This window comes from Cryptocyanus atlanticus LEGE 06306, from assembly GCF_056633155.1.
Window position 1 is genome coordinate 163,168 of the sequence record NZ_JBSJOZ010000001.1, and the last position, 57,671, is coordinate 220,838.

49 protein-coding genes (1 of these 49 running past the window's edge) are annotated in these 57,671 nt (G+C 65.0%); 29 read left to right on the forward strand and 20 right to left on the reverse strand.

Translation table 11 applies throughout. The annotated features are described in order from the left end of the window. Positions 1-165: the start of a metal ABC transporter permease gene (locus ACWJI7_RS00865; RefSeq protein WP_479934511.1), read on the reverse strand. 633 nt of this gene lie to the left of the window's left edge; only the first 165 of its 798 coding nucleotides appear in the window; its start codon is at positions 163-165; the stop codon falls past the left edge of the window. A 103-nt stretch (positions 166-268) separates the two neighbouring features. On the opposite strand from ACWJI7_RS00865, the gene ACWJI7_RS00870 reads away from it, so the two are divergent. Next, positions 269-679: a Fur family transcriptional regulator gene (locus ACWJI7_RS00870; RefSeq protein ID WP_479934513.1), complete on the forward strand. Its 411-nt coding sequence runs from the start codon at positions 269-271 to the stop codon at positions 677-679. Between the two features lie 25 nt (positions 680-704). Here the strand turns inward: ACWJI7_RS00870 and ACWJI7_RS00875 are convergent, their stop codons facing one another. After that, positions 705-1,400 carry a metal ABC transporter ATP-binding protein gene (locus ACWJI7_RS00875; protein ID WP_479934515.1) on the reverse strand — a complete coding sequence of 232 codons (696 nt, stop codon included), beginning with the start codon at positions 1,398-1,400 and terminating at the stop codon, positions 705-707. A gap of 141 nt (positions 1,401-1,541) precedes the next feature. On the opposite strand from ACWJI7_RS00875, the gene ACWJI7_RS00880 reads away from it, so the two are divergent. The 4 genes from ACWJI7_RS00880 to ACWJI7_RS00895 all read left to right on the forward strand — a co-directional run bounded on the left by ACWJI7_RS00880 (position 1,542) and on the right by ACWJI7_RS00895 (position 6,761). Beyond that, complete coding sequence (locus ACWJI7_RS00880; RefSeq protein WP_479934517.1) at positions 1,542-2,621, forward strand: metal ABC transporter substrate-binding protein; 1,080 nt, start codon at positions 1,542-1,544, stop codon at positions 2,619-2,621. Positions 2,622-2,732: 111 nt separating this feature from the next. Continuing rightward, positions 2,733-4,328 carry an iron uptake porin gene (locus ACWJI7_RS00885; protein ID WP_479934519.1) on the forward strand — a complete coding sequence of 532 codons (1,596 nt, stop codon included), beginning with the start codon at positions 2,733-2,735 and terminating at the stop codon, positions 4,326-4,328. A gap of 84 nt (positions 4,329-4,412) precedes the next feature. After that, entirely contained in the window at positions 4,413-5,549 is a 1,137-nt protein-coding gene (locus ACWJI7_RS00890) for a CobW family GTP-binding protein (RefSeq protein WP_479934521.1), read from the forward strand. A 135-nt stretch (positions 5,550-5,684) separates the two neighbouring features. Next, the gene (locus ACWJI7_RS00895) at positions 5,685-6,761 is read left to right on the forward strand and encodes an extracellular solute-binding protein (protein ID WP_479934522.1); all 1,077 of its coding nucleotides are present in this window, start codon (positions 5,685-5,687) and stop codon (positions 6,759-6,761) included. Between the two features lie 47 nt (positions 6,762-6,808). Here the strand turns inward: ACWJI7_RS00895 and ACWJI7_RS00900 are convergent, their stop codons facing one another. Beyond that, the gene (locus ACWJI7_RS00900; RefSeq protein ID WP_479934524.1) at positions 6,809-7,075 is read right to left on the reverse strand and encodes a histidine phosphatase family protein; all 267 of its coding nucleotides are present in this window, start codon (positions 7,073-7,075) and stop codon (positions 6,809-6,811) included. Between the two features lie 508 nt (positions 7,076-7,583). On the opposite strand from ACWJI7_RS00900, the gene ACWJI7_RS00905 reads away from it, so the two are divergent. The 3 genes from ACWJI7_RS00905 to ACWJI7_RS00915 all read left to right on the forward strand — a co-directional run bounded on the left by ACWJI7_RS00905 (position 7,584) and on the right by ACWJI7_RS00915 (position 8,795). Next, positions 7,584-8,204, forward strand: coding sequence for a HupE/UreJ family protein (locus ACWJI7_RS00905; protein WP_479934526.1), 621 nt, complete (start codon positions 7,584-7,586; stop codon positions 8,202-8,204). A gap of 79 nt (positions 8,205-8,283) precedes the next feature. After that, positions 8,284-8,430, forward strand: coding sequence for a hypothetical protein (locus tag ACWJI7_RS00910; protein ID WP_479934528.1), 147 nt, complete (start codon positions 8,284-8,286; stop codon positions 8,428-8,430). Between the two features lie 122 nt (positions 8,431-8,552). Beyond that, positions 8,553-8,795, forward strand: coding sequence for a hypothetical protein (locus ACWJI7_RS00915; protein ID WP_479934530.1), 243 nt, complete (start codon positions 8,553-8,555; stop codon positions 8,793-8,795). A 185-nt stretch (positions 8,796-8,980) separates the two neighbouring features. On the opposite strand, the gene ACWJI7_RS00920 is transcribed toward ACWJI7_RS00915, so the two are convergent. Beyond that, entirely contained in the window at positions 8,981-10,129 is a 1,149-nt protein-coding gene (locus ACWJI7_RS00920) for an ABC transporter ATP-binding protein (protein WP_479934532.1), read from the reverse strand. Positions 10,130-10,525: 396 nt separating this feature from the next. Here ACWJI7_RS00920 and ACWJI7_RS00925 point away from each other — a divergent pair, with 396 nt between their 5' ends. Further along, positions 10,526-11,560, forward strand: coding sequence for an extracellular solute-binding protein (locus ACWJI7_RS00925; protein ID WP_479934534.1), 1,035 nt, complete (start codon positions 10,526-10,528; stop codon positions 11,558-11,560). A 38-nt stretch (positions 11,561-11,598) separates the two neighbouring features. Continuing rightward, entirely contained in the window at positions 11,599-13,155 is a 1,557-nt protein-coding gene (locus tag ACWJI7_RS00930; RefSeq protein WP_479934536.1) for an ABC transporter permease, read from the forward strand. Positions 13,156-13,164: 9 nt separating this feature from the next. Here ACWJI7_RS00930 and ACWJI7_RS00935 read toward each other — a convergent pair whose 3' ends face one another. From ACWJI7_RS00935 to ACWJI7_RS00965, 7 genes are all read right to left on the reverse strand, one after another. Next, the gene (locus ACWJI7_RS00935; protein WP_479934538.1) at positions 13,165-14,238 is read right to left on the reverse strand and encodes an esterase-like activity of phytase family protein; all 1,074 of its coding nucleotides are present in this window, start codon (positions 14,236-14,238) and stop codon (positions 13,165-13,167) included. 42 nt (positions 14,239-14,280) lie between these two features. Then, positions 14,281-14,877 (reverse strand): helix-turn-helix domain-containing protein, encoded by a 597-nt coding sequence (locus ACWJI7_RS00940; protein ID WP_479934540.1) that lies wholly within the window; start codon positions 14,875-14,877, stop codon positions 14,281-14,283. Positions 14,878-15,198: 321 nt separating this feature from the next. Beyond that, entirely contained in the window at positions 15,199-15,702 is a 504-nt protein-coding gene (locus tag ACWJI7_RS00945) for a Fur family transcriptional regulator (protein ID WP_479934541.1), read from the reverse strand. 52 nt (positions 15,703-15,754) lie between these two features. Next, complete coding sequence (locus ACWJI7_RS00950) at positions 15,755-16,843, reverse strand: lysylphosphatidylglycerol synthase domain-containing protein (RefSeq protein WP_479934543.1); 1,089 nt, start codon at positions 16,841-16,843, stop codon at positions 15,755-15,757. Further along, a complete protein-coding gene (gene larC, locus ACWJI7_RS00955; protein ID WP_479934544.1) occupies positions 16,843-18,084 on the reverse strand; it encodes a nickel pincer cofactor biosynthesis protein LarC in 1,242 nt (413 codons plus the stop codon). Before larC ends, ACWJI7_RS00950 begins: the two co-directional genes overlap by 1 nt. A 5-nt stretch (positions 18,085-18,089) precedes the next feature. After that, positions 18,090-18,755: a hypothetical protein gene (locus ACWJI7_RS00960; protein WP_479934545.1), complete on the reverse strand. Its 666-nt coding sequence runs from the start codon at positions 18,753-18,755 to the stop codon at positions 18,090-18,092. Between the two features lies 1 nt (position 18,756). Next, positions 18,757-19,518 carry a hypothetical protein gene (locus tag ACWJI7_RS00965; RefSeq protein ID WP_479934547.1) on the reverse strand — a complete coding sequence of 254 codons (762 nt, stop codon included), beginning with the start codon at positions 19,516-19,518 and terminating at the stop codon, positions 18,757-18,759. A gap of 98 nt (positions 19,519-19,616) precedes the next feature. Between ACWJI7_RS00965 and ACWJI7_RS00970 the strand changes: the two genes are divergently transcribed. Beyond that, positions 19,617-20,477, forward strand: a complete 861-nt coding sequence (locus ACWJI7_RS00970) for a tetratricopeptide repeat protein (RefSeq protein ID WP_479934548.1) — start codon at positions 19,617-19,619, stop codon at positions 20,475-20,477. Here ACWJI7_RS00970 and ACWJI7_RS00975 read toward each other — a convergent pair. Continuing rightward, the gene (locus ACWJI7_RS00975; protein ID WP_479934549.1) at positions 20,425-20,727 is read right to left on the reverse strand and encodes a hypothetical protein; all 303 of its coding nucleotides are present in this window, start codon (positions 20,725-20,727) and stop codon (positions 20,425-20,427) included. The genes ACWJI7_RS00970 and ACWJI7_RS00975 overlap by 53 nt on opposite strands. A gap of 71 nt (positions 20,728-20,798) precedes the next feature. Here ACWJI7_RS00975 and xth point away from each other — a divergent pair, with 71 nt between their 5' ends. The 5 genes from xth to grrM all read left to right on the forward strand — a co-directional run bounded on the left by xth (position 20,799) and on the right by grrM (position 25,042). Then, positions 20,799-21,638 carry an exodeoxyribonuclease III gene (gene xth / locus ACWJI7_RS00980; protein WP_479934550.1) on the forward strand — a complete coding sequence of 280 codons (840 nt, stop codon included), beginning with the start codon at positions 20,799-20,801 and terminating at the stop codon, positions 21,636-21,638. A gap of 34 nt (positions 21,639-21,672) precedes the next feature. Next, a complete protein-coding gene (locus ACWJI7_RS00985) occupies positions 21,673-22,137 on the forward strand; it encodes a hypothetical protein (protein ID WP_479934552.1) in 465 nt (154 codons plus the stop codon). Between the two features lie 333 nt (positions 22,138-22,470). Further along, a complete protein-coding gene (grrP, locus tag ACWJI7_RS00990) occupies positions 22,471-23,367 on the forward strand; it encodes an extracellular substrate binding-like orphan protein GrrP (RefSeq protein ID WP_479934554.1) in 897 nt (298 codons plus the stop codon). Positions 23,368-23,378: 11 nt separating this feature from the next. Beyond that, a complete protein-coding gene (gene grrA / locus ACWJI7_RS00995) occupies positions 23,379-23,837 on the forward strand; it encodes a GrrA/OscA1 family cyclophane-containing rSAM-modified RiPP (protein WP_479934556.1) in 459 nt (152 codons plus the stop codon). Further along, complete coding sequence (grrM, locus tag ACWJI7_RS01000; protein ID WP_479934558.1) at positions 23,834-25,042, forward strand: cyclophane-forming radical SAM/SPASM peptide maturase GrrM/OscB; 1,209 nt, start codon at positions 23,834-23,836, stop codon at positions 25,040-25,042. Before grrA ends, grrM begins: the two co-directional genes overlap by 4 nt. A gap of 18 nt (positions 25,043-25,060) precedes the next feature. On the opposite strand, the gene ACWJI7_RS01005 is transcribed toward grrM, so the two are convergent. Further along, positions 25,061-26,626 (reverse strand): FAD-linked oxidase C-terminal domain-containing protein, encoded by a 1,566-nt coding sequence (locus tag ACWJI7_RS01005; RefSeq protein WP_479934559.1) that lies wholly within the window; start codon positions 26,624-26,626, stop codon positions 25,061-25,063. Positions 26,627-26,937: 311 nt separating this feature from the next. Between ACWJI7_RS01005 and hemL the strand changes: the two genes are divergently transcribed. Further along, a complete protein-coding gene (gene hemL / locus ACWJI7_RS01010) occupies positions 26,938-28,254 on the forward strand; it encodes a glutamate-1-semialdehyde 2,1-aminomutase (RefSeq protein WP_479934561.1) in 1,317 nt (438 codons plus the stop codon). Positions 28,255-28,283: 29 nt separating this feature from the next. Here the strand turns inward: hemL and ACWJI7_RS01015 are convergent, their stop codons facing one another. Both ACWJI7_RS01015 and ACWJI7_RS01020 read right to left on the reverse strand, forming a co-directional pair. Continuing rightward, positions 28,284-28,772 carry an RrF2 family transcriptional regulator gene (locus ACWJI7_RS01015; protein ID WP_479934563.1) on the reverse strand — a complete coding sequence of 163 codons (489 nt, stop codon included), beginning with the start codon at positions 28,770-28,772 and terminating at the stop codon, positions 28,284-28,286. Next, positions 28,769-30,331 (reverse strand): UbiD family decarboxylase, encoded by a 1,563-nt coding sequence (locus tag ACWJI7_RS01020; RefSeq protein WP_479934565.1) that lies wholly within the window; start codon positions 30,329-30,331, stop codon positions 28,769-28,771. The genes ACWJI7_RS01015 and ACWJI7_RS01020 overlap by 4 nt, the downstream gene beginning before the upstream one ends. Before the next feature lie 54 nt (positions 30,332-30,385). On the opposite strand from ACWJI7_RS01020, the gene ACWJI7_RS01025 reads away from it, so the two are divergent. The 5 genes from ACWJI7_RS01025 to sds all read left to right on the forward strand — a co-directional run bounded on the left by ACWJI7_RS01025 (position 30,386) and on the right by sds (position 34,969). After that, the gene (locus ACWJI7_RS01025; RefSeq protein WP_479934566.1) at positions 30,386-31,141 is read left to right on the forward strand and encodes a 2-phosphosulfolactate phosphatase family protein; all 756 of its coding nucleotides are present in this window, start codon (positions 30,386-30,388) and stop codon (positions 31,139-31,141) included. Between the two features lie 84 nt (positions 31,142-31,225). Beyond that, entirely contained in the window at positions 31,226-32,044 is an 819-nt protein-coding gene (locus tag ACWJI7_RS01030; protein WP_479934567.1) for a carbon-nitrogen hydrolase family protein, read from the forward strand. A gap of 8 nt (positions 32,045-32,052) precedes the next feature. Beyond that, positions 32,053-33,144, forward strand: a complete 1,092-nt coding sequence (locus ACWJI7_RS01035; protein ID WP_479934569.1) for an N-acetylmuramoyl-L-alanine amidase — start codon at positions 32,053-32,055, stop codon at positions 33,142-33,144. Beyond that, positions 33,144-33,974: a glutamate racemase gene (gene murI / locus ACWJI7_RS01040; RefSeq protein ID WP_479934571.1), complete on the forward strand. Its 831-nt coding sequence runs from the start codon at positions 33,144-33,146 to the stop codon at positions 33,972-33,974. The genes ACWJI7_RS01035 and murI overlap by 1 nt, the downstream gene beginning before the upstream one ends. Positions 33,975-33,997: 23 nt before the next feature. Beyond that, positions 33,998-34,969 carry a solanesyl diphosphate synthase gene (gene sds / locus ACWJI7_RS01045; protein WP_479934573.1) on the forward strand — a complete coding sequence of 324 codons (972 nt, stop codon included), beginning with the start codon at positions 33,998-34,000 and terminating at the stop codon, positions 34,967-34,969. A 21-nt stretch (positions 34,970-34,990) separates the two neighbouring features. Here the strand turns inward: sds and ACWJI7_RS01050 are convergent, their stop codons facing one another. Next, entirely contained in the window at positions 34,991-35,368 is a 378-nt protein-coding gene (locus tag ACWJI7_RS01050) for a DoxX family protein (RefSeq protein WP_479934574.1), read from the reverse strand. Positions 35,369-35,630: 262 nt separating this feature from the next. Here ACWJI7_RS01050 and ACWJI7_RS01055 point away from each other — a divergent pair, with 262 nt between their 5' ends. The 3 genes from ACWJI7_RS01055 to ACWJI7_RS01065 all read left to right on the forward strand — a co-directional run bounded on the left by ACWJI7_RS01055 (position 35,631) and on the right by ACWJI7_RS01065 (position 45,212). Beyond that, complete coding sequence (locus ACWJI7_RS01055) at positions 35,631-36,452, forward strand: helix-turn-helix domain-containing protein (protein ID WP_479934576.1); 822 nt, start codon at positions 35,631-35,633, stop codon at positions 36,450-36,452. 490 nt (positions 36,453-36,942) lie between these two features. Then, complete coding sequence (locus tag ACWJI7_RS01060; RefSeq protein WP_479934578.1) at positions 36,943-42,666, forward strand: beta-ketoacyl synthase N-terminal-like domain-containing protein; 5,724 nt, start codon at positions 36,943-36,945, stop codon at positions 42,664-42,666. A gap of 89 nt (positions 42,667-42,755) precedes the next feature. Then, positions 42,756-45,212, forward strand: coding sequence for an SDR family NAD(P)-dependent oxidoreductase (locus ACWJI7_RS01065; RefSeq protein WP_479934579.1), 2,457 nt, complete (start codon positions 42,756-42,758; stop codon positions 45,210-45,212). A gap of 65 nt (positions 45,213-45,277) precedes the next feature. Here the strand turns inward: ACWJI7_RS01065 and ACWJI7_RS01070 are convergent, their stop codons facing one another. Genes ACWJI7_RS01070 through ACWJI7_RS01080 form a run of 3 tightly spaced genes read right to left on the reverse strand, consistent with a single transcriptional unit; the run spans position 45,278 to position 49,982 of the window. Further along, entirely contained in the window at positions 45,278-46,348 is a 1,071-nt protein-coding gene (locus ACWJI7_RS01070; protein ID WP_479934581.1) for a hypothetical protein, read from the reverse strand. A gap of 5 nt (positions 46,349-46,353) precedes the next feature. Next, positions 46,354-48,948, reverse strand: coding sequence for an HlyD family secretion protein (locus ACWJI7_RS01075; RefSeq protein WP_479934582.1), 2,595 nt, complete (start codon positions 48,946-48,948; stop codon positions 46,354-46,356). A 35-nt stretch (positions 48,949-48,983) separates the two neighbouring features. Further along, positions 48,984-49,982 carry a tetratricopeptide repeat protein gene (locus tag ACWJI7_RS01080; RefSeq protein WP_479934584.1) on the reverse strand — a complete coding sequence of 333 codons (999 nt, stop codon included), beginning with the start codon at positions 49,980-49,982 and terminating at the stop codon, positions 48,984-48,986. Between the two features lie 565 nt (positions 49,983-50,547). Here ACWJI7_RS01080 and folP point away from each other — a divergent pair. Further along, positions 50,548-51,411 carry a dihydropteroate synthase gene (folP, locus tag ACWJI7_RS01085; RefSeq protein ID WP_479934585.1) on the forward strand — a complete coding sequence of 288 codons (864 nt, stop codon included), beginning with the start codon at positions 50,548-50,550 and terminating at the stop codon, positions 51,409-51,411. 39 nt (positions 51,412-51,450) lie between these two features. Then, positions 51,451-51,915, forward strand: coding sequence for a GFA family protein (locus ACWJI7_RS01090; protein WP_479934587.1), 465 nt, complete (start codon positions 51,451-51,453; stop codon positions 51,913-51,915). A gap of 15 nt (positions 51,916-51,930) precedes the next feature. Here the strand turns inward: ACWJI7_RS01090 and ACWJI7_RS01095 are convergent, their stop codons facing one another. Then, on the reverse strand, positions 51,931-55,953 hold the full coding sequence (locus ACWJI7_RS01095) for a magnesium chelatase subunit H (protein WP_479934589.1): 4,023 nt from the start codon (positions 55,951-55,953) through the stop codon (positions 51,931-51,933). Between the two features lie 161 nt (positions 55,954-56,114). Here ACWJI7_RS01095 and dapB point away from each other — a divergent pair, with 161 nt between their 5' ends. Further along, positions 56,115-57,002, forward strand: coding sequence for a 4-hydroxy-tetrahydrodipicolinate reductase (gene dapB, locus ACWJI7_RS01100; RefSeq protein WP_479934591.1), 888 nt, complete (start codon positions 56,115-56,117; stop codon positions 57,000-57,002). A gap of 23 nt (positions 57,003-57,025) precedes the next feature. Further along, complete coding sequence (locus ACWJI7_RS01105; RefSeq protein ID WP_479934592.1) at positions 57,026-57,670, forward strand: hypothetical protein; 645 nt, start codon at positions 57,026-57,028, stop codon at positions 57,668-57,670. Position 57,671 lies beyond the last annotated feature (1 nt).

Here is a 57,671-nt window from a genome sequence, read left to right on the forward strand (position 1 = left end):
GAGACCCAGGGCCAGGGCCAGGGCCAGGCCGGGCAACACGGCATGGGAGATCAGATTCGCCTGAAACAGCCGCCGCTGCACCAGCAGCAGGGTCCCGGCCAGGGCGCAGACCCAGCCGGAGAGCAGTGCCATGATGAGGGGAAGGGTCCACCAGAGTTCAGTCATGGCAGTGGCTTTCCGCGGAGTCTCTGACCGGGAGACGAGCAGGGATACGGAAGTACTGGCCCGGTGTTCATAAGATTGATCTTGATTTCCAAGCAAACTGCCCATGAATTCTCAGGTTGCGCCGGAACACCTCACCGAACGACAGGGAACCCTGTTCAGCGTGCTTCAGGGCAGTGACCGGGAACTGTCCGGACAGGATCTGCACGCCAAGCTGCGGGACAGCCGTCAAGGGATGGGGCTGGCCACGGTGTACCGGCACCTGCGCCACCTGCAGCAGCTGGGCCTGGTGCGCTGCCGGCACCTGCCCAGCGGTGAGGCGCTCTACGCCCCCACCGAACGGGACACCCATCACCTCACCTGTGTGAGTTGCGGCCTCACCGTGACGCTGGAGCGCTGCCCGATGCATGGGGCCCAGCCCCGCGGCGAGGACTTGCAGGGCTTCGAGCTGCTCTTCCACACCCTGGAGTTCTTCGGGCTCTGCAGTGGGTGCCGCCAACGTCAGCTCTCGCACTGACAGCCCTGAGCCTGCCAACGGGACCTTAGCCACAGTGATGGTTGCCCACTCGCAGATCGCCCAGGGTGCGGCGCACCTCGGCCGGAGCGCCGTCGGCCAGCAGCTGGCGGTCGATCACCAGCACCCGGTCGTAGGCGTCCAGATCCCGCCCCCAGTCGTGGCTGCTCACCAGCAGGGTGAACCCGGCGTCCCGAAGCTGGGCCATCACCCCCAGCAGTTCAGTGCGGGAGGGGGGATCGATGGCCGCACAGGGCTCATCGAGCAGCAGCACCCGGGCCGGCTGCACGAGGGTGCGGGCCAGCAGAGCCCGCTGCTGCTGGCCGCCCGAGAGCTGATCGAGGCGCCGATCCGCCAGCCCCACCAGTCCGACCCGCTGCAGGGCCGCATCCACGGCGCAGCAGCCCGGGCGGGCGGCGGCCAGCCGGCCCAGGGCGACCAGGTCACGCACACTGATCGGAAAATGCCAGGCGATCTCGCCCCGCTGGGGCATCAGGGCCAGCTGGCGCCGTGCCAGTCGGGGCGTGAGGCACTCCCCGTTGAGACGGACCTCGCCGCCAGCCAGGGGAAGCTGCCCTTCGATCGCCTGAAGCAGGGTGCTTTTCCCGGCTCCGTTGGGCCCGACCAGGGCGGTGAGGCTTCCCGGCTCCAGCACGAAGCTGATGCCCACGAGGGCCAGATCACCGCCCCGGCGGACGCTCAGATCGTGAACCTCCAGAGCCAAGGGCGGGCTGCACGGCGATGGTGCGAGGCTACCGAGCGAGGAGCCTGCCCCTGCGAACCGGCTTGAATTGAAAACTGTTATCGTTTTCAGCTGGCAGGGGGATGCGTGCTGACCCTCCTCCCCCGGTATGGAGTCCCGTTGATGCATTCCCCCTCGCCGCTCCGCCCGACCAGCCTGGGGCTGCTCCTGGGCGCCGCCCTGGCCCTGGCGGCCTGCGATCGGACTCCGAACCCCGCCGCTGGATCCGCCGGGAGCACCGCCCCGAGCGCGGCCGCGCTCGTGGTCGCCGCCGACGGCGTTCTCTGCGATCTGGCCCAGCGACTGGCCGCCGGCGACCTGCGCGTGGACTGCCTGTTGGGCCCGAGCGACGATCCCCACTCCTTCCGTCTGGAACCCAGTCAGAAGGCCCTGCTCAGCTCTGCCCAGCTCGTGCTGATCAGCGGCTATGGGCTCACCCCGGCCCTGGCGTCGCTGCCCGACACCATGGCCGTCTCGGAGCGGGCGGTCCCGCAGAGCGTTCCGCTGGGGGAACCCGCCCCGGACGAGGACTCCACCACCCCCGCCCATGACCACGCCCATGACCACGCCCATGACGGCGACGGCCACGACGACGAGGAAGGGCATGACCATGGGGGCCTCGATCCCCATGTCTGGCACAACCCCCTGCAGGCCGGCGCCATGGTCGGCGTGATCGCCGATCGCTTCGTGGCCCTCGCGCCCGCCACCCAGGCGCCGATCCGCCAGAGGGCGAAGGCGATGCGGACGGTGCTTGAGCAGGTGGACCGCTGGAACCGGGCCCAGTTCGCCAGCCTGCCGGCTCCTCTGCCACCCCTGGCCAGCGGCCACCGGGCCTTCGCCAGCCTGGCCCAGGCCTACGGACTGCGCGAACTGCCCCTGGTGGACGGCTTCAGCAGCAGTGAGGCCCTCCGCCCCGAAGCCTTCCGCAAGGTGGTGGAGCGCCTGCGCCGCGAGCAGGTTCCCCAGCTGTTCGCCGAGCAGCTGCCAGCGCCGCGGACCCTGCGGCGCATCAGCGAGCTCAGCGGCGTTCCGATCGCTCCCCAGCCCCTGGCCGCCGATGCGCTGGCGGCCGGACCTTCTGGCCCCCTCAGCCTGGTGGCCACCCTGACGGGCAACACCTGCACGATCGTCACCGGCTGGGGAGGGAGCTGCGACACGGCGGCCGCGGCAAACCTCGAGCGCCGCTGGGCCGCGATCCAATGACCCACGGCCCCCGGACGCCGGGCACGGAGGGCCACCTTCGGCAGTCCAGGTTCCGGGCCTGCATCACCGCACGTCGATCCCATCCCTTCCCCATTGGTCTCCTTTCGCGCCATGCCGCACACCCTCCGGTCCCTGCTCAGCCTTCCCGCCAGCCTCGCCCTGATCGGTCCCGCCCTGGCCGTACCAGCGCCTGGCGCCGGGGACCCCTTGGCCCCCAACCTGGATGGCATCAACCGCTATGCCAGCAGCACCGACGCCGAGGGCCAGGACCAGGTCACCAGCATCACCCAGTTCTCCGACGTGCAGCCCACCGAGTGGGCCTACCAGGCGCTTTCGAACCTGATCGAGCGCTATGGCTGCGTCGCCGGCTACCCCGATGGCACTTTCCGTGGCAAGAAGCCGCTGAGCCGCTGGGAAGCCGCCGCCCTGCTCAACGCCTGCCTCGACCGGATCACCGAAGTGACCGACGAGCTGCGCCGCCTGCTCAAGGAATTCGAGAAGGAACTCGCCATCCTGCGGGGCCGGGTCGACAACCTCGAAGCCAAGGTGGGTGAGCTGGAGGCCACCCAGTTCTCCACCACCACCACCCTCAGCGGCCTGGCCACCTTCGTGGTGGGAGCCAATGCGTTCCATGGCAGTGCGGCGCTCCAGCGGGACGCCGCCCGCGCCGAGGTGGGGGCCACCACCTTCTCCTACGACCTCCAACTGACCCTCGACACCAGCTTCACGGGCAAGGACCTGCTGCGCACGATCCTGCGGGCGGGCAACTTCGGCGACTCCGCCTTCGGCGGGGCCGGACCCACCGGCGGCCTCTCCAGCCTGGAGATCGCGTTCCAGGAAGGGTCCGGCCCCGATTCACTCGGCATCGACAAGCTCTATTACCAGGTTCCGATCGGCGCTGGGTTCACAGCCACGGTCGGTGGACGGGTGGGACAGGAAGACATGCTCGCCCTCTGGCCCAGCGTCTACCCGGCGGACACGGTCCTCAACGTGCTCACCCTCAATGGGGCGCCTGCGGCCTACAACAAGAACCTCGGACCCGGTGGAGGCCTCTGGTGGCAGGCCAATGGCCTCAGCATCAGCGCCAACTATGTGGCCGCCAACGGCAGCGTGGGGAATCCAAACGAGGGCGGCCTCGGCACCAGAGCCTCCGCCGGCACCGGCACCGTGCAGATTGGTTACGCCAGCGATCAGTGGGCCCTGGCGGCCATCTATTCCTATTTGCAGAGCGGTGTGGAGGTCCCCGGCGCCACACCACTCTCCGCCACCGCCTTCTCCGATCCCGCCAGCCGCACCAACGCTTTTGGCCTCAGCGGCTACTGGCAACCGAAGGAATCGGGTTGGCTTCCCTCGATCAGCGCCGGCTGGGGCCTCAACAGCACCAGCACCGACAACAGCCAGACGGATGGCCGCGTCAGCACCAGCCAGTCGTGGATGGTGGGACTCCAGTGGAGTGATCTGTTCGTCAAGGGCAACGCCCTTGGCATGGCGGTGGGTCAGCCGGTCTTCGCCACAGCCCTGCAAGGAAACGACTCTCCCAATGATGGGAACTACGTCTGGGAGTGGTGGTACAAGTTCCAGGTCACGGACAACATTTCCGTGACACCGGCGTTGTTCTATCTGAGCCGGCCCCTGGGGCAGGACACACCCCCAGGGCAGAGCTTCAGCCAGCTGGGAGGGCTCGTGAAGACCACCTTCCAGTTCTGAGCCGATGCCCTGAGGAACCAGGCGTCAGACTGTTGAACCAGCCCCTCGCCCGGTGGCGATGGCCTCCGGCGGCATCCCTCCCCCATGATCAGCACCGCAACCCAACCGTCCCCAGCCCCTGACCAGGCCACGGCCAGCCTGCCGGTGACCATCCTCACCGGTTTCCTGGGCGCCGGCAAGACCACTCTGCTCAACCACATCCTCAGCAATCAGGTCGGTCTGAAGACAGCCGTTCTGGTCAACGAATTCGGCGAAATCGGCATCGACAACGATCTGATCATCTCCACCGGCGAAGACATGGTGGAGCTGAGCAACGGTTGCATCTGCTGCTCCATCAACGGCGAGCTGCTCGAAGCTGTGGAGCGCATCCTGGAGCGCCCCGAGCCCGTGGATTACCTGGTCGTGGAAACCACGGGCCTGGCCGATCCGCTGCCGGTGGCCATGACCTTCCTGGGCAGTGAGCTGCGCGACAGCACCCGTCTGGATTCGATCATCACCTTGATCGACGCCGAAAATTTCGAGGCCAGCTCCCTCGAGAGCGAAGTGGGACGGGCCCAGGTGATCTACGGCGACATCCTGATGCTCAACAAGTGCGATCTGGTGCCTGCCCCCCAGCTCGAGCAGGTGGAGGAGGTGCTGCGCACGCTCAAACCGGATGCCCGCATCCTGCGATCGGTGAAGGGTGAGGTGGCGCTGCCGCTGCTGCTGAGCGTGGGGCTGTTTGAATCTGACCGGATGGTGAGCGGTGAGGCCCAGGCCCAGGCCCACGCCCACGTACCCGCCTTGGACCACGGCAGCTGCGACCACGAACACGGCCACTGCGAGCACGGTGGCGACCACGCTCACGGGCACGGCCACTCCCATGGGCACGATCACACTCCGGCGTCCGGCAACCCGTCAGCCGACCATCTCGCCATCGAAGGATTCACGTCGCTGTCGTTTGCGGCCGAGAGTCCCTTGTCCCTGCGCAAATTCCAGAACTTCCTCGACAACCAGCTTCCGACCGGCGTCTTCCGCGCCAAAGGCATCCTCTGGTTCAAGGAGAGCGAACGGCGCCATGTGTTTCACCTCGCCGGCAAGCGCTTCTCGATCGACGACAGCGACTGGCCGGGGGAGCGCAAGACTCAGCTCGTGCTGATCGGCAAGGATCTCGATCACGACCGCCTGCGTCGCCAGCTCCAGGCCTGTGTGGCCAAGGGGTCCGGCCAGGGGTTTGCCTGAGTGACGGATGGATGTACTCGATGACCATGATCCCGGTAACCATGGTGACCCGGCCCTGTGCGATTCGATCCGGGACGGCTGCAGTCCATCCCTAGTTTCCACGGGTCCTACAGGCGTTCGACCACGCCGAAATCCTTGATCCAGCCCATCTGTTCCCGTTCGCTTCAGCAGGCCGGCGCCGGCCTGCTCGGTGTCCTCACCCTGACTCTCACCAGCGGCAACACCGCCCTTGCCCGGGGAGACCAGACCCAACTCGCTCAAGCGTCGAAAGGCGTGGAGATCGGGGTCTATTCCGGCCGCCACTACAACACCGACAAAGCGCTCTACGCCCAGTTCACCGCCAAAACCGGCATCAAGGTCCGATTGCTGGAAGGCAAGGACGACGCCCTGATCGAGCGACTGCGCAACGAAGGCAGCCGCAGCGACGCCGATGTGCTGGTTCTCGTGGATGCCGCCCGGCTCGATCGGGCCACCGATCTGGGCCTGTTCCGGCCCACCAGTTCCGCCTCCCTCAACCGCGATGTGCCCACCAACCTGCGGGACTCGAAAGGCCGCTGGTACGGCCTGACCCGCCGTGTGCGCATGGTGGTGGTGAATCCGAACAAGGTGAATCCGGCCACCATCCGCACCTACGCGGACCTCGCCAAGCCGGCCCTGAAGGGACAGCTCTGCCTGCGCAACCGGCAGAGTCCCTACAACCAGTCGCTGGTGGCCGATCAGATGATCCTGCGCGGCGATGCGGCCACCCGCAACTGGATCCGGGGCATGGTCGCCAACGTGACTCAACCGTTCTTCAGCTCCGATACCCCCCTGGCCCGGGCTGTCGCAAACGGAAGCTGCGGAGTGGGAGTGGTCAACACCTATTACGTGGGACGGATGCTCTCGGGCGAGAGCGGCGCGGCCGACAAGACCCTGGCCCAGCGCCTCAAGGTGGTGTTCCCCAATCCATCCCACGTCAACATCAGTGGAGGAGGGGTCACCACCGCCTCGAAGAATCCAGCAGCAGCCTTGAAGCTACTGGAATTTCTCGCCTCCCCAACCGGTGGTCGTGGCTATGCAGAAGCCAACTTCGAATATCCCCTCAGGGGCTATGGGGATAACGCCACCCTGCGATCCCTTGGCACTTTCCGCGCCGATGGGGTGTCCGCCGAACAGCTGGGCCTGAAAAGCCGGGCGGCGGTGGGGCTGATGGAAAAGAACGGCTGGAAGTGACTCCAGCCTGAGCCCTGCAGAGTGAATCCGCCCTGGCCAGCTGGGGGTCAAGCCGTGGGCAACGGCATCTCAGCACTCTTCATCGGCGCAACCTCGGCATCCGTGTCGGTTTCAAAGGGCAGAACATTCAGTTGATCTGATTGCTGATAGCGGCCGAAGGCCAGCTCGGTGATCTGCCAGGCCCGGCAGTATTGACTGGTGATCCTTGGCCCCACCGGAATGCCCAGCCGGGTAATGGCCTGTCCAATCTGATTGGCTTGCGCAATTCCGAGATCGCTGAGCTTCCGTTGGGTGTTGCAATCCGCCAGGCCCATGGCTGGATCAGCCTGATCGGCGTAGTCCTTGGTGGCCTGGGTGTGACGGACATCGATGACGTGACCGGCTTGCCTCAATGCGGACAGCAGACTCTAGAGATCGAGCTTGTCCTGAAATGAGGCGTTGGCTTGTGAGGGGGGGGCGGGGCGGGGGTGAAGCTCGAGAGAGCCAGCCCCAGGCCGAATCCAATGCTCAAGCCAAGACGCGCCCCGGCGCCCGCAGGCCAAATCCCAGGGAAGGTTGAGACGACATTAACTAATGCTTGGACAGCATTGGCCAGTCTAATTCCACTACTTTTTGCAGCACGATCGCCTCTCCAAGATGAACATCGGCAGATCGGGATTGATACCCTCCCCTGGCATCGATGCGACACCCGCCGGCCATCCCTGCAGGGGGGCAGCGGGGCATCCCGTCGGTTGCGCGCACCTGCTGCCGTGGAGCAGACTCCCGATGGAGCGCGGTGCCGGTGTCACCCCCTCCGTTCACCTCCGGCTCGAATCGCTTCCGATGCCCGCATCCTCCCCGTCGTCCCCCATCCGCCAGCTCCTACTCGCCTCAGCCGCCGGCTTCGGACTCAGCCTGCTCGGAGCCCTCCCAGCCGGCGCCCACAGCCTGGGCGGAGGGGGGCTGGGAGCGGGCTTCGGCCACCCCCTGCTGGGCCTCGACCATCTGCTGCTGCTCGTGGGGGTCGGGGCAGCGGCCTCCTTCATCCATCTCCGCCTGCTGCTCTTCGCCCTGGCCGGGGCCGTCCTCGGGGCCCTGATCGGGGTGAACGGCATCCAGCTGCCGTGGCTGGAACTGGGGGCGGCCCTGGCGGTCTCCGCGCTGGGCCTGCTGGTCCTGCGCCGTCGACCAGGTGAATCCACCTCCTGGCTGCCCCTCTCCGGAGCTCTGGTGGCGGGCTCGGTGGCCGTCCACGGGCTGTTGCACGGCCAGGAAGCGAGTGGGGCCGCCAGCTGGTGGCTGGGCGCCCTGCTCAGCTCCGCACTGGTGGTGGGGGTGACCGTCCTGACCCTGCGGCGCCTGAGCCCCGTCTGGACCCTCCGACTGGCGGTGCTGCTCAGCCTGGCGGGCGCCGTGCTCGCCCTGGCTCCGATCGGGCTGCTGGCCGCAGGCGCTGGGGCCTGATCCGTCGCGGGGTCCGCAGTATCGAACACCATCACGCCAGCGGTTCCGACTAGCCTGGTCGGACTTCGCGCCTGGTCGGATGCTCGAGTTGCTCCTGTTCACCAGCGTTCTGGCCCTGTTCGGTCTGGCCTTCTGGATCGCCGCCGGCTCCGATGACGACAACGGCGGGGGCGGGTTGATGCAACCCGTTCTGCTTCCGGTCCGCAGCGGCCGTTCCGCCCGCTGAGCCCCCCGATCGGCACCGATGGCTGCCCCCGGGTGATGGTTGTGACGCCCGGCTGTCAACGATGATCCAGGCCCCGGTGGGGAGTCCCGTCAGCATCAGCGGGATCACCAGGGATTCTGCCCATGACGCACTCCCCCCACGGCGACTCCAGGGATGCGGCCGGTCGGGGCCGTCCTCTGGATCGAAGCCTGGAGCTCACCCGGCTCAGGGACTGGTGCATGGATCGGCTTTCGGTTCTCTCCCTCCGCCGGGACCTGGACGATGCCCGGTCCCTGACCAGCGAACACCTGGAGATGCTGATGGAGACCAACGCCTTCAAGACCCTCTGGATGCGGGTGGACGGGCAGATCCTTCCCGACCGCTGAGTCCCCTGCCGAGGTCCCTCGGTGCCCCACCGCTCCGGCCGTCCCCGCCTCGGGCAACATCGGCGACCCCGGAGTGAGCCCGATCCAACAGGGGCTTTCGTCCCAGCCCGGCAGAGTGAACGAGGAAAGCAACCACCTCCCCTCTCGATGAGCCGGGGAGGTTTTTCTTGCCTGGGTTGCGGCCCTCAGATCGTGGGGCTTGGGGAGGGGGAGAAAGAGGAGTCGGCAGGGAACAAGCGCCAGCGCGCCTCGGGGCGAAACCCCAGAACGCCGCGCACTCCACCGGGTAGATCCACCTCAAGCGGCAAGCGCAAGCGGAGATGCAGCCCCGCGCAATCGACCCGATACAGCCAGCCGTTGCCCAGGAACTCCCGTCCACGGACGACGGCGGGCCCGGCCCTGTCGGGCACCAGGGACAATCCATCAACGGCCACCATCAGCTCGAAGTCCGCACCCGGCGTGGCCCTGCCGATCGCAGCCCGCGGGTCCTGGCAGGGCAGGGGGCCCAGTGGCGTGGCCAGGAGCTGGCCATCCCAGCGGGCCGGCACCAGGTTGGCCTGCAGCACGAACCGTCCCACAAAGGCCGAGGCCGGCTCCTCCACCAGGTCGCGGGGGCTGCAGCACTGATGCAGACGGCCCTCCTGCAGCACCCCCACCCGATCACAGATCGCCAGGGCTTCCTCGGGGTCGTGGGTCACGATCAGACAGCTCGTTCCGCAACGGTCCAGCACCTCCGGCAATTCCGAGCGCAAGCGGTGGCGCACCTCCACATCCAGATTCGAGAAGGGCTCATCGAGCAACAGCACCGACGGGTCCGGCGCCAGGGCGCGGGCCAGGGCCAGCCGCTGGCGCTGGCCCCCGGAGAGCTCATGGGGATATCGGCACTCCAACCCCCCCAGGCCCAGCAGCGAGAGCAACCATCGGGCCCGCTCCCGGTCGTGGCGGCGGCGCATCCCGAAGCAGGCATTGGCCCACGCGTCGAGGTGGGGGAAGAGGGCGTGGTCCTGAAAGACCATGCCCACGCCGCGACGCTCGGGCTCGAGCCAGCGGTCTCCACCGGCCACCGACTGCCCATCAATCGAGACGCTGCCTCGCTCCGGCCGCTCGAAGCCCGCGATCAGCCGCAGCAGGGTGGTCTTGCCGCAACCGGAGGGTCCCAGCAGCCCGACCAGCTCCCCCTCGGCGAGCTCCAGATCGATCGCCTGAAGCGTCCAGGCCTCGGGCGAGCCGGCACCGCGACACGGATAACGGTGCCAGAGATTCTGCAACCGCACCCCAGCGAGGGGCCGCCGGGCGGCCTCGAACTGCTGGGACGGGACGGTGGAGCAGGTCATGGCATCTGGGGGCCGCCGAACAAGATCGGAGGGCCGGACGGGCGGAGCCAGACGGTCCCGGTTGCGACCCTACCGGCCAGATCCGCGCCGCCGGCCCCGGCGGCGGCGGTGAACCCGCAGGAGTGACCAATGGCACAACCCAGTGCACCATTTGTGTCCTGGCCTGGCCCAGGGAGCCCCGTAGGTTCGGCCACGGGACAGGAGGGCCTCCGCAAGGCTGCTCTGAAGATCAGGTCGATATCCACGTTGATCCCCACGGACTGGATCGCGATCCGAACCGTTCCGGCGATCGGATCTTCTGGAGGGCGTACCCCCGTCACCTGGCCATGGACCGTCCTCTCCCTGACCAGACCGATCGCTCCCCTGGTTCCGATTCACCCCTGACGCCCTGCCCTGATGTCGACCCTTCGCAACCGCTTCACCGCCGTAGCCGTGGTGGCCGTAGCGGCCGTGGGAATCGCGGCCTTCACCCTGTTCAACCGTCCCCGACCCCAGGAGGTGAACATCTACTCCGGGCGGCACTACAACACCGACAAGGAGCTCTACAAGGCCTTCACCGCCCAGACCGGAATCCAGGTGAATCTGCTGGAGGGCAAGGATGACGAACTGATCGTGCGACTGGAGAACGAGGGCGACAGCAGCCCGGCCGACGTGCTCGTGCTCGTGGATGCCGCCCGCCTCCAGAGGGCCGGAGAAGCGGATCTGTTCCGTCCGATCCGCTCGGAGGCCCTCGAGCGTGACGTGCCCTCCAGCCTGCGCGATCCGAGCGGCAACTGGTTCGCCCTGACCCGGCGAGCTCGGCCCATCATGGTGAACTCGGCCGTGGTCAACCCCGATCAGGTGCTCCAGTACGGCGACCTCAGTGATCCCGCCCTCAAGGGCAAGCTCTGCCTGCGCAATCGCGCCAGCGTGTACAACCAGTCGCTGGTATCCGACATCCTGGCCCAGCAGGGGGCTGCCGACACCGAGCAGTGGATTGAGGGGATGGTGGCGAACGTGACCCAGCCGTTCTTCACCAGCGACACACCGATGCTGCGGGCCCTGGGCCAGGGATCCTGCGGGGTCACGGTGGCCAACCAGTACTACCTGGCCCGCATGCTCTCGAGCGACGCCAGCCCCGAAGACCGGGCGGCCGCGGCCGCCATCACGGTGGTGTTCCCCGATCCCACCCACGTGAACATCACCGCCGCCGGGGTCACCCGCAGCGCGAAGAACCCCGAAGCCGCCACCCGCCTGATCGAATTCCTGGCGGCCCCCACCTCCGGCAAGGGCTACGCCGCGGCTAACAACGAATATCCCCTCACCGGCTTCGGCGACAATCCGATCCTTAACCTCTGGGGCGGCTTCAACGCCTCGCCGGTCTCCGCCGATCAGCTGGCCCGCAACAACAAGGAGGCCACCGAACTGATGGCAGCGGGGGGTTGGAAGTAAGGGAGCCCATCCTCCCCAGCCCCGCGTCTCCAGCTGACATGACCCTGTTCGCTCCCCCCGTTCCTCTCCCCACCCCCACGGGCGCCACCCCGTCAGGTCGGCCGGCCCTCGTGGCGATCGTGGCAGCGATCAGCCTGCTGGCCCTGCTGCCCCTGCTGGCCCTGGTGCGCGAGGCGATCGTCAGCGGGGCCGCCACCTCCACCGGGCTCGGCTTCGATGGCGCCGACCAGATCCGGGGCACCCTGCAACTGGTGATCGGGGAAGGCGTGGCCGGGGCCGTGCTCGGCACCGCCACCGGCTGGCTCACGGCCGCCTGCCGCTTCCCCGGCCGGCGACTGCTGCGCATCGCCCAGCTGATCCCCCTGGCCTTTCCGGCCTATCTGCTGGCCGCCAGCCTGATCGACTGGGGCAGCCTGCACGGTCTGCGTGTGTACGGCCTGGGCTGGGCCGTGCTGCTGCTGACCCTGGCGAACTACACCTATGTGTTCCTGCTGAGCACCGAAAGCTTTTCGATCACCGGGCGCCACCTGCTCGAAGCCAGCCGCAGCCTGGGGGTGGGCCCCTGGCAGAGCTTCCGCCGGGTCGCCCTGCCGATCGCCCTGCCGGCGATCGGGGCCGGTGTGGCCCTCAGCGCCATGGAAGTCGTCAATGAACTCGGCGCCGTGCGTCTGCTGGGGGTGCCGAGCCTCTCGGCGGGCATCCTCGATCGCTGGCAGGTGGATGGTGACCCCCAGGGGGCGGCGCTGCTCTCCCTGATCGCCCTGGCGATCGTGGTGCTGCTGGTGGGAGCCGAACGGGCCCTGCGGCGGCGCAGCCGTCGCTGGAGCCTGGGCAACCAGGGCCGCGGCGAGGCCCACGCCTACGTGCTGCGGGGGTGGCGCGCCCTGCTGGCCCAGCTGGTCACCGCCCTGCCCCCCCTGCTCACCCTGGCGATCCCCCTGCTGTGGATCAGTGGAGGCTGGCGCAATCTGCTGGCCGAACCGCTCGAGGATCTGCTCCCCCTGGCCGTCCGCAGCCTCGCCCTGGCCCTGGCCGCCACCGCGATCACCGCGGCCGCCGCCCTGCTGCTGGCGATCATCCGGCGCTGGAGCCCCCAGCTGGTGGTGCGGCAGCTGAGTTTCCTGGCTGGCATGGGCTACGCCATCCCCGGCAGCGTGCTGGCCCTCGGGCTGATGGTCCTGGGGGGTCCCCTGGCCCTCGGTCCCCTGCTGCTGCTGGTCTGGGGCTACGGCGTTCGCTTCATGGCCGTGTCGAAGCAGGGGTTGGACGCCGGCCTGGAGCGCCTTCCCCCCAGCATCGACGAATCCGCCACCAGCCTGGGCTGCAGCTGGACCCAGGTGCTGCGGCGGGTGCACCTGCCCCTGCTGCGGGGGCCCCTGCTGGTGGGTTCGCTCCTGGTGTTCGTCGATGTGGTGAAGGAACTGCCCCTCACCCTCTCGCTGCGGCCCTTCGACTTCGACACGCTGGCGGTGCGGGTGTTCCAGTACGCCAGCGACGAGAGGGTCGGGGCCGCCATGGCCCCGGCCCTGATGATCATGCTGCTGGGGATGCTGGCCTCCCTGGCCCTGATCCCCAGTCTGGACGGACGGGATTGAGCGGGGCCTTCAGGGGCAGGGTGCCAGCCGGCGCGGGGCCAGGCGGGCGATGAGGCTGGTCTGCCGCGGGCTGAAGTTGTCGTCACTGACCAGCAGCACCGAGGGACGCCCATCACCCAGGGGAGGGCCGGGGGCCAGTCCTTCCCAGTTGTCGGCCGGAAGTCCCTCGGCCAGCAGATCCCAGCTGCGCAGCGGCCGGCCGGACACACCGGCGGCCGGCCGCGGCAACAGGACCAGGCGGGACCACCAGCGCTCCGGGGGTTCGAATCCTCGGATCAGTCCCAGCAGGCCGCCCGCCCGGGGCAGCGGCATCACCTCGGTGAGTCCCCAGGCGGGGCCCTCCAGGGGGAGGTCAAAGGACCCGAGCGCCGTGAATCCGGCGACGCCCCCGGCGGGCCGGTCCGGCGGAGCAATGGGCGGAAGCGCCGCGGCCAGCGGGCCATAGCCCAGCAACCGCACCTGTCCGGCGGGGTCCTGGAGCAGGGGACGTTCCGCCGCCATCAGCAGGGACAGGGAGCCGCCCGTCCAGGCCTCGGGCAGCAGGGCCAGCGCCTCGGGCCCCTGGTTGGCGCCGAGCCCGCGGCCCGGTCGGGCCTGCCACGGCTCCGGCAGGGGGATGGCCTGGCGCAGCCGACCCTGGGCGCGATCGAAGCGCAGCAGCTGGGGAGGGCGCTCGGTGCTGCGGCGACCCTCACTGACGATCCAGAGATCCTCCCCGCTCAATACCAGACCTTCCCCATCGAGGGGGTGGGGGAAAGGCTGGCCGGAGGGGTCACGCAGGGCGAGGCGGATTCCGAGCCTCAGCGGTCGGATGCCCAGCGCCTCCAGCCCCTCCACCGGCACCAGGAAGGGCTCGCCGGAGTCACTGAGCAGCCAGAGGCGATGATCGACGGGATCGACCGCCGCCGCGGAGAATCCGCCCAGGGGAAGGCCGTCGGAGTCCGATCGCGGCAGCCGGGCCGTGGCGATCAGCTCCCAACCGGCGGAAGCGGGACAGGGGAGCGGCCAGGCGGCTGGAGCAGGGGCCCGAGGAGTCGCGGAGACAAGGCGGGGGGGCGGCTCGGCTGGCAGGATCGCAACCATCGGAGCGCGGCGAGATGGGCCAGCCCAGCCTGACGGATCGGTTCAGGCCGCCGTCAGGGGGGCGGACTCCACCAGGGCGGGGGCGAGACGCAGCCCCGGCTCGCCGGTGGGGGCCTCCAGCAGCTGGGCCTGGCGGATCCGGGAGATCAGCCGGGTGGTGGTGACCCGGGTGGTGCCGATCAGTTCACCGATGCGTTCATGGGTGAGGCGGAAGGGAAGATCGCACCAGGGTCCACAGCGGCGACCGAGCCGACGCACCAGCAGGCCGAGCAGGGCGTGCAGCCGTTGCTCGGCACTGCCCAGGTGGCGGATGCGCAGCAGCTGCAGGGTCCACTCGTTGACCGGATCGAAACCGCCTTCCCCGATCGGATCGGCGTCGCTGCGGAACGAGAGCGGCGTGAGCGCCTCGACGCAGACGCCCTCGCTGCAGAGGCGATCGGTGCGGAGCTGATCCCCGGGCTGGAGGAAGGCGAGGGTCATCCCCTCGGTCTCCTCGCAGGGGCAGTAGACGCGGGCCACGCCCTCGAGCACTTCGATGCAACAGCCGGAGGGGCGCAGGGCGGGATCGAGCAGCACGGTCTGGCCGGCGGGCATGCGCACGGTGGCGAGCGGCTGATCGGGCAGGAATCGGAAGCTCACGGAGAGGGGGCTGTTGCGAATGACTCGCAATCTAAACTGTGTGGCGCCCTTTTTGCAACAGGTTCTCAAGAAGAAGGGCAGTTGAAACCCGCCCCATCGCCCCGTGCCCTCGCGATCCCCCCGGTGTGCCTTCGGTCGCCTTCCCCGGTGCCCTGAGGGCCGGTGCGGCTCCACGGATCCCCCAGGCTGGAATCGCTCTCCCCGTTCTTCCAGCCATGCTCCGACTCCACGGTGATCGCGACAGCCTGCTGGCCGCCCTGAGTGCCCACTGGGCCGATCAGCAGCTGGGTCTGGCCGCGCCCGAGCACCCCGGCGGACCGATCAGACGGGTTCGCCGGCCGCGCAACGGGGACACAGAGCCCGCACGTTGAGCACGCACTCCAGCAGCCGGAAACCCTGGGCACCGGCCGCCTCCTGACCGGCCGCAAGCACCACGGCGCTCTCGAATTCCTCCGTGCGTCCGCAGCCGACACAGACCAGGTGGTGGTGATCCCGATGGGCGTCGCTGGCCAGTTCGAAGCGCCGCCCCCCCTCGGGCAGCTCCAGTTCCCGCAGCCACTCCATCGAACTGAGCAGCCGGAGGGTGCGGTAGACGGTGGCGAGCGACACCCGCTCCTCGGACCGCAGCAGCCGCTGATGCACGTCCTCGGCGCTGAGATGGGTGCCTTCCCCGATGCGCTTGAACAGCTCCAGCACCCGCTGACGCTGGGGCGTCAGGCGCTGCCCGCGGCCATGCAGGCTGTGGCGCAGATCGGCCGCCGGCACGGGCAGGGAGGGGGAGGAAGGGGCCAACGGAGTCGGAACCGATGGACAGGATCTCCCCATCCTAGGCGGAGCTTCTCAATACAAAGAACAGTTGCGAACGGGACTGCCCATCTCAGGGCGATCGGACCGGAGCGGCCGCAGCGGTGATCGGCTGCAGCCGCCCATCCAGCCGGGCCGTGAGGGCGGCGATCAGATCGGCCAGGCTCACCACGATCCGGTAACTCAGTGCAACCGCCAGCAGGGGGGCCTCGGCCACCTGGGTGCCCAGCCGGAGCAGCAGCACCGCTTCGAAGACCCCGAGGCCGCCGGGGGCCCCGGGCACCACCAGCCCGACGGTCCAGGCCAGGGCGAAGCCCGCCAGCCAGGTGGGCCAGCCCAGGGACAGCTGCTGGTCGAAGGCCAGCACACAGCAGGCGAACCCGGCGAAGCGGACCAGCACGAAGACCAGCTGAGCCAGCATGGGCAGCAGCGGATAGCCCGGCAGGGTGAAGGGAGATCCCCCGGCCGTGGCCTCCGGATCCTCCTGCAGCCCCATCCGCCGGACCCGTTGCCGCTCGAGGCGGCGCAGCAGGGGCTGGAACCAGCGGGGCACCGGCAGCAGCAGGGACAGGGGACCCAGCAGCGCAAGGCCGTTCTGCCAGCCTCCGGCCGGCACCAGGCCCAGGGCGGCGCAGGCCGCCAGCAGAGGGTCGAGCAGCGTGGCCGCCAGGGCCAGCTCGAGCGGCAGTGGTGCGGCCAGGGGGCCCGGATCGGAGCGGCCGACGGCATCGGAGCCGGAGGGAGGATCACCCCGTCGCAACAGCCGGACCCGGGCGGCGAGGTGCCAGATCCCTCCGGGGAGGTACTTAAGCAGATTGGTGTGCAGGTAGACCCGCACAGCCGCTCCCCAGCGCGGCCTCTGCCCCAGCCAGCGCAGGCCGGCGGCCCAGGCCACACCGTTGATCGCCAGGCTGAGCAGGCTTACACCCACTCCGATCAGGAGCCAGAGCCAGCCCTGGGAATCGAGGCGCTGGGCCAGCAGTTGCTGGGCATTGCCCCGCAGCGCCGCCAGCAGAAAGCCGAGACTGAGCAGGGTCACCCAGAGGCGAGCCCCGCCGGGCGGGCGGGGGAGTCGCCTCCCCTGAAGCCAGGTGGCGAGGCGTCGGAGGCCGGCCAGCGGGGGGGCGAGCAGGCGGGAGAGGAGGCGGGGAGGGCTCGGCATCAGCTCCCGTCGGAAGGGGCCGCCGCATTGTGCTCCGCCAGGGCCAGACGCACCGCCTGCCGGAGCTCCTCCAGGCCCAGGCCGTGGCGCTGGGCCAGGGCCGCCAGATCCTCATGTTCCGGCTTGAAGCGGCACTGGCCATCGGGTCGAACGGCCCCCTTGACCCGCACCGGGCCCAGGGCGGTGGGCAGGGTAAAACTGCGGCGCGGCAGGACCCAGCGCTGCTGGTGCTGCTCCCGCACCCCCAGACTCGTGCCCCAGCGCCACCAGACCCCCCGCAGCTCCTCCGCCAGCTCCGGGCTAGCGATCACGGTGATCAGCAGGCCGGAGCGGCCCTTCTTCATCTGCACGGGCGTGGTGAAGACATCGTGAGCCCCGGCCCGGCGCAGCTCCTCCACCAGAACGGCGAGATCCTCGGCGCTGGCGTCGTCGATCTGGGCCTGCTGCTGCAGCACTGTTTCCAGGATCGGCGTCTTCGCCGGCGACGTCCCGGAGAGCGGGGCCGCCGCCGGCGCCGATCCCAGCCACAGGCGCAGCAGGTTGGGGCGATCGAGCGGCCGATGGCCGAGGCCGATCCCCACTCGGGTGGGGACCAGGCTGGGGGCGGGGCCGAAGCGATCCGCCCAGCAGGCCAGCAGGGCCATGCCCGTGGGCGTGGTGAGCTCCGCCGCGGGGAACCCCTCGCTGCTGGCCAGGGGAATCCCCCGGCGCCGGGCCAGCTCCAGCACCGCCGGGGCCGGCAGAGGCAGCCGGCCATGGGCGCTGCGCACCGTGCCATGGCCCGCCGGGGGTGGTGCGCACTCCAGCCGGTCCACCGCGAAATGGAGCAGGCCAGCGCAGCACCCCACCACATCCACCAGGGCATCCACCGCCCCCACCTCGTGGAAGTGGACCTGCTCGGGTGGATGGCCGTGAACGGCCCCCTCGGCCTCCGCCAGCAGGGTGAAGACCTCCAGGACCCGCTCCCGCAGGGGCGGGGCGAGGGCACTGCCGGCCAGGGTGCCGCGCAACTCCCGCCAGAGGCGATGGGAGGTCTGGGGCTCCTCGGGCACCACGCTCAGTCGGCAGCCGCGCAGCCCTCCGCTGCGGCCCTGCTCGAGGCGCAGCTCCACCGCCCTGCCCAGGCCCAGCCTGGCCAGGGGCTCCAGCACCGCCGCCCGGGGCAGACCGAGGTCGAACAGGGCGGCCAGAAGCATGTCGCCGGCCACGCCGGTGGGGCAATCCAGGAAGGCCAGCACCACGCGGATCAGGCCATCGGACGCAGCAGCCGGGGCGCGGCCTGCACCAGAGCTTCGGCGCGGATCTCCAGGGCCTGGCGCTCGCGGCGGAGCACCTGGTCCACCTCCCGCCTTGCCCGCCGCTGCTCGCGCTGGGCCGTGGCGACATCGAAGCCGGAGAGACCCCAGAGGCGACCCAGCAGGGCCCGGTCGTCGGCGCCTCCCCGGGAGCGGCCATAGAGCAGCACTTCAGCCACCATGCCCGCCTGGAGCACGCGGCTCCAGCGGCGCAGGTCCTCGGCCGGCAGTTTGGCGTGGGCCGGCGGCTCGAATTCGGTGCTGCCACTCGCCGCCAGGCCCGCCCGCAGGCAGGCGAGGCTGCCCACCAGCACCCGCTTCACCTCCAGGGTCTCCCGATCGGCGATCAGGGCGTGGCCGGCTTCATGGATGGCGATCCGGCGCAGGCGACCGTCTCCGCCCGGGAGGGTTTCGGCGATCAGATGGCCGCCGCGACCGCCGAAGCGGGCCGCATCCAGCGTGAGGGCGGCCAGGAGTCCACCGGCCGCCAGGGTGATCGCCCAGGGGGACAGACCGAGCAGGGGTCCCAGCACCGCCAGGAGCGTGACCCCACCCACCGCCAGACCGGCGGAGCGGGCGATCGAGGAGCCGTCTCCCGCCTCGGAGGGGACTGCCATCTCAGCGCGACGGGGGGCTGGCCACGGTGCGGTGCCCCCCCGGGGCGGGCCCCCGCCGACCTCCCCCGCCGGAGGCGGTCCGTCCCCCTCCCCGCTCGCCCCGGCCCTTGCCACCGCGATTGCCCCGCTGGGCCACCGGAGCGATCACCTCGTAGCGCTCGAGCTGCAGGGCTTGCCCCTGGCGGCGCAGATCCAGCGAGACGAAATGGCGGAGATGCTCCAGGGGGACCTCACCCCGGAGCTGGAGCTTGAACGGCTGGGGGCGGCTGCCGTCGGGGCGGGGCAGCTGGCGCACCTTGACCACCAGATCGCCGCTCTCGGGCCTGGTGTAGATCAGCTCCCCCCGCACGGAAAAGTAGTCATCGCCTTCGGGAAGGCTGTCGTCGTCAGGACAGCTGTCCTGGGCGGCAGGGGTTGCAGCAGGGGCCGACGGCTCGTCCGGGGACGGGCCGTCGGCCTCGGAGGAGGGAGCGGAGGTCAGGGTGCTGGGTTCCCACACCCCCACCAGCTGCAGGTGCAGGCTGCCCGCCTCCCGGCAGCGGGGGTAGGCCACCCACAGATGGGGCCGCTCGAGGTCCAGATGGCGCCGCACCAGGCTCAGCACCCGACCCAGCAGGACGGCCTCAATCGAGCTGCCCTCCTCGGTTCGGATCTCCCCGCGGGTGAACTGCTCGGGATCGGAGGGCACGTAGCGACCACGGACCACGCCGATGGCCCGGTACTGCAGCGGTTCCGTAACCGGGGAAATGGGATGGTGACGCATTGTCGGTGGGGGCGACCTCGGCGCGGGCGACCGGAGGCCCGTTCCGCAATCTAGCGAGGGCCCCAGGGGCCAGACTGGGTCGGCCCCTGTCCCGCCCCATGGCACCGCGCAGCTCCAGCGGCTCGGCCCAACCCCGCTGGAGCGCTCTCCGGCTGGCCCTGGCGGCGATGGTTCTGGCAGGGGCCTCCCTGCTGGGCGGCTGGTGGCTGGGCCAGCGCAGCGCCGAAGCCGATGGTTCGGCGCGCTCCAGGCAGGACCTTCAGAACCAGGCCGCTCTGCTCAGCCAGGAGCTGAGCCGGGGCAACGCCACACCGGGTCAGCAACAGCGGTTGCTGCAGCTGCTGCTGGCCCTGGATCGGAAGGAGGACGCCACCGCGCTGCTGGAGCGGATGGCCGATCAGCAACCGGAACGCTGGAGCCTGCGCCTGATGCTGGCCGAGCTGCGCCGGGACCGTCAGGATCCCGTCGGCGCGGAGCGGGAGGTGCGGCAATTGCTCAACCTCAAACCCGACCGCATCGAGGCGCTCCAGCTCCTGGCGCTCCTCCAGTTCGAACAGGGGCGCGGCCCCGAGGCGGAGAGCCGACTCACCGAGATCTACCGCAAGGCCAGCCGGGAGCAACGCCGAGTCGAGGCCCTGAGCTACGCCCTTCTGCTGGCGGATCTGCAGCAACGCCTCGGCCGGACGGCGGAGGCCGACGCCCTCTACCGCCGGCTGGCCGCTGACAACCCCAACGACCCCAGACCCGTGCTGGCCAGGGCCCTGCTGAAGCAGCAACTGGGCCAGACGCAACAGGCGCTCGATCTGCTCGACCAGGCCAGGCGTCAACGGCCCGATCAACGGGACCCCCGCCTGGACGCGGTGGCGACGGCCTGGGGACTGGCCCCCCTGCGCCGCCCCCAGATGCCTAAGGCCCCTGGACCGCCGAGCCCGGGGTCGACTGCACCTCCAGGTCCCTGAGGGCCTGATCGATGGCGTCACCCGGGGTGGTGGCGTCATTCAAGGCGCTGTTGCGGCGCAGCTTGTTCATCAGTTCGATCGGGTTGCCCGACTCCAGGATGCCCGCCCCTCCGCTGCGTCCGGTGGGGTCGTTGTCATAGATCAGCTGCTCCTGGGGCGACTGCCCGAACGGGCTCTGGGCCCGGGCCGGGACCATGCCTCCCGGCAGGGCGAGCAGAGTGAGGGCGACGAAGGCCAGGGACCGGGCCATGGCGATGCTGAATCACGACTGGTGCTGAACTGGATGCTAAGGGTCTTGAACCTCTGAGATCGGGTTCCGGCATGCGGATCGCGACCTGGAACGTGAATTCGATCCGGACCCGGCTCAATCTGGTGACCACCTGGCTGGCCCGGGAGCTCCCCGAGGTGCTCTGCCTTCAGGAGACCAAGGTGGAGGACGGCAGCTTCCCGCTGGACGCCTTCCAGGCCCTTGGCTATGGGGCCGCAATCAGCGGCCAGAAGGCCTACAACGGCGTGGCCATTCTCAGCCGGCTCCCCCTCGATGACGTGCGCATCGGCTTCGACGCACTGCTGAGCGATGGGGACGCCACCGCCCTGAGCGAACAGAGGCGGGTGATCAGTGCCCGGATCGAAGGGGTTCGGGTGCTGAATCTCTACGTGCCCAATGGGTCCGACCTGCGTTCGGACAAATACAGCTACAAGCTCGCCTGGCTGGAGGTCCTGGGTCGCTACCTGGACGTGCTGCAGGAGGAGGGGGAGCCGCTCTGCCTGGTGGGTGACTTCAACATCGCCAGGGAGGACCGCGACATCCACGATCCCGAACGGCTCTCCGGAGGCATCATGGCCAGCGGCCCCGAACGGGCGGCCCTGGGGGCGGCGCTTGATGGGCGTCTCGTTGACGTCTTTCGTCTGTTTGAACCGGGCAGCGGCCACTGGAGCTGGTGGGACTACCGCACCGGCGCCTGGGACCGGGACCGCGGCTGGCGCATTGACCACATCTACCTCTCCGACGAACTGCTGGCCTGTGCCACGGGCTGCGTGATCCACAAGCAGGAGCGCGGCAACGCCAAGCCCAGCGACCACGCACCCGTGGTGGTCTCGCTGCACTGGGAGGAGGAGGATCCCGAAGACCCCGGTGCCAACGCCCAGGGCACTCCCTAAGCTGCGCCCTCCTCTGACTGATCCGGAGACCGTTGTGAACCGAGCCGCCACCGCCGTCCTGATCTCCGCGACCCTGGCAGCTCTTCCCGGCCCAGCCGGGGCGGCCCCCCGTTGCACCTTTCTCCAGCCGATCGGCGGAACCGGCAGTCCGATCGTGGTCAAGCAGGTGGGGCGCGGCAAGCTGCTGGGGAACACCAACTGGAACACCGATTTCATCGTCAACCAGCCCTACAGCAGCTACAAGTTCTTCTTCACGGCCAATTCCTCCGACCCCTCGGCCCAGTACCCCGTCGAGGGATTCATGAAGTTCACCGATGGATCCTCCCTGCAGGTGATCAACGAAACCATGAGTCCGCCGATCGGCACCGGGCGCATGTTCGGTCCGTTTCCCGCCGTTGCGGGCAAGCAGGCCGGCCAGATGAATTTCAAGGTGGGAGCCAGCAATGATCCCGGGGCCCTGGGCTTCAGCTATCGCATTTCCGTGCAGGGTTGCCTCTAGCTTCAGGCTGAAGGCTGAAGACGGGCGGCTTCCTCTCCACGAGCCCGTGGACGGGCTTGACCTGTCCGCTGACCACCGGCCCGGCCCGGGCCAACGCGCGCCAACGGGTGACGAATTCGCTTCCGTTGCACCGACACCCCCTCCAGCCCCCACACCTGCGGTCACACTCAAGGGAGTGTCATCCCGCTCCACGACGTGGCTCCATCCACTCAGCCACCCGGCAGCCGGGTGAGGACCTCCGCCTCCGGAGGGCCTGAGCCCCGGCCCCAGCCAGGAGCAACCCGCGGGAAAGGGCCCCGGCGCCGTCAAGCCCGTCGTCCAGGCACCCTCCAGGTGCTGGTGGCCGCCCTGACCCTGGCGCTGGCCGCGCCGCTGCAGGCGCGGGCGGAAACGGTGGTGGAGAGGGCCGCCCGGACCGGGGTGATCACGATGGGGGGTCGCACCGATCTGATCCCCTACGTCTTTCAGAACGAGCGGAAGGAGTTGGTGGGCTACGCCATCGACGTGGCGCGCCTGATCGAGGCCGAGCTCTCCACCTATCTCAACCGACCGGTGCGGGTCGTGTTTGAACCGGTGACCGACGCTGACAGCCTGTTCCGCCAGGTGAGCCGCGGTGACCTGGATCTGGCCTGCGGAGCCCAGTTCACCTGGGAGCGGGAGATGTTCGTCGACTTCTCCGTTCCCTTCAGCCTCTCCGGCATCCGGGTGCTCACCCGCTCGGGGGGACCGGAGGGGAGCGCCGACGGACTCAAGGGCCGGCGGATCGCCGCAGTGCCGGGGTCGTTGGGGGAGAGCGCGATCCGCCAGCTCCGGCCCGGGGCGGAGGTGCGGGCCGTCAGCAGCCTTGAGGATGGCTTCGAGCGGCTGCGCTCGGGCCGGGTGGACGGGGTAGCCGGAGATTCGATCCTGCTGGCCGGGGAGGCCCAGCGTGCCGGGGGTCAGGGGTTCGAGCTGGTTCCCCCTGAACCCCTGGCACGCTACGCGGTGGGATGCATCCTGCCCGAGAACAACTCCACCTTCCGTAATCTGGTGAATCTGGCGATCGCCAGGTTGATCCAGGGCTATGTGGTGGGCGATCCAGACGCCACCTCCACCGTCAACCGCTGGCTGGGACCCGAGGGGATCCTGCAGCTTCCTCCTGAGCTGATCCGCTCCTATTTCCAGACGGTGCTGCTGAGCCACGAGCCGATCCGCCTTCCCGCCACCACCCCAGCCCCCCCATCCAGGTAGGAGACCAACCGATGCACATCACCTCCCGCTCCGGCCTGCTGGGCTTCCTGTTCTCGCTCTCCGCCCTGGCCCTTCCGGCCACCGCGGCGGAGGGCACCGGCCCTGGCCCCGAGGCTGAGCCGGCCTCGATCGACGGCCGGCTCAGCCGGATCGCGGCGGCGCTCCGCGCCCGCCGGGCGGAACTCTCGGGCACCGAGCCCCTGGATCCGGAGCTGCTGGTCGCCTTCGGCTTCGCCGACGGTGGTCGCGGCGGCAGCTGGGGCAACACCCGCTTCGGTGGTGGGGCCGTCGGCCCCGGGGGCGGCACCTTCGGCAATGCCCATCCTTATTACGGCGGCGGCAACCGAGGTTTCGTCAATGGTGGAGGCGGCTTCGTCAACGCCGCCTACGGCGGCGGCTTCGTCAATGCGCCCTACCGGGGTGGATTCGTCAACGCGACGAACCCCGGCGGCGCCTTCCGCAACTGGTGACAGCCCCGGTGACGGCCTCCCCGAATCCGCTCCCGTCCGGTCCCCCTGCGGCCGCCGGAGCCAGCGGAGGCTTCGGCCCGATCGGCATGGTCGTGATCCAGCCCACCCCCTTCTGCAATCTCGACTGCGACTACTGCTATCTGCCCGATCGGAGCAACCGCGGGCAGCTCTCGCTGGACCTGGTGGAGCCGATCCTGGAAGCGGTGCTCACCAGCCCCTTCGTGGGCCCCGATCTCACCGTGCTCTGGCACGCCGGTGAACCGCTGGCGGTGCCACCCTCCTTCTACGACGAGGCCACCCGCCGCCTGGCCCTGGCGGTGGAGCGCCACAGCCGGGCTCCGATCCGGATCCAGCAGAACATCCAGACCAATGCCACCGTGATCGATCAACGCTGGTGCGACTGCTTCACCCGCAACGGGATCACGGTGGGCGTGAGCCTTGATGGACCGGCGTTCCTCCATGACGCCCATCGCCGCACCCGCACGGGCCTGGGCACCCACGCCGCCACGATGCGTGGGATCGGCCATCTGCAACGCCACGGAATTCCCTTCCGGGTGATCTCGGTGCTCACCGCCGACTCCCTCGACCACCCGGATGCCATCGTGGCGTTCTTCCTGGAGCACGGCATCACTGATGTCGGCTTCAACATGGAGGAAACCGAAGGGGTCCATCGGCACTCCAGCCTTGCTCGCGCAGGCGCTGAACAGCGCTACAGGGCCTTCCTGCAACGCGTCTGGGAGCTGACCCTCCAGAGCGCGGGGGAGTTCCGGCTTCGGGAGTTCGAAGCCACCTGCAGCCTGGCCGTGACCGATGGGCGGCTGGATCGCACCGACATGAACCATCCCTTCGTGATTCTCAATGTGGATCACCGGGGCAACTTCTCCACATTCGATCCAGAACTCCTGGGCGTAACCAGTGAGATCTACGGAGATTTCGTGTTGGGTAACATCCTCACCGACAGTCTCGAATCGGTGTGCGGCAGTGAGCGCTTTCAGCGCCTGCACGCCGACATGCGCGCCGGTGTGGACCAGTGCCGGCAGAGTTGTGCGTATTTCGGGCTCTGCGGTGGCGGCGCCGGCAGCAACAAATTCTGGGAGCAGGGCAGCTTCAACTGCAGCGAAACCCAGGCCTGCCGCTACCGCATCAAGATGGTGGCCGATGTGGTGCTGGCGGGCCTGGAGTCCAGCCTCGGCCTGACCCCGTGACCGGGAGTCACCCCCGGTTCAGAACACCTCAACGGTCTCCGGCAACGGCTGGATCTCCGATCCCCCCTGGCCCCCCGGCATCGCCAGATCCGGGTTTGACCCCGGAGCGTCCGCGTCGGGCGATGCCACGGTGACCCGCAGGGTGCGTCCACGCCGGGCCGATTCACCACAACTGCGGGGCGTGGGGAAGAGCTTGCCGGGGTTGGCACGGCCCTCGGGGTCGAAGGCCCGACGCACCAGTTGCATCGTGGCCAGATCCTCCGGCTCGAACATCCAGTCCATGTAGCAGCGCTTGTCGGCTCCGACACCATGTTCACCGGTGATGCTGCCCCCCGCATCGATGCAGAGCCGCAGGATGTCGGCCCCCAGTGCCTGCACCCGCTCGTGCACATCCGCTTCCGTGGCGTTGTAGAGGATCAGCGGGTGAAGATTGCCGTCTCCGGCATGGAACACGTTGGCCACCGGCAGGGCGTAGCGGCGGCTGAGCCCTTCGATCGCCGCCAGCACCCGGGGCAGGGCCGTGCGGGGCACCACGCCGTCCTGGACGTAGTAGGTGGGTGTGATGCGGCCGACGGCGGCAAACGCCGACTTGCGACCCTTCCAAAGCTGGGCCCGATCGGCCTCGCTCTCGGCCCGTCGAATGGAGCGGGCCCCCGCCTGGCGGCAGAGGGCCGTGGCCCGCTCGGCGGCGGCGTCCACCTCCTCATGGCGCCCGTCGAGCTCAATCAGCAGCACCGCCGCCGCATCGCGGGGATATTCATCGAGGCCGAAGAGATCATCGACCGCATTGATGGTGAAGTTATCCATGATCTCCATGCCGGCCGGCAGCACGCCGGCGGCCGTCACCGTGCGCACCGCCTCTCCAGCCGCCTCCATGGAGGCGAAATCGGCCAGCAGCACCTGCACGGTCTGGGGCTGTCGCAGCAACCGCAGGGTGATGGCCGTGGCGATGCCCAGGGTGCCTTCGCTGCCGATGAACACCCCGCGCAGATCCAGCGCCGGCATCTCCGGCAGCGCCCCGCCCAGCGTGGTGATGCTGCCGTCGGGCAACACCACCTCCAGCTCCAGCACATGGTTGCTGGTGACGCCGTACTTGAGGCAATGCACCCCACCGGCGTTCTCGGCCACGTTCCCGCCGATGCTGCAGACCACCTGACTGGAGGGATCCGGGGCGTAATAGAAGCCTTCGCCGGCCACGGCACGGGTGACCCAGCTGTTGATCACCCCGGGCTGCACGGTGATTCGCTGGTTGTCGAGATCGAGGCGGAGCACCGAGCGCATGCGGCTGGTGACCACCAGCAGCGACTCCTGCTCCGCCACCGCGCCCCCCGAGAGGCCGGTGCCACTGCCCCGGGCCACGAAGGGCAGGCCGAACTCATGACAGAGCCGCAGCACGGCGGCGACCTGCTCGGTGGTTTCCGGGAGTACCACCAGCGGGGGCTGATGGCGGTGCAGGGTCAACCCATCGCTGTCGTAGGTGAGCAGTTCCTGCCGGCGGGCCACCACGGCTCGCTCCGGCAGCAGCCGGCGGAGACGCCGCTCGATCCGCTTCCAGGGCAAGGTCCGGGCAGGCAGATCAGCCAAGCGATGGGTTCCAGCCGAGATGACCATAGCGATCCCCGTCTGGCTCGACCGGATCGGGCGGCGTGCGGGCGACAGGGCGTTGCGAAACCTTGCACATCGCCCGGCGGCGACCAACGGGCGCGTTCTGGGTCAGGATGGGTCACGATTCAGACGTGTCGGGCGCCGCACGGCCGTCCAGACCGGCCCAGGTCCAGACCGGCCTCTCCACTGCCGGCCCGCTCAGCACCGGCCGTTCCAACCCTGAACTCCTCGAGGCCGCCGTCAGCGGCAGCCCCATCCCCAGCCTCCTTCCATTGTCCGCGGATCACGTCTTGACTACGGCCCCCGTTTCGGCACCCGCCCTGAACACATCCCGCTCCCAGGATCTCTTCAGTGCCGCCCTGAAACTGATGCCCGGAGGGGTCAGCTCCCCGGTGCGCGCCTTCCGTTCGGTCGGCGGACAACCGATCGTCTTCGATCGGGTCAAGGGGGCTTACGCCTGGGATGTGGATGGCAACCGCTACATCGATTACATCGGCAGCTGGGGGCCGGCCATCTGCGGCCATGCCCACCCCGACGTGATCGCCGCCCTGCATGAGGCCCTCGACAGGGGCACCAGTTTCGGGGCGCCCTGCGCCCTGGAGAACACGCTGGCGGAGCTGGTGATCGACGCCGTCCCGAGTGTGGAGATGGTGCGCTTCGTCAACTCCGGCACCGAGGCCTGCATGTCGGTGCTGCGGTTGATGCGGGCCTTCACCGGGCGCGACAAGCTGATCAAGTTCGAGGGCTGCTACCACGGCCACGCCGACATGTTCCTGGTCAAAGCGGGCTCCGGTGTCGCCACCCTGGGCCTGCCCGATTCCCCCGGCGTGCCGCGCAGCACCACCACCAACACGCTCACTGCCCCGTACAACGACCTGGAGGCCGTCAAGCAGCTGTTCGCCGACAACCCCGGCGAGATCGCCGGCGTGATTCTGGAGCCGGTGGTGGGCAACGCCGGATTCATCACCCCGGAGCCCGGCTTCCTTGAGGGTCTGCGGGAGCTGACCACCGAGCACGGCGCCCTGCTCACCTTCGATGAGGTGATGACCGGCTTCCGCATCAGCTACGGGGGCGCCCAGGCGAAATTCGGCATCACCCCGGATCTCACCACCCTCGGCAAGGTGATCGGCGGCGGGCTGCCGGTGGGTGCCTACGGTGGCCGCAGCGACATCATGGAGCTGGTGGCACCGGCCGGCCCCATGTATCAGGCGGGCACCCTCAGCGGCAATCCCCTGGCGATGACCGCCGGCATCAAGACCCTGGAGCTGCTGAAACAACCCGGCAGCTATGAGCGACTCGAGGCGATCACCGCCCGGCTGTCCGAGGGCATCCAGGCAGCGGCCCGCGAGGCGGGTCTGCCGATCACCGGCGGCCACATCAGCGCCATGTTCGGGTTCTTCCTCTGCGAGGGCCCCGTCCACAACTTCGAGCAAGCCAAGGCCACCGACAGCAAGCGCTTCGGTCTTCTGCACCGGGCCCTGCTGGAGCGGGGCGTCTATCTGGCCCCCAGTGCGTTCGAGGCCGGCTTCACCTCCCTGGCCCACAGTGATGCCGACATCGAAGCCACCCTCACCGCCTTCCGGGAGTGTTTCGCGGCCCTGGCCTGAGCACGCCGCCCCAGGCCGATGGGGCGGCGTCAGCCAAGCATCAGACCACCGTCGTCGCGGAGGCATTCCTGCCAGCTGCGCAGGTCGTGATGGAGATCCTCGAGGCTGAGCGCGGCCAGTTCCCGCTCGAGGGCCCGCCGCAGCCGTCGCTCCAGGGCCAGCGCCACCCGTTCACCCGCCGCCCCCGGGGATCGATCGCCCCCTTGGGCCGGTCGGCCCTCGATCGGGGCGTCGATCCACCCTCCGCCCAGGGGGGGAGACGGATCGGCGCCGATAGCCACCAGCACGGCGGCCAGGGGGATCGCGGCGGCCGGTCGGGCCAGGCGGTAGCCGCCGCTCCGGCCCCGCCGGGCCACGACCAGACCCCCCCGCCGCAGACGCAGCAGGATCTGCTCGAGCATCGGGCCCGGGATCCCCTGGGCAGCGGCGATCCGCTGCACGGGGTGCCAGGCGGCCGGCTCACCGGCCAGCTCCAGCAGGGCCTTGAGGGCGTGCAGGGCGCTCCGCCGGAGAATCACCGCTGCGCCGCCAGCCGCTCCAGCACGTGCTCCAGGGTGTAGCCGAACAGGCTGGGATCGGGATCCCGGTCATCGAGATCGGCCAGGCCGAGCTCCTGCCAGCGCCCGTCCAGGTGGTGCTCGATCGCTTCGCTCCGCCGCAGCGGCTCCCCCCAGTCGTGGCGCTTCTCGGGGCCGATCTTGGTGGTGGCGTCGATCGCCAGGCGACCGCCCAGCCCCAGCCTCTCGCTGGCGAAATCGAGGCTGTCGAAGGGGGTGTCCTCCAGCACGAACAGATCCCGCTGGGGATCCACCTGGGCGCTGATCGCCCAGATCACCTGGCGGGGATCCCGGATGCTGATGCTGCTGTCGACCACCACCACGAACTTCGTGTAAGTGAACTGGGGCAGGGCACTCCAGAACGCCATGGCCGCCCGCTTGGCCTGCCCGGGGTAGGCCTTGTCGATGGCGATCACCGCCAGCTTGTAGCTCAGCCCTTCCATGGGCAGGAAGAAATCCACGATCTCGGGGATCTGCTGGCGCAGGATCGGGGTGTAGATCCGGTTCAGGGCGATGGCCAGCATGGCCTCCTCCTTGGGGGGCCGCCCGCTGAAGGTGGTGAGGAAGACCGGATTCTTCCGCTGGGTGACGCACTGGAACCGCACCAGCGGTGACGCCTCCACGCCGCCGTAGAAGCCCATGTGGTCGCCGAAGGGGCCATCGGGCAGCTCCTCGCCGGGGGTGATCGTGCCCTCCAGCACCACCTCGCTGTGGGACGGCACCTCCAGATCCACCGTCTTGCAGCGGGCCAGCCGCACCCCTTCGCGGGCGTAGATCCCGGCGAAGAGCCATTCGGAGAGCTGCACCGGGATCGGGGTGGCGGCAGCCATCACCAGCAGGGGATGCACACCGATCGCCACTGCCACCTCCAGCTTGCGGCCGAGGGCCGCGGCCTTGCGCAGGTGGCGGGCCCCGCCCCGCACCGACAGCCAGTGGACCGTCATGGTCGTGGCCGACTGACGTTGCAGCCGGTAGACCCCGACGTTCGGCACCCCGGTTTCGGGGTCCTTGGTGATCACCAGGCCGAGGGTGATCACGCCGCCGGCGTCCCCTGGCCAGGGGCGCAGCAGGGGAAGGGCCTCCAGGTTCACCGCCTCACCCCGGAACACCTGCTGGTGACAGGGTGGGGTCAGGTCACGGTCCGGTCGGGCCCGCAGCACATCCCAGAGCACGCTGCCGAAGCGCAGCGTTTCCTGCAGTCCCTTGGGCGGGCGGGGCTGCTGCAGCAGGGCGAGGCGGCCGCCGAGGTCCTCAAGTTCGGCGGCCTGTTCCATGCCCATGCTCCACACCACCCGCTCGACGGTGCCGAGCAGGTTCACGGCCACCGGCATGGAACTGCCGATCACGTTCTCGAACAGCAGGCCCGGCCCGCCCCGGGCCAGCACCCGGTCGGCGATGGCGGCCAGCTCCAGATCAGAATCCACCGGTGCCGTGATGCGCCGCAGCTGTCCCCGCTCCTCCAGCAGGGCGAGGAAGCCGCGCAGATCCCTCGTGGCACTCCGAGGCAGCGTGACCGCCATCTGTCCGATTCCGTTGCTGCCTACTGTGACGCACGCTCCTGGCCCCGTGCGCCCGTGCAGATCTTCTACTTCCACACCTCCGAGCGGGTGCCCGCCGAGGGGGGTCCTGAAACGGGGAGCCCCGACGCCGCCGTGGTGATCGATGTGCTGCGGGCCACCACCACCATCGCCTGGGCCCTGCACAACGGCGCCGAGGCGGTCCAGGCCTTCGCCGATCTGGAGAGCCTCAAGGCGGCGGCGGCGGCCTGGCCGGCCGCGCGCCGCCTCACCGCCGGCGAGCGGGGCGGCGCGCGGGTGGAAGGCTTCGATCTGGGCAATTCCCCCCTGGCGGTCACCCCCGAGCTGGTGGGCTCCAAGCGCATCTTCCTGAGCACCACCAACGGCACCCGCTCCCTCGATCGGGTCCGGCAGGTCCCCCTGCTGCTGACCGCCTGCCTGCCCAACCGCAGCGCCGTGGCCCGACGCCTGCTGGAGGCCCGGGCGGAGACGGTCTGGCTCGTGGGCAGCGGCTGGGAAGGCTCCTATTCCCTGGAGGACAGCCTGGCGGCCGGAGCCGTGACGGCGGCGGCGCTGGATCTGGCCGGAGACGTCGGGGCCTCCGTCGCGGCCGGCAACGACGAGACCCTGGCCGCCCTCGCCCTCTGGGAACGCTGGCGGGAGGATCCCGAGGGTTGTCTGCGGGCGGCCTCCCACGGCCAGCGGCTGATCCGCCTCGGCGATCACGACGCCGACTTCCGCCGCTGCGCCGCCGTGGACGATCTCACGGTGGTGCCGATGCAGGCGGAGACGGGGGTGCTGCGGGCGAGCTGAGTCCGCCGGCCGCACCGGCCCGTGCCCCGGCCGGATCCCAGACCCAGCTCCCTTACAGTCCAGCCGATCGCAATTCCCCCACCGGTGACGAGCTTCCTGGCAGCCGCGCTCCAACTGACCAGCACACCGGATCCGGACGCCAATTTCGCCGCCGCCGAGGAACAGATCGAGCTGGCGGCCCGCCGGGGAGCCGAGTTGGTGGGGCTGCCGGAGAATTTCGCCTTCATGGGCGATGACGCCCGTCGGCTGGAGCTGGCCCCGGCCCTGGCCGAGCGCTGCAGCAGCTTTCTGGTCACCATGGCGCGCCGCTACCAGGTGACCCTGCTGGGCGGTGGCTTCCCGGTGCCCGCCGGCGAGGGGCTCACCTTCACGCGGGCCGAACTGGTGGGCAAGGACGGCCAGCCCCTGGCCCGCTACGACAAGATCCACCTCTTCGACGTCGATCTGCCCGACGGCAACACCTACCGGGAATCGGCCACCGTCCGGCCGGGCTCCCAGCTGCCGCCGGTCGTGGATGTGCCGGGCCTCTGCCGCATCGGCCTGTCCATCTGCTACGACGTGCGCTTCCCCGAGCTCTATCGCCACCTGGCCGGCGCGGGAGCCGAACTGCTGCTGATCCCGGCGGCCTTCACGGCCTTCACCGGCAAGGACCACTGGCAGGTCCTGCTGCAGGCCCGGGCCATCGAGAACACCGCCTACCTGCTGGCGCCGGCCCAGACCGGCCTGCACTATGGGCGTCGCCAGACCCACGGCCACGCCCTCGTGATCGATCCCTGGGGAACGGTGCTGGCCGATGCCGGCGTCGGGGTCGGCTCCGCCATCGCCCCCATCGCTCCCGCCCATGGCCACAGGGTTCGCGCCCAGATGCCCAGCCTCAAGCACCGCCGTCCCTCGCTGTTCTGACCCTGCCCATGGCACGTCCACCGCTGCAGCGGCCCCTGGGCGGCGTTCTGGTCGCCGGAGTCCTGCAGGCAGCCCTGCTGCTGGCGGCGCTGCCGGCCCGGGCGGCGAGCGCCCTGGGCGCCTGGTGGATCACGGCTGATGGCGTCCTGGAACTGCGCACCTCCCCCTCAATCACGCTGCAGGCCTTCTACGAGGCCGGTCGCGGCAGCATGGGGCCACGGATCTGGATCGATCTGCCCGGTGCGCCGATCCGCCCCCGCAGCCTGCGGGGCAACGGATCCATCCAGGAGATCCGCATCGGCAAACCCACGCCGGACACCACCCGGCTGGTGCTGGAGTTCCGGCCGGGGATCCAGCTGGATCCCCGGGAGATGCGCCTGGTGGGCACCGCCCGGGACCGCTGGCGGCTGGAACTGAAGGGTCTGCCCAGGGGCAGCCTCCGCGCCATGGGGGAAGGGGACCTCACCGCGGCGTCGGTGCCCTGGCGCTCCAGGCCGAATTTCGACCGTCGCCCGCCACTTTCGCCCTCCAGCCTGCCGCAGGTGCCCAGCGGCCGCTTCCGGGTCGTCATCGACCCCGGCCACGGCGGGCCGGACCCCGGAGCCGTGGGAATCGGGGGTCTGCGGGAGACCGATGTGGTCCTCGACGTGAGCCTGCAGGTGGCCCGGCTGCTGCAGGCCCGGGGGGTGCAGGTGCTGATGACCCGGACCTCCGAGATCGACGTCGACCTGCCACCCAGGGTGTCGCTGGCCAACAGCAGCAACGCCACGGCGTTCGTGAGCATCCACGCCAACGCCCTGAGCATGGCCCGTCCGGACGTGAACGGCATCGAAACCTTCTATTTCCAGGGCGGCCAGTCCCGGGCTCTGGCGGCGGCGATCCAGGATGCGGTGGTGAGCGTGTCTCCCGGCAGCCCCGACCGGGGCGTGCGTCAGGGTCGCTTCTTCGTGATCCGCCGCACCGTGATGCCGGCTGCGCTCGTGGAGACCGGTTTCGTCACCGGCAACATCGATTCACCGCGTCTCGCCGACCCGGCCCACCGCCAGCGCGTGGCCCTGGCGATCGCCAGTGGCATCCTGCGCTACCTGGGGGGCCGCTGATGGTGGGCCGCATCGGACTGCTCGACAGTGGGGTGGGCGGTCTGACGGTGTTGCGACGGGTGCTGGAGCACCATCCCGACCTGCCCTTCGTCTATCTGGGCGACACGGCCCGGGTGCCCTACGGCCAGCGCCCCCCCGCCGAGATCCGCCGCATTGCGGCGGAGGTGGTGTCCTGGCTGAGACACCAGAACGTGGGCGCCGTGCTGATGGCCTGCAACACCACCAACGCCCTGGCCTTCGATGTGGCCGAAGCGGAGGCCGGTGCGGGCCTGCCGGTGCTGGGCCTGATCCACAGCGTGGCGATCCGGCTGCGTCATCAGCGCGTCGGGGTGCTGGCCACCCCGGCCACGGCGGCCAGCGGGGCCTATGGCCGAGCCCTGCGGGCCGGCAACCCCGACCGTGTCGTGGTCGAAGTGGGCTGTCCGGCCTTCGTCCCCCTGATCGAAGCGGGCGATTTTGCCGATCCCTGCCTACGGGCGGCGGCCATCACCTATCTGGAGCCCCTGCTCGAGGCGCAGGTGCACGCGATCATCATGGGCTGCACCCACTACCCCCTGCTGGAGGAGCTGTTGCGGGAGCTCCTGCCCGCCGAGGTGGAACTGGTGGATCCGGCCATGGCGGCGGTGGATCTGCTCAGTGAACGGCTGGGGCACCGGCCGGCCCCGAAGGCACGCTGCTGCGGCCTGCATGCCCCGCCGCTCCCACCTGAACAAGGTCGCTTCTGCGTCACCGGAGATCCCCAGGCCTTTGCCCAGGCCGCAGCCCCCTGGCTGGGTTGGGAGCCGGAGGTCGAGCAGGTCTGCCTCCGGTCCTCGGTCCAGGCCTTCTAGGATCGGGTCACAGGGCGGGAGTCATGGCCACCGTTGCAGAGCTCCTCCAGCCGGTCGAGAACGACCTGGAAACCCTGCTGAGCGATCTGCGCAGCCTGATCGGAGCCGGCCACCCCATCCTTCAGGCCGCCGCCGAGCACCTGTTCAGCGCGGGAGGCAAGCGGATCCGGCCAGGCATCGTCCTGCTGCTCGCCCGGGGCCTGGCCCCCGATGGGGAGTTGGGCAGCCGCCAGCGGCGCCTGGCGGAGATCACCGAAATGATCCACACCGCCTCCCTCGTGCACGACGACGTGGTCGACGAGGCCTCCACCCGGCGCGGCGTGGATACGGTCCACAGCCGCTTCAACAACCGTCTGGCGGTTCTGGCCGGTGATTTTCTCTTTGCGCAGGCCAGCTGGCATCTGGCCAACCTGGATGATCTGGAGGTGGTGAAACTGCTCTCCCGGGTGATCATGGATCTGGCCGATGGCGAAGTGCGCCAGGGTCTCTATCGCTATGACACCGGCCAGAGCTTCGAGACCTATCTCGAGAAGAGCTACTGCAAAACCGCATCCCTGATCGCCAACAGCGCCCGGGCGGTCGGGGTGCTCAGCGCCCTCACCGAACAGCACCTCGATGAGCTCTATCGGTTCGGCCGGCAGCTGGGCCTGGCCTTCCAGGTGGTGGACGACATCCTTGATTTCACTGGCAGTGATCAACAGCTGGGCAAACCCGCCGCCAGCGATCTGGCGGCGGGCTACCTCACCGCCCCTGTCCTCTACGCCCTGGAGGAGCGTCCGGCCCTGGCCGGCCTGATCGAGCGTGAGCTCTGTGAACCGGGAGACCTGGACCAGGCCCTCGCCCTGGTTCGCGGCTGCGAGGCGATTCCCCGCTCCAGGGCCCTGGCCGAGGGGTTTGCCCGCGAAGCCGGCGAGGCCCTGCAATGGCTGCCTGCCTCCGATACCTCCACGGCCCTGCTCGGTCTGCCGGAGTTCGTGCTGAGCCGGCTCTACTGAGCCGGCAATCGGGGGGCACGCTCAGGGCGCACGGTTGGCCACCAGCAGCAGGCCGCCGATGATCGCCAGATTCTTGAGCAGCTGAATGCGCTCCGCAAGATCACCCACATCGCCATGGAAAATCGCCGTGGTGGGAATCAGGAAGACGAGCAGCAGCACCGCCCCCAGGCGGGTTCGCCAGCCACTGATCAGCAGCACCGATCCCACCGCCAGCAGCACCATGGCGGCCACCAGCGTCAGGGACGCGGCCGGAACACCCTGGGCGGCGATCCTGCCGGCCACCCGCTCGAACCCCCCCAGCTTCCCGAACAGCGCATGGACGAAGATCAACCCAATCAGGGTCCGGGCCAGGCCATCCAACAGGAGGCTGCCGCGGGAGGCGAAAGGGTGGGCGGTCACGGAAGCGGGGCGACTGGCTGAAGTCTGGCGCGATGGAGCCTCGCCGCCGCACAGACCCAACCCTCCGCCGAGACGGGGCCCCCGTCAGGAGGGCCACCGGAACCAGCCCTAGGATGACCTCCGCTGGGATTCCCTCCGCTTGAGCGACAGCCCCACCGCTGCAGAAGACGCGTCGAAACCGCAGAGGGCGGACAGCGGAAACCCGCAGCCCGGGGTTGTGGGAGCTGGGACTGCCCCCCAGGACGCACGGAATCCAAGGCTGGTGGAGCTGGGAAGCGTTCTGCGGCAGGCCCGCGAAGCCCGGGGTCTTTCCCAGGCGATCCTGGCGGAGCAGAACTTTCTCAGCACCGAGCGCATCGAAGCCCTCGAGTCCGGCGATCACACCCGACTGCCGGAGCCCATCTATCTGATGGCCCAGGCCCGCCGGGTGGCCACCAGCCTGGGACTGGACGGGAACGCCCTGATCGATCCGTTGCTGGATCTGCAGCTGCCCAGGGAGGGCCCGGCGCCCCCGGCAACAACCCTGGATGGGGCCGAACCGAACCCAGCCGCGGGCCAGACCCTGGGCTCAGAGCCACGGCCGCCAGCCGGGACGAACCAACCCTCTGGAGCGAAGACGCCCTGGGGGGCGGTGGCCGGAGGCCTGGCCGTCCTGCTGCTGCTGGCTGGCGGTGCCGCCCTGCTCTGGGGACGCCGCGGCCTGCAGCCGGTGTCACCGGTGCCGATCGCCATTGCGGAGCACAACCAGGAGGCCCCTGCTCAGAAGCCGGGGACAGACGCCGACAGGGTCGAGCCGAAAGCGACAAACGGCCCGGCGGCCGACCTCGGATCGACCCTGGAACTCAGCAGCGAGCAGCCGAGCTGGGTGGAGGTCCGCGACGGCGCCGGCCGGTCCCTGTACCGAGGGCAGCTGAAAGGAACGGCCCGATTCGCTCTGGGGTCGGGGCTGGAAGTGCTGGCCGGGAGACCGGATCTGGTCCAGGTACGGGCCGGAGAGGGGGCAGCCACCCCTCTGGGGCCCATCGATCAGATCCGTTGGCAGGCCTTCGACAGGATGGGGCAGCGGCAACCTCAGGAGCCCTGAAGCTGCACGCCCCTGGGCCCGGCGGTCCATGGTGTGGTCGGTACTCAGACCGGTCGTCACCCGCAAGATCGCCAGGATCAACGAACCCTGGAAGCGAAGCGTGGCGAGCCAATCCAGCGGGGGGATAAAGCTGTCACATGCGTTACAACGGGTGAACGCTCTGTGTTGTATTCAAACGTTAACCAGCTCCATCAATCGCCCAGGCCGTATTCCAGCATCACACAAGACAACGCCAGGTGCCCTGGAGAACCAACTCCAGCAAGGCCGCTGATCCGCTGCAAGGGGAACTGGGCCGTGCCGCAACCTGGGCTGTGTGCAATTGCTGATGTGGCCACGATGGGGCAACTTGATTGGATGATTTTAGTGATATAGATTGACTCACTGACGGCTGCGCTAAGAAATGGATAACCGCAATCAGGTGTTCGTCATGATCCGCCCAGTCGGGGCGTGGATCAGAGCGGCTGAGCGGGCAGCAGCAGCAGGGGCAAAAGTGTGTCTGGAGAGCTTTGGCTTTGAAGATCAACTCCCAGAGATCTGGGAGGATGGTGTGTCAAGGCTTGGTTCAGCCATCTTTGCAATGGCGTGCAAGAACTTCAACACGGCGAAGCTGGTCCAGTCCTTGGCTGCAGGAGCAGAATCGAGCACAAGCCATCCTGTACGGGTGATCGTGCCCTGGAGCCGGGTGACACGTGCTCAGGCTGAAGAGCTGGCAAGTCTGAACCCAATTCCAAAACTGGGCTCCATTCGAGATGTGGAGCAGGCCATGGAATCACCCTGGCAACAGGGAGATTCCCCAAGCCTTGTCATTGAAGGATATGAAGCAGGTGGTCTTTGTGGAAGCGATTCACAATATATCCTGATCCAGAAGGCCCTCAGCTGCTTGAAGTCCCACACCCTGATCGTGGCCGGTCCGTTAGGACTTCTTTCATTCTCAGCGTTGAACAGCCAAGGTGTTCGCTCCATCCTCCTGGACGAGCAAACCCTCCTTCTACAGGATTCCAACCTGCCGGCGGCCACAAAGCAGTTGCTGTCACGGGCCAATGGACGACAATCCATCGTCCTACGGTCATCGGAGGATGGAGCAGGGGAGGTCCGTTGCATCACGTTGCCTGGGAAAGGTGGACCGAACTATTTGTTTGGCAGCAGCATTGAGGCGTCACCATTATCTGAATTAGCAGCATGGAAGTCTCGATGGATGTTTCCCATTGGTGAAGGAATTGATCTAGCCAAGGAGTTCGCCACTCAGTACCGCACCCTTGGACGGCTGGTGAACGCCTACCGCACGATCAAGGTGAGCAGTAGCGCTGCCAGCCGACAACCGAAAACAATCGCCACGCAATTCGGTGTCCAGTACCCGATCATTCAGGGTCCCATGTCCCGAGTCAGCGACAATGCTGAATTCGCTGCCAGTGTCGCCAGGGGGGGGGCCCTGCCAACCATCGCAGCCGCAATGATGACAGCGGAAGCTCTTGACAAGGTTCTGATCAACACGTCCAAGTTGATTCCGGACCGACCCTGGGGAGTGGGTCTGCTTGGTTTCATCAACTCAGCACATTTACAGTCCCAGATCGCCGTTCTCAAGCGCTCAGATGCCAGTTTCTGCATCCTGGCAGGTGGAACGCCTGCCCAGGCCAAAGAGATTGCCTCCCAGACGCTTCGTGTGTTCATACATGCTCCCACTCCTGAGCTCCTGGGTCTCTTCATCAAAGAAGGCTGGAGAGACTTTATTCTTGAAGGCAGAGAATGTGGCGGCCATATTGGGCCCCTGAGTTCATTGAATCTCTGGGAACGATCCATCAAGGTCGTCCTGAACCAGAGCAGTGCGGTCAGCCGTGAAGTGTGCCTGGTGCTGGCTGGTGGTATTCATGACGAAGCGTCCGCAGCCTTTGCCGCCTACATGGTTGATGATCTGGTGAAAGCCGGAGCAACCTGTGGACTTCTGGTGGGTTCAGCCTACCTGGCAACGCGGGAGATCGTTGCCGACCAAGCCATCACTCAGACCTATCAGCAGGTCTCTCTGGACTGCACAAACACCGTCTTTCTGGAAACATCACCCGGCCATCAGAGCCGTTGTGCAGACACAGATTTTTCAAGGGAATTCAATGCCAAGCGTGATCAACTGGTACAAGATCAAGTGCCCGTCAGGGAGATCTCCAATGAGCTGGATGGATTGATTCTCGGCCGTCTGAGATTGGCCTCCAAAGGCCTGAAGCGCGACGGAGGAGGGCTGGTCAAAGTGACTGAAGAAGATCAGCTCAAGCTTGGTATGTACATGCTGGGTGAAGCTGTCTGCCTGATGGACAGGCAGACGAGCATCCATCAATTGCACGAAAACATCAAGGCCGGTCTGGAAACTCCAGCGCAACAGGCCAAGGCAGCCATCGCTGAACGCGCTCAGGGTGGCAGCAACCACGGAGAGTACAGAGGGCAAGAGGATATCGCCATCATCGGTCTCTCCTGCAAGCTTCCTGGTGCCAACAATCCAGAGCAGTTCTGGGACCTGATCACGCGATCCAGGGAGCAGATCAAGGAGATTCCCGAAGAGCGTTGGTCCATCAAGGATTTTTATTCAGCCGATTCCAAGGAAACCAACAAGATCCATTCCAAATGGGGCGGATTTCTGGATGCTGTTCAATTCGATCCCATTGAATTTGGAATTCCGCCACAATCATTAGCGTCGATTGATCCTGCCCAGCTTCTGGCTCTTGTTTGCGTCAAGGAAGCACTCCAAGACGCTGGCTACCCGGAGGAAAGTCTCTTTGATCGAGATTCCACATGTGTGATCCTTGGATATAGCGGAGGTCTGGGAGAGTTGGGGCAAGGCTACGTGATGCAGTCCGAACTTGCCCCCCTCTTGCATCATCATGAACAGATTGATTCATTGCTGCCAACCTGGACCAGCGATAGCTTTGCTGGAATCCTCCCCAACGTATCGGCAGGGAGAGTTGCCAATCGTTTCAATCTAGGCGGTACTAATTGCACAGTTGATGCTGCCTGTGCATCGTCACTTGCTGCGCTGGATGTGGCCGTTCACAAGCTCAGGAAAGGGGAAGTGAACATGGCCGTGGTGGGTGCCATAGACACTCTCCAGTCTCCTTTTGCCTACTTCTGCTTCTCGGAAACCCAGGCTCTCTCTCCCACTGGAAAAGCCAAGTCATTCACCAGCGAAGCCGACGGAATCGTGCTTGGAGAAGGTGCGGGAATCATGATTCTCAAGCGTCTGGAAGATGCGGAAGCTTCCGGAGATACGATCCAAGCCGTCATCAAAGGGATCGGGAGTTCCAGCGACGGACGCGGCCGGACCATGACAGCTCCATCCCATCAAGGGCAGGTGCAGGCCTTTTCGAGAGCCTACGCCGATGCCGGAGTGAACCCAGCCACGCTGGGCTTCTATGAGGCCCATGGAACCGGCACACCCGTGGGAGATCGCTCGGAGATCCAGGCGCTGACCACGTTCCTGGAAGCCCAGAACGACCCAAGCGTGCACTGTGCCGTCGGGTCCGTGAAGACCCTGATCGGCCATACCAAGAGCACAGCCGGATTGGCCGGGCTTCTCAAGGCAACACTGGCCTTGAAGAACAAGGCCATTCCCGTCCATAGCAGAACCAAAGCTCACATCAAGGAAGTCGTTCATTCGGAAACTGTTTATCTTCCAACGGGTAATCATCCATGGCTAGTGGCGGAAGAGGGGCAGCCGCGAACTGCAGGTGTCAGCGCATTTGGTTTCGGGGGAACTAATTTTCACGTCGTTTTGCAGGAGTATGTATCCAAAGAAAGTGATGGGCAACCTGCTTCGTTCTATCAACCAAAGCTTACATCTGGCTACAGACTGCTCCTGTTTACGGCTGAGCCTGGTCAATTGCTCAGTCGCATCAAGATGGTGCTGACTGAAGCACGACAGATGGAGGAAGAGTGCTCAGCGAATGGATTGACAACCTCTGTCAATCAGATTGTTGCTGACACAGTCACGAGCCAGGATCTAACGACTCATCAGTTTGAAGGGGCTGGAGAATGGGTCATCATTCTCTCCGATAACAGCAAAGCAGATCTCGGTGACAAGTTAGAAACCGTGGCAAACCTGCTGGAGGGGAAGGAACGTCATGCTGAGTTCATGCGCGAGTGGCTTGTCTGTCATTTGACCTCAGCCGGCATGCCGATCGAAGCGAAGCGGCCTGAGCAGATCGCCTTGCTCTTTCCGGGTCAAGGTTCCGACTATGCCGGGATGGGAGCTACATGTATGGCAGCTGCGCCACTTCAGACCCATGAACTCCTGAAGCAACTGATCCCTGACGCGAAGACCCGGGCAGAAGTGGTGGACCACTACATGTTCGGAACTTCGGACACCAAACATGGGCCACCCGCGGAGCTCAAACAGTCCCTGCTGGCTATCACTGAATTAGCCTATCTTGAACTGGTGAATCATCTGGAGATCCCCTGGTCAGTCGGGCTTGGGCACAGCCTGGGTGACTTTGTCAGTTTGTACGCCACGGGATGGCTCTCAGCCGCGGAACTTGTCGAATTGTTGAGGAGCCGTGGTGAAGCGATCCATGGCTTCGGCCAGGCTGGCTATGGGATGTCCATCCTCTTCTGCACCGAAGCCCTGGCCCGGGATGTACTGAAGAAATCCCAAAGCCAGTCAGTCACCCTGGCAAATATCAATTCCCCAGCTCAGGTTGTGCTCTCAGGATTGAATTCAGAGCTGGAATCTATTGAAACTCTGTGTCTTCGCGATGGAATTGCCACCCAAAGGATGCAATCGAACCATCCGTTCCATTCCAGCTTGATGGGAGAATGCAATGAACGCTTCAAGCAGAGCCTGGCAGCTGTCAGGTTCGGAAACAATCAGCCATGTGGTCGCCAATTCATCCTAAGCACCTCACCCGGCTCCCGCGATATCGACTCAAAGACCATCCAGGAACTCCTGGGTACTCACATGGTCTCCAGTGTCGACTTCATAGCTTCTGTTCAGCGTGCCGAAGAAACAGGTTGCTGCTTCTTTATTGAGGTTGGACCGAAGAAGGTCCTATCAAAACTCGTCCGTTCAACGCTGAGCGGCACCGATTCGATGGCGGTGTCGCTGGATGGACTCCAGGGAGTCGATGACCTGCTGGGATCACTCATGCGGATTGCCTCCCACGGGGTTCCATTAAGCTGGTCCAAGCTGAATGCCATGCTTCAGCATCAAGACTCAGCCCCATCCACTCGTGCGGCTGCTGGGAAAAAGAAGACAACTGGATTTAACTACTTCATCAATGGTGCCCATGCCTGGAAGTCTCGCGAGAAAGCCAAGCAGAGGGCCCAGCACGATGTTCACCATGCTGTATCGGTGACAACCAGTCGTCAGTCCGTGACGACTGTGGTTGAAGATACGCATGCTCCAGTCATGCTAACATCGGTCCAATCGTCCCCAAACCAACTCACACTCGCTTCGATGAATCAACCCACTTCCTCCAGCAATATCCGTCTTGAAGCGTTTCGCACCTACCACGAAACCCTGCGAATGATGATTAATTCGCAAACCCAGGTCTTCTCGGCCTTTCTTAATGGTGCAGCACCAGCGGGTCAGGAGACCCTGGCGGCTTCCACCATGCTGTTACCTGAGCATCAGCTGAATGGGCATGGGATCCAATCCGAACCGATTTCAGCGATTGCATCCCCGCCGCTCACACTTTCCAACCCTTCTCCTCAACCCACAGGTCAACAACAGCCCACTCCATCCTTGGCTGCTGCCCCCCAGGAGAGTGGCAACGGAGGGATGCCAATCCAGCCCACCACTCCGTTGGCGACTATCCCTCAACCCCTCACTCCGTCCACGCCAGTGGCACCTCCCACTCCCACAGCCCCCCTCAATGGCAACGGGAACGGGACTTCTGCCGAACTGAAATCCGTCCCAACTGGCCTGGATGCCGCAACCGTCTTGATTCAACTCACCTCCCTGTTGTCTGAGAAGAGTGGCTACCCTGTTGAATTGCTGGATGCTGATCAAGACCTGGAATCCGATCTCGGCATCGATTCCATCAAGAGAATTGAAGTGATGGGTGGATTCATGGCGACTCTCTCTGACGTGGCGCCTGAAGCGATTCAGAGTATACAGACAGGCACTCGAGACCTCCGAACCCTGAGAGAGGTGTCGGCACACATTGCCTTGATTTTAAATGGGGATCAGCCGAATGTTGCCCCTACCCCTGCCGAGGTGATTCAGCCGGGAAAGTAACCAGCGGGGTAAGCGAGGCGAAGCCAACTCAACTATCCCACTTCGACAGTGTCAGTCATCGATTGCCTGTCCTGGTATCTGGACAAGGCTTGAAGCACACCAAGCGTCAGACCATTGTAATCGCTCCAAGTCCATCCAATACCTTTTACTCAAAGCTACTTGACGGAGTCCCCAAGACCAACCTGTTTGATTATGCCCTTAGTTCGGCAGAATCAGCACCACCAACCGAACTGCTGAACCTGATCACGGAAGCCTCAAGCCTTCCTGGCGAAGGCGCTCAAGAAGGCCTCATGCTGATCTGCCATCTTGAGAACTTTGGACAGTCCCTGAAGGCTTTAAGCCAGTTCGAACCGGATGAAGCCATCAAGTCCCTTTGGACACTCTTCTCTCACCTGCGCTCAGTGCTGGAGCCGCTTTCGGCAGCATCGACACCTCATCGCTTAGTGTTCATTCATCATGGACAAGGGGATTTCGGACGTCGCCAGATAGCCAGACCGGCAGACTCGTCTATCACCTTTTCCTACATCGCTGCCTTGTCAGGCATGCTCAAATCGATCACATCTGAGTATTCAAACATCCAATCAACGGTTATTGATCTCAATCGTCAGGTTGCCAATTCAGAGGAATCAAGATCCTACCTGGACTTTATTTGCTCCCTCGAATCACCTGAGCAAGAATACTCAATTGATCGTCATGGGCTGCATGTCCACTCCCTGGTTCCATGCCAACCCAGTGACGAAGAGCCGAGCACACTCGTCAAGCGTCAACCCACCTGTCTCCTGGCGCTTGGGGGAGCCCGAGGCATTGCCGTCGCCGCCCTAGAGAAGATTGGATCCAAGCATTCGTCCCTCATCATCACCGGACGGTCCGAGCTCAGTCTCCCGGCATGGTACGAGCCTGATCGATCAGTGCCGCAGCTTCGGGCACAGCTCATCCAGCGTCATCGCGAAGCTGGGGAAACGGTTACTCCAGCATCCATTGAAAAGGAAATCAAAAAGCTGGCAGCGTCAAGGGAGGCCCTGACAACCATGGATCGCCTGTCAGGGATCTACGCATCAGTGACCTACATACAAGTAGATCTACTCGATGAAAATGCGCCTGCAACGATTCTGAATAGCTTGGCAAAGGAAGGAATAACCGTCGATTCGATCATCAATGTTGCCGGAATCATCGAAGACTCACTTGTTGCCAACAAAAAGCAAGATAGCTTCAGGCGTGTTCTCTCTACAAAGCTTCAGGCCCTCCGCCTGACATTTCAATTACTGGAGAGCCACCCGATCGAAACGATCATCAACTTTGCTTCGATCGCCGGCAAGACTGGGAATTTTGGACAGTCTGACTACTCGGCCGCCAATGAATTGATCAATGCTGGCAGCTGGCTCTGCGCCCAATACAAACCTTCACTTAAAATTAATTCAGTTAATTGGGGGCCTTGGGCATCGGCTGGAATGGCAACTCAAGACGTTAATGATGCCTTTGCCGCGAAGGGAATCATTCCCATCCCATTGGAGCAGGGGGCAGATTGCATCAAGTCACTCGTATGTAGACAATCCACACTTCCCCTTGAAGTTACCGTCGGTATTTATGATTCAACAAAGTTTACCCAATCCGACTTTAATATCGAGACTGTTGAAGAGTTCTATCCATTTCTAGGACGACACTCCCTCTCCATTCAAACGGCCACGCAGAACGGAACTCCAACCGAAACCTATAATCTCCTATTCGACTCGGATCGTCTCCCTTACCTTCAATCTCACCGCAAGTTTGGACGTCCCGTCATGCCTGCTGCGGCCTCCTGTACCTTTGCCATTGAAGCCTACCAACGCAAGCGCAGCAGCTCTGCCCTAAACAATCAGGCCGGTGTTCTCCGAGTGACAACAGAAGTCCTTTCTGGAATTGTCTTTGAAGATGGAGTGTCACGAGAGTTCTCGTTCGAAGCGACTGGAAACCATGACCAGACAATCACCTGCAAGCTCAGAAGAAGCCATTCGAAGCGTTACTCGTATCGAACGACGGTTGAGGCGATCCCTGCTCCTGAACTGAGCAGAGATCTTCTGGGTGCACTAACGAATAGGACCCAGGATCAAGCAGCGATGATCAAAATAGATCAGGCTCAATGCTATGAGAAGTATTTATTTCACGATGGTGTTTTTACAGTCATTTCTAGTTCTCCAATGATTCTACGCGAGTCAGAAGTGATTGTGTCAACCTTAAGATCCCATGGCACTGCTGCTTTGCTTGGCAAAGCCAGCAGCCATGAGGGATATCTAGACCCATCACTCTTGGATGGTCTACTTCAAATGGGATTAGTTATTTTGCGAGAACTTTATCAGACTAGTGCGCTCCCCAATAAACTTGTTGTTGATGTCTACGAAACTCCAGAACAGGGATGCCAATACTTGGCAAGTGGACGCATCGTTGAAGTTAATCCACTTACCAGTAAAGCCTATTACGAAGGACTCATCACAACTACAGACGGAAAACCCTTGCTGTGCCTTTCCTATGCTGAGATGACACATTCAACAAGTATGATTGATGAACTGTAAACGCGGCCCCACTCCGAGCCGAGAGCCATACCCCATTCAGGCGAGCTTCTCAGATGGCAACAGGCTTATGGCCATGCGGCAAGTCGATTCGACAGCATAGGAAATCCCAGATTCTGACAGAGCTCATCACAACGGGAGATCAACTCGGGCTTCTCTTGGATGGTCATCCAGTAGTCAGGAACTTGCTTGCTTGGATCTGAGTGGTGACCAATATGTGCGGAGGGATCTCCTCCCAAAGTAATGTCAAGCCACCAGGATGTCCTATCCCGAATTGGAGACAGCACTGGCCTAGCACGATGGCTGATCCATTGATCAAATCGGGATGTCATCGTGAGTCTTCGCTTGACTCCTGCTGCGAAACGACTCACAAGCGTTGAAGACTTACTCTGAACACCAGAGTTAGCATAGTCAGATCGAATAAATTGTAAGATTCGCTCCGTAGAGTAGCGCCCTACCGCTTCTGGAAACAGCATGCGTTTTAAGGTCTTGGGATTCCGGTGAAGCTTGATCTTATTGAGCAGTTCCTCATTGATCCAACACCACATCTCCAGAGGATCAAGAGTCACATCATTTTGCTTTTTCCTGGCCATAGCCCACCATATCAGTAGAGAGTCCAAGCCATGAATGGATGTAAGTACTGATGCCGCGTAGAAGAAAGGATCGCGAAAGAGGTAGATAAACTGGGATTCAGGAAATGACGACTCAACATTAGGAATCAGATCGGGATAGAGCCCAAGACTGAATGATGGGTCATAAAGCCGTTGAGAGGTATTTTCCAGAAAACGAGAATACGTACTCGAAAATGTACGCCTCGTATACATTGTAGCTAGATCATGATAGGCGGCTTCGAGCTGGTAGGTTTCAAAGCCTCCATAGATGATGGCGGCAAGAGCCCGGACCAAGCCATCATCCAGTCCATAGAGATCCAGTGGGGATTGAAGTGGCTTGAGATCATCCATCTGCTGCCTAAGTGGAAGATGGGTATGCGGCAAACCAATCCCTCCCATTGCCTCCATCGACTGGCAGAATGACAAGGCCCCCCCGCGAGGTGCACTGATCACAAAGGTCAAACGATGATACTCAGCAGCAGATTCCATGGCTGCTGAGATGGACTGAGTGGGGGTGGCAGTGAGCATCAATGTTATGGAAGGAATGACCAGAGATCGACGTTGATAAACCTAGTGATCGGAGCCAAGAGGTTCAAGAGAATGCACGTATAGCCGACTTGGATCTTAGCGTATCCCTTAGAGCCGATAAAATTAGTCGGCAAACTATCCTCTAACTGAATCTGAAGCTCAACATACTGAAGGCCTTCAAGCTCAACTGTTGTTGGACTGATTGATGCCACGGCCCCAGAAAACTCCTGGTCCCAGACGGAGTAAAGCCTGAGATCACATGGAAGGCCAACGCTGACACGTGCTCGATCGTATTCGGGGATCAGGGCAATCGTCTGGGTCAAGGGCTGAGCCTTTACCGTTACAATCGTTTCTCCTGGAGTAACCGTTCGGCCGAGCAGAGCCTTTGTATTCGAGCTGATAACACCATCAAATGGCATCGACAAGGTAAGCCGCTCAAGCCGAGTATCAAGAGCTTCAAGGGCAATTTTACTCGCTTCCAAACTACTCTCTGCAGCAGCAAGTTCGTCCATTGCTTTGGATAGGCGTTCCTCAGCATTGACGTCTTGATCAATGGTCTGATTCCTTCCGGCAACGACGAGGCTGGCCTCGGATGAGCGAAGATCACTCATTACAGCTGCGAGTTCCCCGGAAAGAGCCGCTTGAGAAGAAAGGGCGTTTTGAAGTTGAAATTCACTGATGGCACCAGAAGCAGTCAAGCTACGAAGTTTTGAAATCTGCTCATCTTGTATCTTGATTTGGTTTTGTAGAGATGCAATCTTTGCTTTGTTCTTTTCAACCATTGCAGCTGCACTGAGCAGTTCTTCATTCCTGTTCTGCCCTTCAAGTTGAATACTGCCTGTTTCGATGGAACGTATCAACGTTTTGGATGTTCGTATCTCAGACTGAAGTTTGGCAAGTTCTTGTAGTTGTTGACTTCGCAGGGAATTTAATGTTGAAGATGAGAGTTCAAGAATCTTGGTACCCTTTTCCAGAATGTTGGAGGAAGGTCCGGGCTGCAGGATCTGGCTCACCGAGGCCGTCTCGGTCGAGCGGATGTCAAGAGCTTCTCCCTCGGTCACATTTGCCGATCCAGTGACGGATGCACGAAACGGAAAAAGAAAGATCACGATAAGAATGAATGTTAAAAAGAACTTACTTGTGAAAAAGCTTGTGATGCCAAAATGTAAGGAGTGCAGAAATGACTTTGCAGCTCCTGAAGCTTGATTGGTGAGAGGCTCATCCGATGACCCCAGGGAGTAAGACGTAGGCTTGGCACGAACGGATGATTCAGTAGAGCCGAGCGAAGCACGGCTTGAGATCAACTTCGTAAAAAAGGTGAGATATAAGAAGCGAATCAAGAGTACCGTCAGAGCTATTCTGACAATTAATGCTGTCCAATGGCCAGCAAATTGAGGAACTTCGGCAGAAATATTTGGAATCAGAACATTATATAAGATCAGCATTTTTATGCTGAAAGCAATCAATAATGCAATGAGGAAAAGTAGGCTATTATAATCTGAGCGGGATAGGGAAATCTTTCCAAATTGGCCTTTAAACAGAGCTGATACTGTTGTGAGGGTACGTTTAACCGAGATCTTAAGGTAATTCTTTGGCATCACCTCAAAGAATTCAAGGAGACGTCTACCGGGAGTATTACGAACTGGAATCAACAAGATGATCATGCTGGCCAGAGCCCCTTGAATGATCGCCACTAGAATATTGAGCTGTGAGTAGGGGGATGTATCTGGGATTGGCGTATAGACATACAGATAAAGAATCGATAGAATCACCAGGTAAAGCCTGACAAGAAGAGGTTGGGCAACTAAGATGAGTTCTTCAAGCTTAGTGGCTTTACTCTTCAGCTCTTTACTATTTTGCTCTTTGGCAAGTCGAGGCAGAAAACCCCACTTCAGCCTGAGATAGAGTTTCTGATTGTCAATATGGAGAGAATAAGACAGCAGGATCGATATAAAGACACTGATGAAGTTGATCACAATTAACATGATCAACAGGCGAGAGAGGCCCGTTAAGGGATCAGATCGTCCGGCCAGCAGGACAGCAAGAGGCTTGACACCGAAATAGAAACTATAGATTACTCCAATGAACACAATCACGGTCAATGGAAAGATCCAGGCTTGGAGCCGGATCAATGCTCTTGGCGGTCTCAGCAGACCGCGTGACGTTACCCAATTAAAACTAAACAGTAGGATCTTACGATCTTCCTTGGTTGACTTCTGCTGAGGGGCGGCTTGCTGCGATCCATTCGGAAGCAGTTGAGTCCCTACACTGCCATTCGCCTGAAGTTGAGGACCACTGCCAAGCCCTGCTTGGGCAGGGCCACCGGAAGGCAGCAGAATGCCACTACTGCACAACCAGTCAAGATATTCATCACGACTGGTGCCTGTTCGCGATGGATCGAAAAACGGCTTGCAGGTAGCAAACAGTTGATCTACCGATCCATCATTGGAGTCTGCTTGAAGGATGGCATCCCACTCGGAAGCAGATAACTTGAATGATGTAGTTCTGTCGCCAAAGTATAAGCGATACTGACCCTCTACCAGCGGTGAGGTGCGGATAGAAGGATTGATTGTAAATGAACTACTATCTCCAGCTATCATCAGACAGAAAGGCAGAGAACGCAGATCAAGTTGTTTTAGAATTCATCATCATCTTCAACGGCTCCACTTCCAGCCAACCCACTCCCAGCGCCTGGTGCGGTTTTGAGCTTCTCCAACTTATCGGCCAGACCATGGATCAACTGTTCGCAGCGTGTCTGCTGATCTTGCTTGGAGAGTGTTGATGGATCAACCGTGGGCTGGGACACGGATCCATCGGTTGGATTCACGCCAGCAGCAGCAGCCATCAGGCTGGTGAGTGCGAATTCATAGTCAGATTCCTGATATTGAATTTTACCCCAGCAATAGTTGAATCGCGGGCTGTTGCTGCTTTGAATTCGAGTCAGTTCATCCTTGGCTGCTTCATACTCCCCCAGATCAATATAGCATTCAGCGGCATCAATCGACAACCGTTCCTTGAGCTTGTTCGGACATTCATCATTGTCGGCCGTACGGAGTACGGCAAGACCTCTCACTTTGTTGCCTTGGGCAATCAGAATCTCTCCCAGCAAGATCTGGGAGTAGTGATTTTTGGGATCCAGCCTCAGGCAATTGTTGAGATTACGCTCACACTCATCAAGTTGTCCCAGCTGAAGCTGGGAGATGGCGAGCATTCTCCGAAGCTTGGTATCATTGGGATTCTGGAGCACCGCTTCCCGCAGCAGCGTGGCAGCGTTGGTGGCATCTCCCAACTGCTGAAGAAAGGATGCCAGGGTTGTGACATCTCCTTTTTTCGATGGTTTTTGCTGAAGCGCTCGATTGGCATAATCCTGGGCAAGGGCTTTGTTGCCTTCCTGAAGCCTGATCTTTCCAATTCTGGAGATGAGCCTTATATCTTCCGGCGTAAGGGACAGGGCTTTCTCAAGATGGGCCATCGCCACCGAGGAATCACTCTCGGATCGGGCAATCGCAGCCATGGCAACATGGTAAGGAGCGTAGAGCTCACCATCTGGAACTCCGGCCAGAATCCGCCTGGCCTCAGGGAAATTCTTCTCTTTGACGATCAGCGTTCGCACCTGCTTGAAGGTTGACTTCAAGTGACCCGGCAAAACCAATGCCATCTCTAGTAGACCTCTGAGCTTTGCGAACCTAGCACGATGCTCTTGCTGCAGTCAACTTGCCTGCTCCGTTGTATCGGGTTCCAGGCATGACGGTCTGTGAATGGGTGGATGCCTGTCGCCTATTCCGCTGCAGATGCTGCCCCTCGCCTCCACATCTTGTGTGAGTTTGCTCACGCTTGTTGCGCCTTCTTGATGTGCACTTCCACTCCTGCCCATCGATCGCACCACGTCCGCGGATCCAACAGGAGTGACGGCGGAGCGGCCATCGACGGATCCCCCTTGCACGGCTGGATCGGGCCCAGACGCTCGCGAGCAGCCCAGGCCCGCCTCCGGGGGGACAGGGATCCTACTGCTGAAGGCCATCAGGATCCTCGCCAGGTTCCCGCCGAGGATCGATTGGCCTGTCCCCAGGTAACCTCGGGCCATCCCATCCGTGGGGACCATCGGGCTGAGGGGAGGCCCTCCCCAGTGGGGAGCCGGCAGGACGATGATGGCGTCACCGCTCGAACGGTGTCCGCTCCTTCAGGCCACTCTCCCCCGGATGACGACCTGCCGCGACGTGATCCTTCCCCGACGATCTTCCCTGAACTGGGGAGCTCGCACCTATGTGATGGGCGTGCTCAACGTCACGCCGGATTCCTTCAGTGACGGCGGTCGTTTCAATCGGGTGGATCGGGCCCTGCGGCAGGCCAGACGCCTGGCACGCCAGGGCGCCGATCTCCTGGATCTCGGCGGGCAGAGCACCCGCCCGGACGCCGCCGAGATCAGTAGTGCCGAGGAACTCTCCAGGGTGATGCCGGTGCTGACTGGGCTGCTGGCGGAGATGCCAGCTGCCGCTCGCCCCCTGCTCTCGATCGACACCTTCCGACCCGCGGTGGCCGAGGCGGCCCTGACGGCCGGGGCCGACTGGATCAACGATGTGGGAGGCGGGCGTGACCCGGGGCTGCTGGCCGTTGTGGCCGCCGCGGGCTGTCCCTATGTGCTGATGCACAGCCGCGGCGACAGCCGCAGCATGGATGCCCTGGCCGTCTACAGCGATGTGGTGGAGGAGGTGCGTCAGGAATTGCTGCGGGCCACCGGCGCCGCCCTGGCGGCCGGCGTGCGGGCGGATCAGCTGATCTGGGATCCGGGCCTGGGGTTCGCCAAGACCACCGAGCACAACCTCGACCTGCTGCGGGGGCTGGCGGCGCTCCGGCAGGAGGGCTTCCCCCTGCTGGTGGGGCCCTCCCGCAAACGCTTCATCGGCGCTGTGCTGGAGGAGCCCCGGCCCCGGGCCCGGGTCTGGGGAACCGCCGCGGTCTGCGCCCAGGCGATCGGTGCCGGTGCCGATGTGCTGCGGGTCCACGACGTGGGGCCGATCGTGCAGACATCACGGATGGTGGATGCGATCGTGCGGACCCGCTGAGGGCTGCCAGCCTCGGAGAACCCCTATTCCCCACCCCCCATGCAGGGTCACTGCCTCTGCGGTGCCGTCACGGTGACCGCTCCCGACCACACCAGCCTCGACGCCTGCCACTGCAGCATGTGCCGGCGCTGGGGGGGCGGACCGGCCCTGATGATCGCCTGCGGCTCGGAGCTCACGATCGAGGGGAAGGAATCCCTCACGACCTACCGCTCTTCGGCCTGGGCGGAGCGGGGTTTCTGCTCCACCTGCGGAAGCCACATCGTGTACCGGTTGATCCCCAGCGGCGAACACTTCGTGCCGGCGGGACTGTTCCAACCCGACATCGGCTTCCAGTTCAAAGCGCAGGTCTTCATCGACAGGAAACCGAGCTACTACAGCTTCGCCGATTCCACGCACGATCTGACCGAAGCCGAGGTGTTCGCCCAGTTCGGATCCCTGATCGAAGCCACCTCGCAGGGTTCACCGGAGAGGGACAACGGCAATGGCGAAAGCAACGGCTCCTGAGCCGGAAGCCGGGGGTCAGTCCGCGGTGACCCCCTCGATTCGGTCTTCGATCTCCCGGTAGATCTCCTGGAGCTGCTGGATGTTCTCGTCTGAGGTCTCCCAGTAACCGCGGCCGTTCACTTCCAGCAGGGTGCCCACGATGCGGCGGAAGCTGTGGGGGTTGAGCTCCATCAGCCGCTGTCGCATCTCCGGATCGTTGATGAAGGTGTCGTTGGCCTCTTCGTACACGAAGTTGTCCACGGCGCCGCTGGTGGCGCTCCAGCCCAGGGTGAAGTTGAGTCGTTTGGCCACTTCACGCACCCCTTCGTAGCCCGAGTTGAGCATGCCCTCGTACCACTTGGGGTTGAGCAGCTTGGTGCGGGAATCGAGGCGGATCGTTTCGCTCAGGGAGCGCACCTGGGCGTTGGCGGTGGTGGTGTCGGCGATGTAGCTGGTGGGGGCCTTGCCGTCGTCACGGAGGCCGGCGATCAGCTTGGTGGGGTCGGAATCGAAGTAGTGGCTCACATCGGTGAGCGAGATTTCGGCGGAATCCAGATTCTGGAAGGTCACATCGGCGGTTTTCATCGCCGACTCGAACACGCCCCGATTCTGGTTCATCTCTCCGGGATTGTCGGCGTTGAAGGCAAAGGTCTTGCGGGAGAGGTACATCTCCTGCAGTTCACCCTCCTCCTCCCAGGTGCTGTTCTCCACCGCCAGGTTCACATTCGAGGAATAGCTGCCGCTGGCATTGGAGAACACCCGCGTGGCCGCCTCCCGCAGGCTGATGCCCTGGGCCGTTGCCTGCTCCTGGCTGTGCTTGCGCACGAAGTTCAACTCCAGAGGCTCCTCGGCCTCAGCCGCCATCTTCACGCCCTGGTCGATCAGGCCCATCTGGTTGATGAACAGGTCACGGAACACGCCGCTGCAGTTCACCACCACGTCGATGCGGGGCCGCCCCAGCTCTTCGAGGCTGATCAGCTCCAGCTTGTTGACGCGGCCCAGGGAATCGGGCACCGGGCGCACGCCGATGAACCAGAGGATCTGGGCGAGGGATTCGCCGTAGGTCTTGATGTTGTCGGTGCCCCAGAGCACACAGGCGATCGTTTCAGGCCAGCTGCCCAGATCGGCCGTCTGGCGCTCGATCAGCCGGTCCACCACCACCTTGGCGGCGGCGATCGCGGCGCGGGTGGGGATCGCCTGGGGATCGAGGGCGTGGATGTTCTTGCCGCTGGGCAGCACGCCGGGGTTGCGGATCGGATCACCGCCGGGGCCGGGGATCACGTATTCGCCATCGAGGGCCCGCAGCAGGCTCTCCATCTCCATGTCGGCGCAGATCTGCTCGAGGCAGAAGCGCAGGTAGCCGAACAGGGTGTCGAGCTGGGCGGGATCCACGGCGGCAAAGCCGGAGCCGCGGCAGGAGCTCAGCCAGGGGCTGGGGCGCTCATAGCCGAAGCGCTCCAACAGAGCGAAGAACCAGCCGAAGCGGCCCTTGAGATCCACCCGGCCATCACTGCCGGTGACCGCCCTTACCATCGAGGCCACCGCGGCGCGGCAGGCCTCGGTGATCCGCTGGTTCAGCTCCACATCGGCCAGCACGCCGGCGTCGTTGCCGCGGTAGACCTCCTCGATGGTGCGGCCGATGCTCTCGGCCAGCAGGGCCGGCAGGCTGCGGTAGCCCTCCTCCTCCCGCTCCAGGGCGGCGATGTTCACCAGGGTGGCGATCGCCTCCTCCGCGGTGGGGGGCTTGCCGATGGTGTGCAGGCCGCAGGGCAGCAGCCGGCTCTCGATCTCCATCAGCTGGCGATAGAGCGCCCCCACCACGCCGTCGCGGCCGTCGAGATCCAGCCCGCTGGCATCCAGCTCCGGCAGGGTCACGTCCTTGTCGAGGTTGCAGAGGCGGGCGGTGTCCACGATCGCGTTGACGATCTGCACCCCCCGGCTGCTCTCGCGCAACTGCTGGTAGGAGCCCACCAGTTCGCCCAGCTCCTTGAGGCCCCTGTAGAGGCCGGCGTTCTCGGCCGGTGGGGTGAGGTAGCTGATCGTGGCGGCGTAGCCCCGCCGTTTCGCGATCGTGGCCTCAGAGGGATTGTTGGCTGCGTAGTAATAGAGATTGGGCAGGGCGCCGATCAACGAATCCGGGTAGCAGGTTTCGCTCATGCCCATCTGTTTGCCGGGCATGAATTCCAGCGAGCCATGGGTGCCGAAGTGGAGCACCGCGTCGGCTCCCCAGACCTTCTCCAGATAGGTGTAATAGGCGGCGAAGCCATGGTGGGGGCTGGCGCTGCGGGAGTAGAGCAGCCGCATCGGATCGCCCTCGTAGCCGAAGGTGGGCTGCACGCCCACAAACACATTGCCGAAGTGGCGGCCGTAGATCAGCAGGTTGGTGCCATCGGAATTGAGGTTGCCGGGGGGCTTGCCCCAGTTCTCCTCCAGCCGCTCGGAGTAGGGGGTGAGCCGCTGGTACTCCTCGACGCTCATGCGGTGGGCGATGGCCAGCTCCGGTGCGCCCTGGAGCGCTTCGGGATCGCTGATCACCGCTTCCATCAGCGCCTTGGAATCGCGCGGCAGGTTCTGCACGTCGTAGCCCTTGCGCTTCATCTCCTCCAGCACCCGGTGGATCGAGCCGAAGACATCGAGATAGGCGGCGGTGCCCACATTCCCCTTGTCGGGCGGGAAGCTGAACACGGTGATGGCCAGCTTTTTGTCGAGGCGGGGCTTGGTGCGCAGGGAGGCCCAGCGGATCACCCGCTCGGCGATTGCTTCGACCCGGTCCTGCAGGGTGTGGGCCTTGCCGGTGGCGTCATCGCGGCCAGAGAGCACGATCGGTTCGATGGCGCCATCGAGTTCGGGGATGGCGATCTGCAGGGCCACCTGGACCGGGTGGAGGCCCAGATCGCTCTCCTCCCATTCCTGGGTGGTCTGGAACACCAGCGGCAGGGCCACCATGTAGGGCCGGTTCAGTTTTGAGAGGGCTTCGATGGCGCGGGGGTGGTCCTGGCGGGCCGGGCCGCCGATCAGGGCGAAGCCGGTGAGGCTCACCACCCCATCCACGATCGGCTGCTCAGGATTCAGGGGGTCGTAGAAGAAAGCCTTCACGGGCTTGGAGAAATCCAGCCCGCCGCAGAACACCGGGATCACCGTGGCGCCGCGGTATTCCAGCTCCTGGATCACGGCCACGTAGTGGGCCTCATCGCCGGTGACGATGTGGCTGCGTTGCAACACCAGGCCGATCACCGGACCGCACCTGGCCTTCTCGCTCAGATCGGCGCGGCTGGCGCTCCAGTTGAGATAGTCCTTGAGGTCTTCGAACATCTCCGGCGCCAGGGGGTGCCAGAGGCCCAGATCCGGGAACACCACCGGCTCGGCCACCTTGAGGGCGGGCCGGCCGGTATCCCCCCGGGGGAACACGTATTTATCGGCCAGCATCAACAGCAGGTTGCGCAGGTTGTCCGGCGTTCCCCCCAGCCAGTACTGAAAGCTGAGCATGAAGGAGCGGGCATCCTGCGCCTTCTCCACGGGGAGATACTTCAGAACCGTGGGCAAGGTGTTGAGCAGCTTCAACATGGCGTCCTGGAAGCCGGCACCATTGGCCTCCTTCCGCTTCTTCATGAAGCTGGCGATGGCGCTCTTGCTCTGGCCCAGCTGGGCCATCGAGAAGGTGCCCAGCTTGTTGAGCCGCATCACCTCCGGCATGGAGGGGAACACCACGGCGGCCTTGAGCCGGTCGCGGTGGGGGGCCACCGCCTCCACCACCTTCTGGGCCAGGTCCTCGATGAAGATCAGCGAGGCGATGAAAACATCAGCCTCAGCCACATCGGCGCAGAAGGCGGCGTAGTTCTCCGGATCGCGCAACTCCTCGATCAGGTAGCCGCTGAGGTCGACGGCCAGGGCGCTGTTCTGGCCGTTGAGGCTGTTGGCCGCCTGGGTGAGAGCGTTCTGGTACTGGGGCTCAAGCACCACGTACACCGCCCGCATCACCGCCCGCCCCTCACTGCCGGCCGGGGCCGCGCACTGGGCAGGGCTGACCCGGCGGCTGGCGGAGCGGACCTGCGTGAACATCGGCGCTGGCTTTGAGCAATATGAAGCAGCCTACGGAACCCCGCCAGGCGGCGCCGCCCCGAGCGCCAAGGCGTTACAGGCCCGGGGGGCTCGTGCACCGACCCTCCGGCCGCAGCGGAATCGCCGCCATAGGCTCGGGCCCAGGAACACTGCCAGCCCCCATGAGCGCCGACCCGTCCCCACTCCGCGATGAGCCGGCGGCGGCAGACGCCCACGCCCCGATCCCGGTGGTGGTGGCCGGCGCGCTCGGGCGCATGGGGGACCAGGTGGTGCGGGCCCTGCTGGCCGCATCCGACTGCCGCCTGCTGGGGGCCATTGACACCACTCCCGGCAAGGAGGGGCTTGATCTGGGGCTGGAGCTGGGGTTGGGGGAGCTGGAGGTGGCGATCACCGCCGATTTCGAGGGATGTCTCTGCCAGGCCAGCCAGGCGGTGCGCTCGGACGGGCCGGGCCGGGGGGCCGTGCTGGTGGATTTCACCCATCCTTCGGTGGTCTACGAGCACACCCGCGCCGCGATCGCCTACGGGGTGCACCCGGTGATCGGCACCACCGGCCTCAGCCCTGCCCAGCTGAACGATCTGGCGATCTTCGCCGCCAAGGCCGGCATCGGGGGAGCCGTGGTTCCGAACTTCTCGGTGGGGATGGTGCTGCTGCAGCAGGCTGCCGCCGCCGCCGCCCGCTTCTATGACTTCGCCGAACTGACGGAGCTCCACCACCACCGCAAGGCCGACGCCCCCAGCGGCACCTGCCTCAAGACCGCCGAGATGATGGAGGAGCTGGGAAAACCCTTCAACCCCCCAGGGGTGGAGGAACACGAGAGCCTGAGCGGCTGCCGCGGCGGTCGCCGCGAGAGTGGTCTCCGGCTGCACGCCATCCGCCTGCCCGGCCTGGTGGCCCACCAGGAGGTGCTCTTCGGCGCCCCCGGCGAGACCTACACGCTCCGCCACGACACGATCGAGCGCTCGGCCTACATGCCGGGCGTGCTGCTGACGGTGCGAAAGGTGCGCCGTCTCGAGGGTTTGATCTACGGCCTGGAACGGCTGCTGTGACCATGGCCCCAGGAGCCTGAGCGATGCTGATTCCCCTCAAACCCGGCGAGCTGCAACGGCTGATTCCGGCGGTGGCCAGCGGCCCCCAGTTCAGCTTCTGCAGCGGCAACCCCCAGAGGGTGCTGCAGCGGGTGCTGATCTCCGTGATCGGCGGAGTGCTGGCGCTGCTGATCGCCCAGAGCCAATTCTCCTACCGCTTCGGGCCGGTCTGGCTGGTGGCCGGCTTCGTGTTTCTGCTCTACGTGCTCTGGGGCCCGATCCTGGAGGCCGGCAGGAAGAACGCCACCCTGCGGCGCTACCCAAAGGCGGCCCTGTTCGAGGGGACGATCGCCGATCTGTTCACGAAGGAACTGGTGGAGGACCGCAAGGAGCAGGCCGACAACCGGGGGCGGCTGGAACTGGTGGAGAACCGGCGCACCTGGCTGTGCCTCGAACTGGAGGACGAGGACGGCTACCTGGGCCAGTTGCGCTTCCCGATGGAGAAGAAGCACAAGACCATCCGGACGGGCATGGTGCTGCGCTGCCTGGTGCTGAGCGAACGCCCCGACTTCTCCCGCATCGGCGCCCTCACCGACGGCTGGATCCCCCAGCTCAAGACCTGGGTGGGTCCCTACCCTTATCTGCTGCGACCGGCCTTCGAGGAGATCTGCCTGCGGCGGCTGCGCTGAC

Bases quoted from the DNA above. Each gene is read 5' to 3' on its own strand.
- ACWJI7_RS00870 (WP_479934513.1), top strand. From the start codon at position 269: ATGAATTCTCAGGTTGCGCCGGAACACCTCACCGAACGACAGGGAACC.
- ACWJI7_RS00880 (WP_479934517.1), top strand. From the start codon at position 1,542: ATGCATTCCCCCTCGCCGCTCCGCCCGACCAGCCTGGGGCTGCTCCTG.
- ACWJI7_RS00885 (WP_479934519.1), top strand. From the start codon at position 2,733: ATGCCGCACACCCTCCGGTCCCTGCTCAGCCTTCCCGCCAGCCTCGCC.
- ACWJI7_RS00890 (WP_479934521.1), top strand. From the start codon at position 4,413: ATGATCAGCACCGCAACCCAACCGTCCCCAGCCCCTGACCAGGCCACG.
- ACWJI7_RS00900 (WP_479934524.1), bottom strand. From the start codon at position 7,075: ATGGGCCTGGCGGATTGCAACACCCAACGGAAGCTCAGCGATCTCGGA.
- ACWJI7_RS00905 (WP_479934526.1), top strand. From the start codon at position 7,584: ATGCCCGCATCCTCCCCGTCGTCCCCCATCCGCCAGCTCCTACTCGCC.
- ACWJI7_RS00910 (WP_479934528.1), top strand. From the start codon at position 8,284: ATGCTCGAGTTGCTCCTGTTCACCAGCGTTCTGGCCCTGTTCGGTCTG.
- ACWJI7_RS00915 (WP_479934530.1), top strand. From the start codon at position 8,553: ATGACGCACTCCCCCCACGGCGACTCCAGGGATGCGGCCGGTCGGGGC.
- ACWJI7_RS00920 (WP_479934532.1), bottom strand. From the start codon at position 10,129: ATGACCTGCTCCACCGTCCCGTCCCAGCAGTTCGAGGCCGCCCGGCGG.
- ACWJI7_RS00925 (WP_479934534.1), top strand. From the start codon at position 10,526: ATGTCGACCCTTCGCAACCGCTTCACCGCCGTAGCCGTGGTGGCCGTA.
- ACWJI7_RS00930 (WP_479934536.1), top strand. From the start codon at position 11,599: ATGACCCTGTTCGCTCCCCCCGTTCCTCTCCCCACCCCCACGGGCGCC.
- ACWJI7_RS00935 (WP_479934538.1), bottom strand. From the start codon at position 14,238: ATGGTTGCGATCCTGCCAGCCGAGCCGCCCCCCCGCCTTGTCTCCGCG.
- ACWJI7_RS00945 (WP_479934541.1), bottom strand. From the start codon at position 15,702: ATGGGGAGATCCTGTCCATCGGTTCCGACTCCGTTGGCCCCTTCCTCC.
- ACWJI7_RS00950 (WP_479934543.1), bottom strand. From the start codon at position 16,843: ATGCCGAGCCCTCCCCGCCTCCTCTCCCGCCTGCTCGCCCCCCCGCTG.
- ACWJI7_RS00960 (WP_479934545.1), bottom strand. From the start codon at position 18,755: ATGGCAGTCCCCTCCGAGGCGGGAGACGGCTCCTCGATCGCCCGCTCC.
- ACWJI7_RS00965 (WP_479934547.1), bottom strand. From the start codon at position 19,518: ATGCGTCACCATCCCATTTCCCCGGTTACGGAACCGCTGCAGTACCGG.
- ACWJI7_RS00970 (WP_479934548.1), top strand. From the start codon at position 19,617: ATGGCACCGCGCAGCTCCAGCGGCTCGGCCCAACCCCGCTGGAGCGCT.
- ACWJI7_RS00975 (WP_479934549.1), bottom strand. From the start codon at position 20,727: ATGGCCCGGTCCCTGGCCTTCGTCGCCCTCACTCTGCTCGCCCTGCCG.
- xth (WP_479934550.1), top strand. From the start codon at position 20,799: ATGCGGATCGCGACCTGGAACGTGAATTCGATCCGGACCCGGCTCAAT.
- grrA (WP_479934556.1), top strand. From the start codon at position 23,379: ATGCACATCACCTCCCGCTCCGGCCTGCTGGGCTTCCTGTTCTCGCTC.
- ACWJI7_RS01020 (WP_479934565.1), bottom strand. From the start codon at position 30,331: ATGGCGGTCACGCTGCCTCGGAGTGCCACGAGGGATCTGCGCGGCTTC.
- ACWJI7_RS01035 (WP_479934569.1), top strand. From the start codon at position 32,053: ATGGCACGTCCACCGCTGCAGCGGCCCCTGGGCGGCGTTCTGGTCGCC.
- murI (WP_479934571.1), top strand. From the start codon at position 33,144: ATGGTGGGCCGCATCGGACTGCTCGACAGTGGGGTGGGCGGTCTGACG.
- sds (WP_479934573.1), top strand. From the start codon at position 33,998: ATGGCCACCGTTGCAGAGCTCCTCCAGCCGGTCGAGAACGACCTGGAA.
- ACWJI7_RS01070 (WP_479934581.1), bottom strand. From the start codon at position 46,348: ATGCTCACTGCCACCCCCACTCAGTCCATCTCAGCAGCCATGGAATCT.
- ACWJI7_RS01075 (WP_479934582.1), bottom strand. From the start codon at position 48,948: ATGATAGCTGGAGATAGTAGTTCATTTACAATCAATCCTTCTATCCGC.
- folP (WP_479934585.1), top strand. From the start codon at position 50,548: ATGACGACCTGCCGCGACGTGATCCTTCCCCGACGATCTTCCCTGAAC.
- ACWJI7_RS01090 (WP_479934587.1), top strand. From the start codon at position 51,451: ATGCAGGGTCACTGCCTCTGCGGTGCCGTCACGGTGACCGCTCCCGAC.
- ACWJI7_RS01095 (WP_479934589.1), bottom strand. From the start codon at position 55,953: ATGTTCACGCAGGTCCGCTCCGCCAGCCGCCGGGTCAGCCCTGCCCAG.
- dapB (WP_479934591.1), top strand. From the start codon at position 56,115: ATGAGCGCCGACCCGTCCCCACTCCGCGATGAGCCGGCGGCGGCAGAC.
- ACWJI7_RS01105 (WP_479934592.1), top strand. From the start codon at position 57,026: ATGCTGATTCCCCTCAAACCCGGCGAGCTGCAACGGCTGATTCCGGCG.